Below are 57044 nucleotides of genomic sequence, written 5' to 3' on the forward strand. Positions count from 1 at the left end.
GGCCCTTGGCATCATAGGGGTTGGACGGCATCACCGTACGCAGGCCACAGACCTGGGTGAACACCGCTTCGATGCTCTGGCTGTGGGTCTGGCCGCCGTAGATGCCGCCGCCGCAGGGCATGCGCATGGTCAAGGGCGCGGTGAACTGGCCGGCCGAGCGATAACGCAGGCGCGCGGCTTCGGAGATGATCTGGTCGGTGGCGGGGTAGACGTAGTCGGCGAACTGGATCTCGGCCACCGGGCGCAGGCCATAGGCACCCATGCCAACCGCCACGCCGACGATGCCGCTTTCCGATATCGGTGCGTCGAACACCCGCGAGCTGCCGTACTTGGTCTGCAAGCCTTCGGTGCAGCGGAACACGCCGCCGAAATAGCCGACGTCCTGGCCGAACACCACCACGTTGTCATCACGTTCAAGCATCACATCCATGGCCGAGCGCAGGGCCTGGATCATGGTCATGGTGGTGGTGGTCATGGCGGTTTCCAATTCGATGCTGTTGTTGTGATCGTTCATGTCAGATCCCCAACTCTTGACGCTGGCGCTTCAAATGCTCCGGCATCTCTTTATAGACGTCTTCGAACATGGTCGCGGCGCTTGGGATCTGGCCACCGGCCAGGGTGCCGTACTGTTCGGCCTGTTTCTGCGCGGCGATCACCTCGGCTTCCAGTTCGGCACTGACCGCCGCGTGCTCCTCTTCGGACCACTGGCCAATCCTGATCAGGTGCTGCTTGAGGCGGGCAATCGGGTCGCCCAGCGGGAAGTGGCTCCAGTCGTCGGCGGGGCGGTATTTGGACGGATCGTCCGAGGTGGAGTGCGGGCCGGCGCGGTAGGTGACCCATTCGATCAGGGTTGGGCCGAGGTTACGGCGCGCGCGCTCGGCTGCCCAGGCGGAGGCGGCGTACACCGCGATAAAGTCGTTGCCGTCCACGCGCAGGGAGGCGATGCCGCAGCCGACGCCGCGTCCGGCGAAGGTGGTGGCTTCACCACCGGCGATGGCCTGGAAGGTGGAGATGGCCCACTGGTTGTTGACCACGTTGAGAATCACCGGGGCGCGGTACACGTGGGCGAAGGTGAGGGCGGTGTGGAAGTCGGATTCGGCGGTGGCGCCGTCACCTATCCAGGCCGAGGCGATCTTGGTATCGCCCTTGATCGCCGAGGCCATGCCCCAGCCCACACCCTGTACGAATTGGGTGGCGAGGTTGCCGGAAATGGTGAAGAAGCCTGCATCCTTGACCGAGTACATGATCGGCAACTGGCGGCCCTTGAGCGGGTCGCGCTCGTTGGACAGCAACTGGCAGATCAGGTCCACCAGCGGCACGTCGCGGGCCATCAGGATGCTTTGCTGGCGGTAGGTGGGGAAGCACATGTCGTCGATGTTCAAGGCCAGGGCCTGGGCGCTGCCGATGGCTTCTTCGCCAAGGCTCTGCATGTAGAACGACATTTTTTTCTGACGCTGGGCGACCACCATGCGGTTGTCGAAGATCCGCGTCTTGAGCATGGCGCGCATGCCTTTGCGCAGGATCTCCACGGGAACCCCTTCGGCCCACGGGCCCAGGGCCTGGCCCTGGTCGTCGAGCACGCGGATCAGGCCCTTGGCCAGGTCGGCGGTGTCGGCGGGTTCTACGTCGATGGCGGGTTTGCGCACCAGGCCGGCGTCGGTCAGGCGCAGGTAGGTAAAGTCGGTCTTGCAGCCTGGGCGGCCCGAGGGTTCGGGAACGTGCAGGCGCAGTGGGTCATACGGCTGATTCATGGCTTTCTACGCTCGATCTTGTGAATTTCTTGTAGTGGGCGCGCTAGCTGACAGTCAGTCTCCGGGTAAGAGAAATCTTGTCCTACAACAATCATAGGCGTGGCGTAGAAGAATATTTATCTGTGTTTCATTGCGCCCGCGATCATTTGCGGATAAAAAACCTGCATAAACATAATAAACAGGTGATTTTGTCTCATGCGCAAACTGGACCGTACCGATATCGGCATTCTCAACGCGCTGCAGGAGAATGCGCGGATTACCAACGCCGACCTGGCCCGCTCGGTCAACCTGTCGCCCACACCCTGTTTCAACCGGGTCAAGGCGATGGAGGAACTGGGCCTGATTCGCGAGCAAGTCACGCTGCTCGACGCCGATCTGCTGGGGCTGCACGTCAACGTGTTTATCCATGTGAGCCTGGAAAAGCAGAACGAGCTGGCGTTGCAGCAGTTCGAAGGCGCGATTTCCGACCGGCCCGAGGTGATGGAGTGCTACTTGATGGCCGGCGACCCGGACTATTTGATCCGGGTGTTGGTGCCGACGATCCAGTCGCTGGAGCGTTTCATGATGGACTTCCTGACCAAGGTGCCGGGTGTCGCCAACATCCGCTCGAGCTTTGCCCTCAAGCAAGTGCGCTACAAGACGGCGCTGCCATTGCCGCCGGGTGGGTTAATGGTTTGATTTCAATAGGGGCTGCACCGCTGATCCTGATAGTTAGCCAAGTAATAATCAGGGCGGGCTTTTTATTTTCAGTTAATGAAAAATTGCATCAGCGGTCACGTATTTTTCACACGTATTTCAACACATTGGCCCCATCAGGCCGTGAAGTTCGCGGCCCAGGAAAGGGGTAAGCCGCGATGTCCATGAGAGCCTTGAAGTTGAACTTCCGTACCACACTGTGTTTTGGCCTGGTGTGCCTTTTGCTGCTGATACAAGGGGCAATGACCCTGATAAAAGTCGATAAGGTCTATTCGTCGACGGTTGAAATCGAAACTAACTGGCTCCCCAGTATTCGGTTGGCGGGTGAAATAGATTCGGCGTTTTATAAACTTCGTCTCGATCTGCGTCGTTATGCCATGGATATCAGCCGCCAGGATCCGGCCTCCCTGGAAAAACTCAAGGCGACCCGTACCGAAGCCCTCGATGTTGCCGAACGCTATGGGCCGTTAGTCTCAGGCCCCGAAGAGCAAGCCAAGTACAACGAAGCATTAGCCAGCATCAAGAACTACAGCCAGAAGATGGATGAGTTCCTCGCACAAGCCTCCACCTTGTCCGCTGAACAGATGTCGACCTACCTGCGCGAAGTCAACGGGCCGATTGCCCTGGATGTGCAGCGTTCCATCAGCGAGTTGATCGCGTTGAATGAACGGGGCTCCAAGGCGGCGGTGCAGGTGGCTTCCAGCGAATATGACGCGGCGCGTCTGTTCACCTGGATATTGATGGCCGCCTCCTTGCTGATCACCGTCGTGGTAGCAAGCCTGTTTACCCGCAGCATCATTACTCCGGTGCGTGAATTGCTGGTATCGACCGGCAAGATTGCCGACGGCGATCTGCGCGTGGCGATTGCCATCAATGGCAATGACGAGTTGACCGCGTTGCAACGGTCCACCGCGTCCATGCAAATGAACCTGAAAAGTACCTTGCAGCACATCTCCGAGGCGTCCGGGCAATTGGCGGCGGCGGCGGAGGAGATGAGCGCCATCACCCGCGAGTCCAGTGCCGGTATTGAACGCCAAAGCATGGAAACCGATCAGGCCGCCACGGCGGTTAACCAAATGACGGCAGCAGTTGAAGAAGTGGCGCGCAATGCGGTGTCGGCGTCCCAGTCCACCCAGGACTCCCAACGCTCGGCCAAAGTCGGCCAGGAGCGTGTGACGCAAACCATCGCCTCCATCGAGAAACTCAGCGCCACGGTGCAGCAGACCGGCGTCGAAGTCGAAGGGCTGGCCAGGCAGGCCCAGGATATTGCGCGGGTGGTTGAAGTGATCCGCTCGATTGCCGAGCAAACCAACCTGCTGGCCTTGAACGCGGCCATTGAAGCCGCCAGGGCAGGGGAGCAGGGCCGGGGCTTTGCGGTGGTGGCCGACGAGGTGCGGGCCCTGGCCCACAGAACGCAGACCTCGACCCAGGAAATCGAGCAGATGATCGCGAAAATCCAGACGTGCTCCAGCGAAGCAGTGTCTTCCATGGCCCTCAACCGCAACGAAGCGGTGGACTCCTTGAAGATTGCCCATGAAGCGGGCCTGGCAATTACTCAGATCACCGAAGCCATTACCGATATCAATGACCGCAACCTGTTGATCGCCACGGCCTCCGAGGAACAGGCCCACGTGGCCCGTTCGGTGGACCAGAACCTGATCAGCATCCGTGATCTTTCCATCCAGAGTTCTTCGGCGGCCGGCCAGACCTCGATCGCCAGCCAGGAACTGTCGAGGCTGGCGGTGGACCTCAAGCAGATCGTGTCGAAATTTGCCGTAGCCTGATCACACCTGCGCAGCACCCCCGGAGCATGGAACGGCATGGACGCCAGGCAGGACGGTTTTAGAGCTGGTTCAACGGAATCTTCAAGTACACCACCCCGTTCTCCTCCGCCGGCGGCATATTCCCCGCTCGCACATTCACCTGGATCGCCGGCAACAACAGCGTGGGCATCCCCAGCCCGGCATCGCGTCGGGTGCGCATCGCCACGAACGCCGCTTCATCCACTCCGTCATGCACATGGATATTGCCCGCGCGCTGCTCCGCCACGGTGGTCAGGCATTTGGCCTCGCGGCCTTCGGGCGGGTAGTCATGGCACACGTACAGCTGGGTGTCGGGGGCAAAGGCCAAGAGCTTGCGCATCGATGCATACAGCTGGCGCGCATCGCCGCCGGGGAAGTCGCAGCGGGCGGTGCCGACATCGGGCATGAACAGGGTGTCGCCCACCAGGATCAAGCGGTCGTCGATCAGGTAGGCCATGTCCGCCGGGGTATGCCCGGGCACGTGCAGGGCCTGGGCCTTGATGGTGCCGATGTGGAAGATTTCATCCGGCGCGAACAGGTGGTCGAACTGCGAGCCATCGACGCGAAATTCCGGCTCCAGGTTGAACAGGTGCTTGAACACGTCCTGCACCTTGCTGATCGCCTGGCCGATGGCAATCTTGCCGCCCAGGGTGCGGCGCAGGTACGGCGCGGCCGACAGGTGGTCGGCGTGGGCGTGGGTTTCCAGCAGCCATTGCACCTGCAAGTCGTGCTCACGCACAAAGGCGATGACCTTGTCGGCCTGGGCGGTGTCGGTGCGCCCGGAGGCCGGGTCGTAGTTGAGCACCGAATCGACGATGGCGCAGGGGCCGCCGTCTGCTTCATAGACGACATAGGTGTAGGTCGACGACGCCTCGTCCAGAAAGGAATGAATCAACGCTGACATGACGGCTGCCCCTGATGTTGAAAAAAGTGATTACAATCACTTTACATTTACACATAATGTTTTGAGCTTAAGTGACGCAAAGGACCCGAGGCAAATGGAATCTACTCTGAGTGAAGGCGAAGTCGCCCAGTTGCGCGCGTCGGCATCCAAGGCCTGTGCCTTGCTCAAGGCCCTGGCCAATGAGGATCGCCTGTTGATCCTGTGCCAACTGACCCAGGGCGAACGCAACGTCGGCGAGCTGGAAACCATGACCGGCGTACGCCAGCCCACGCTGTCACAGCAGTTGGGCATCCTGCGTGACGAAGGGCTGGTCGCCACCCGTCGCGAAGGCAAGTACATCTTCTACGGGCTGGCCAGCCACGAAGTGATCCAAGTGATGAAGACACTGTCCGGCCTTTACTGCGGCGCGGTGATAAAAAGCTGGGCGTGACGCCATACGGCAGCGACCCTTGTGTGCATTGACGATAAAAGGCAATAGACCATGACCGACCAACACTGGGGGCCAACCATCAGTGGCGATATCGTCGTCATCGGCGGCGGTTCGGCAGGCATCGGCCTGCTGGCCAGCCTGCTCAAGCGCGACCCCGACCTCAACATCACCCTTATCGAACCCTGCGACCAGCACTGCTACCAGCCGGCCTGGACCCTGGTCGGCGGCGGTGCCTACGACCTGGAAAAGACCCGACGCCCCCTGGCCGACGTGCTGCCCAATGGCGTCACCTGGGTGCAGGCCGCCGTCACCGAACTGTTGCCGGACGAGCGCGCCCTGGTGCTCGACAGCGGCCAGCGGGTGACCTGGAACCACCTGATCGTCTGCCCCGGCCTGCGCCTGGCCTGGGAGAAAGTCGAGGGCCTGGAAGACACGTTGGGCCGCAACGGCGTCACGTCCAACTACAGCTATGAGCACGCGGCGTATACCTGGCAGCTGGTGCAGCAGTTGAAGCGCGGCAAGGCGATCTTTACCCAGCCGGCCATGCCGATCAAATGTGCGGGTGCACCGCAAAAGGCCATGTACCTGTCCTGCGATCACTGGCTCAGGCACGGTGACCTCAAGCACATCGACGTCGAATTCAACCTGGCCGGCGCGGCACTGTTCGGCGTGGCGACTTTTGTGCCACCGCTGATGAAGTACGTGGAGAAGTACAACGCGCGCCTGGCGTTCAACGCCAACCTGGCCAAGGTCGACGGCCCGGCGCGCAAGGCCTGGTTCGAGGTGAAGGATGCCGAGGGCAACGTCACCGTCGAGGAAAAATCCTTCGACCTGCTGCACGTGGTACCGCCGCAAGTCGCGCCGGATTTCATCCGCCACAGCCCGTTGGCCGACGCCGCCGGCTGGTGCGAGGTGAACCCCCACAGCCTGCAACACCTGCGCTACCCGCACATCTTCGGCCTGGGCGATGTGTGCGGTACCCCCAACGCCAAGACCGCCGCCGCCGTGCGCAAGCAAATCGTGGTGGTCGCCGAAAACCTGCTGGCCCTGCGCAAACAGGCGCCGCTGCCGCTCAAGTACGACGGCTATGGTTCGTGCCCGCTGACGGTGGAGAAGGGCAAGGTGGTGCTGGCCGAGTTCGGCTACGGCGGCAAGCTGCTGCCGACCTTTCCCCTCGACCCGACCCGGGCACGCCGTTCGATGTGGTTTCTCAAGGCGACGTTGCTGCCGTGGTTCTACTGGAACGGCATGCTCAAGGGCCGCGAGTGGCTGACCCGTCTGAGCAAGGTGGACTGAATGCTGCTGGCGAGCGTTTTAGGCGTGTTGATGGGCCTGGTCATGGGCCTGACCGGCGCGGGCGGCGGCATCCTCGGGGTGCCGGCGCTGGTGCTGGGGCTGGGCTTGACCATGACCCAGGCCGCGCCGGTGTCGTTGCTTGCGGTGGGGGCGGCAGCGGCCGTCGGGGCGATTGACGGGTTACGTCACGGCCTGGTGCGTTACCGCGCCGCGCTGTTGATCGCCTTGCTCGGCGCGCTGTTTTCGCCGGTCGGGGTGTTTCTCGCCCACCAGTTGCCGGAGCCGGCGCTGATGGGCCTGTTCAGTGCCTTGATGGTGCTGGTGGCCTGGCGCATGTTGCAGCGCGAAAAGCTCGAGGCCGGGCCGAGTGACCATGGCGCGGCGTCCTGGGGCCAGAAGAACTGCATGCTCAACCAGCAGACCGGGCGCCTGGCCTGGACCGCCAAATGCAGCGCCACCCTGGCCGCACTGGGCGCGGTAACGGGGGCAGTCTCGGGGTTGCTCGGGGTGGGCGGCGGCTTTTTGATCGTGCCGGCGTTCAAGCAACTCACCGACGTGCAGATGCGTGGCATCGTCGCCACGTCGCTGATGGTGATCAGCCTGATTTCGCTGATCGGCGTGGCTGGCGCGTTCCATGCCGGTGTGCGCATCGAACCCGTGGGCTGGGTGTTTATCGCGGCGAGCATCGTCGGCATGCTGATCGGCCGGCGCCTGTGTTCGGTGATCCCCGCCCGCACCTTGCAGGTGGGGTTTGCCAGCCTGTGTGTGGTGGTTGCAGCTGGAATGCTTGTGAACGCTTTGCTGTGAATTTGAAATGCCGTCCAACAGTTGAATCTCCCTTGTTTTTGAGCGATTCATCCCATCGCATCCCCCCACCCAGTACCCAAGTAGCATAGGTCCCGTCCCCCGCCCTTCGTACACTCATGCTTCAGAGGGGGAGGCAACGATGCACAACAGTGAAGGCGTAGTCAGTGCCATGTCCCAGGCCACCGATGCCGGGCAGGCCGCCGAGGAGTTGGCGCGGCAACTGTTGCATCCGTACCTGGGCTTCGTGCTGTTTTTCTGCTCGGCGTCCTACGACCTGCAGGCCCTGGGCCGCGCCCTGCAGGAGTGTTTCGGCAACGTGCGCGTGGTGGGCTGCACCAGCGCCGGCGAGATCACGCCCCAGGGCTATGGGCGCAATTGCATTACGGCGATGGGCTTCAACCATGCGCACTTTTCCATCGCCACGGAACTGATCGACCAGGTGGAACACTTCAGCCTGATCGACGCCCAGCAGATGGTCGAACGTCTGGTCGGCGGTTGCCGCAGCAATACCCTGGCACCGATCAAGGGCAACACCTTCGCCCTGACCCTGCTCGATGGCCTGTCCAGCCGCGAAGAAGTGGTGCTCGCCGCCCTCAGCGCGGCGCTCGGCGACATTCCGCATTTCGGCGGTTCGGCCGGCGACGACAACTTCCTCACCCACACCCATGTGTACTTCAACGGCGCCTTCCACAGCGGCGCGGCGGTGGTGGTGCTGGTCAATACCTGGCTGGACTTCGAGGTGTTCACCACCCACCACATCCTGCCGCGCAGTGAAAAGCTGGTGGTGACCGGCGCCGACAGCCCGTCACGCCGGGTTTTCGAGCTCAACGCCGAACCCGCCGCCGAAGAGTACGCGCGGCATATCGGCGTGGCCGTGGCCGACCTCGACCACCGCGTCTTCGCGGCGCACCCGCTGGCGGTGCGCATCCATGACCAGTACTACGTGCGCGCGATCCAACAAGTGCACGACGACCTGAGCCTGAGTTTCTACTGCGCGGTGGAAAACGGCATCGTCCTCACCGTGATGAAACCCGGGCCGATCCTGCCAAACCTGCAAACCCTGTTCGACGGCCTGCAAGCGCGTCTTGGCGACCTGCTGTTGACCATCGGCTGCGACTGCTTCCTGCGCCGCCTGGAGTTGGAAGACTCAGACAATCTGGAACAGATCGGCGGCTTCCTGCGCGACCAGCGGGTGATGGGTTTCAACACCTACGGAGAACAGTTCAATGGCATGCATATCAACCAGACCTTCACCGGGGTCGCCATTGCCCGAGGCCGGCGCTGAACTGCTCGCCCAGGTTGCCCAGCTGCAGCAGGACAACCACAAGCTGGCACGGATCAACGCGGCGCTGATCGAGCGCATCGAGTCCGGCATGGCCCAGGGCAATAACCCCTACACCACCTTCCAGCATTCGGTGGTGCTGGCCGAGCAGGTGCGCGAACGCACCGACGCGCTGAACCAGGCGATGGCCGAACTCAAGGCCAGCAACCACTTGCTGATCAACGCCCGGCTGCGCGCCGAAACCCTGCGCGGCGAACAGGCGGCGGCGCAAAAGGCCCAGGAAAGCGAACGCTGGATTCGCCTGATCACCGATAACGTCCCGGCCCTGATCGGCTACCTGAATGCCGACCTGGTCTATGAGTTCACCAACAAAGTCTATGAAGAATGGTATTGCTGGCCGCGCGGCATGATGCTCGGCCAGAGCCTGCGCGAAGTCCACAGCGAACAGCATTGCCAGCGCCTGGACGCCTACGTCGCCCGCGCCCTGGCCGGGGAGAGCGTGACCTTCGAGTTCGCCGAGACCAATATCAATAACCAGGAGCGCTACATGCTGCGCTCCTATGTGCCGAATATGCTGGCCAGCGGCGAAGTGGTGGGGATCTTCGTGCTGATCCGCGACATCACCGAACGCCGCCGCACCGCCGAAGCCCTGCACCAGGCCTATCAGCACCTGGAGCAGCGCGTGGCCCAGCGCACCTCGGAGCTCACCGCGCTTAACGACCAGTTGTTGCAGGAGATCGACGAGCGCCGGCGCATGGAGGCGCGCCTGCGCGAAGCCAAGCTCGAGGCCGAGCAGGCCAACCTGTCGAAAACCAAATTCCTCGCCGCTGTCAGCCATGACCTGCTGCAACCTTTGAATGCGGCGCGCCTGTTCACCAGCGCACTGCTGGAGCGGCCCAGCGAAACCCTGGTGCGCAACGTGAGCAATTCCCTGGAAGACGTGGAAAACCTGCTGGGCACCCTGGTGGATATTTCCAAGCTGGATGCCGGGGTGATCAAGGCCGACATCGCGCCGTTTGCCCTGAGTGAACTGCTGGATAACCTGGCCGCCGAGTACACCGAATTGGCCCGCAGCGAGGGCCTGGAATTGCATTTTGTCGGTTGTTCGGCGCTGGTGCGCAGCGATATTCAGTTGCTGGCGCGGATTCTGCGCAACCTGCTGAGCAATGCGCTTCGCTACACCTACAAGGGGCGGGTGGTACTGGGCTGTCGCCGCCAGCATCAGCGTTTGTCGATCCAGGTGTGGGACAGCGGCATGGGCATCGCCGAGGAGCGGTTGGAGGAGATTTTCCAGGAATTCAAGCGCGGCGATGTGCAGCGGCCCGACCAGGACCGTGGGCTGGGCCTGGGGCTGGCGATCGTGGAAAAGATCGCCGGGATCCTGGGGCATCGCATCAGCGTCAAATCCTGGCCGGGCAAGGGCTCGATGTTCTCGGTGGAGGTGCCGTTGAGCGCCACGGCGCCCAAGTCTCTGCCGATCCTGGCCATGAGCGAACCGATGCTCGAACGCCTGCAAGGCGCGCGGGTGTGGGTGCTGGATAACGACGCGGCGATCTGCGCGGGCATGCGCACCTTGCTCGAAGGCTGGGGCTGCCAGGTGATCACCGCGTTGTCCGAGCAGGACCTGGCGCGCCAGGTGGACAACTACCATGCCGAAGCCGACTTGCTGATCGCCGACTACCACCTCGACGACGACCAGAACGGCGTCGACGCCGTCGCCCGCATCAATGGACGCCGCGGCCGCGCGATACCGGCGCTGATGATCACCGCCAACTACAGCAATGAACTCAAGCTGCAAATTCGCGAGTTGGGGCACACGCTGATGCACAAGCCGGTGCGGCCGATGAAACTCAAGACCGCCATGAGCCACCTGCTCGGAAAATGAACGGCGAAATACCCACAAGTGGAGATCAAAATGTGGGAGGGGGCTTGCTCCCGATAGCGGTGGGTCAGTCGACATCATAACTGACTGATACACCGCCATCGGGGGCAAGCCCCCTCCCACCTTTGATTTGTGTTGTGTCTGGAAGATTGGCGGCGCTGATGCTCAAGACTGCCATGAGCCACCTGCTCGGCCGGCCCTGACAAACAGAGAACCAATGTGGGAGGGGGCTTGCCCCCGATAGCGGTGGTTCAGTCAAGTAGATGCCGACTGCTCCACTGCCATCGGGAGCAAGCCCCTCCCACATTTTATTTGTGTTGTGTCAGATGGGTCAGCGGCGCAGGTACGAGCCGAAATCGATATCCCCGGCACTGAGGATCGCCTGCACCCGGTTATGTACATTCAACTTGCGCAGGATCGCCGACACATGGGCCTTCACCGTGGTCTCGGCAATCTCCAGGGTGTAGGCGATCTGCTTGTTCGACTCGCCCTTGGTCATGCGCTCCAGCACCAGCAACTGCTTGCGCGTCAGGGCTTGCAGCAGTTCGGGGGCGAAGCCGGGATTTTCGTTGAGGCGTCGGTGGGTGCCGGGTTTCTGGGTGCGGATGATGTCCGGCGGCAGGTACACGTTGCCGTTGAGAATCTGCTGGATCGCCTCGGTCATTTGCAGGCGCGGCGAGGATTTGGTGATAAAGCCCACGGCGCCGTAGGTGATGGCTTGCAGCACGACCTGCTTGTCCTGCTCGGCCGAGACGATCACCACCGGAATGGTCGGCGCCTCGTTGCGCAGGTTGATCAGGCCATTGAGGCCATGCATGCCGGGCATGTTCAGGTCGAGCAGGATCAGGTCGAGGTCGTCGTGTTCCTGGGTCAATGCCAGGGCGCTGTCGAGGTCGGCGGTTTCCATCACTTCGCTGCCGGGGAAGCCGTCGCTGATGACGTTATGGATCGCTTCGCGAAACAGTGGGTGATCGTCGGCAATCAGGATTTTGTACATGGCCGTTCACCTTTCTTATTGTGAGGTTTGAAATGGCTCGGGTTGGGCGACCGTCACCGGCAGCTTCGCCGCTTCCCAGGCATCCAGGCCGTCGCGATACCAGTACACAGAGGTATAGCCGAGGTTGGCGGCACGTTTTACCGCGTTCCAACTCAGCCAGCAATCGGAGCGGCAATAGAAGACCAACGGTCGCTTGAGGTCGCCGCCGCTGTAGGCATACAAGTGGCGTACGAAATAGCTTTGCCACTCCGGCGTCAGGTCGCCGTCGCCGGTATTGGCCAGCCAGTGGCTGCCGGGCAGGTTGGCGTGGGGCTGGTCTTCGATGAAGCGGCCTTGCAGCCATTGGCGGCGGTACACGTCGATCAGCACCGGTGCCGGGCTTTGATTGAGCAGGGTTTGCAGGGCCGCGGTGTCGACGATCGTGGCGCCTGGCAGGTGGTCGGGCGTGGGGCTGCGGTACAGGCTGATGCGGTAGCCCTCGGCGGAAAACAGTGGGGTGTCGGCCTGGACGTGGGCGACGAACAGGCACAACAGCGCCAATAGAGGCAGTCGGGCAGGCAGCATGGCAGGGCAATCCTTATCGTTATGCGCGCATTACACGTGAGTCCCGAGCCCTTGGGAATGCGACGATAGACAGGAAAACCAGTACCAAAGTAGTAGTTTTGCCGCCTTCAGCCCTTTTTGCGCAACGCCGCATGCTGGGGATTGAAGGTCAGCACCGCCAACACCGCGAACAGCACGGTCAAGCCCAGGCACACCGCCAGGGCCAGGCCGGCGAAGCGTTGGTACAGGGCAAAGCGCACCAACTCCACGGCGTGGGTAAACGGGTTGACCGCGCACAGCCAGTACAGCCATTCGCTGGAGTCGCGCATCTTCCACAGCGGGTACAGCGCCGATGACAGGAAAAACAGCGGGAAGATCACGAAGTTCATCACCCCGGCAAAGTTCTCCAGTTGGCGGATCGCGTTCGACAGCAGCAAGCCCAGGGCACTCAACATCAAGGCCACCAGCAGCAACGCCGGCAGGGCGACGACCAGCCCCATGGCCGGCGGTTGCACGCCGTACACCCAGGCGATCGCCAGGAACCCATACACCTGCAACAGCGAAATCAGCGCGGTGGCCAACAGCTTGCTGCACAGCAAAAACGTGCGCGGCAGCGGGCTGGTCAGCAGCACGCGCATGCTGCCCATCTCGCGGTCGTAGACCATCGACAGCGAGCCCTGCATGCCGTTGAACAGCAGGATCATGCAGGCCAGCCCCGGGACGATGTACACCTCGTAGGGGATATAGGTGTTGTAGGGCTCGATCACCGAGATGCCCAACGCGGCGCGGAACCCGGCGGCGAATACCAGCAGCCACAGCAAGGGGCGCACCAGCGCACTGAGAAACCGCGTGCGCTGCAACACAAAGCGCAGCCACTCGCGCAGCACGATGCCGCGCAGGCATTGCCAGTAAGCGTTCATGCCGCCGCTCCCGTCGTGGTGGGGCGGGTCAAGCGCGCGAACACGCTGCCCAGGTCGCCGCCTTGTTGCGCGATCAAGGCATCGACTTGCCCACTGGCCACCAGGCGGCCCTGGTGCAGGATCATCAAGGCATCGTCGGCCTGTACTTCGTCGAGCAGGTGAGTGGTCCACAGCACGCTGATGCCGTGTTCGCAGCACAGGCTGCGCACGTGCTGGTTCAGCGCCAGGCGGCTGGCGGGGTCGAGGCCGACGCTGGCCTCATCCAATAGCAGCAGGCGCGGCTCATGCAGCAATGCGCGGGCGATTTCAACGCGGCGGCGGTGCCCGCCGTTGAGCTCGCGGACTTTTTCCCGGCGCCGTTCGGTGAGGGCCTGGCGGGCCAGTTCGGCGGCGACGCGCAGGTCGGTCTGGCGCCGCGACAAACCATGCAACGCAGCGTGGTAGCGCAGGTTCTGTTCCACGCTCAAGTCCAGGTCCAGGGTGCTTTGCTGGAACACCACACCCAGTTGTGTAAGGGCCGCACGCGGCGCCTCACGCAGGGAATGACCGCCCACGCGAATGTCGCCGCTTTGCAGGTCATACAGCCGCGTGAGCAGGGCGATCAAGGTGGATTTGCCGGCGCCATTGGGCCCCAGCAGCGCCGCAAAGCGCCCTGGTGCCAGGCTGAAACTCACCTCGCACAAGGCCTGCCGTGCGCCATAGGCGAAGCTCAGCTCGCGCACTTCCAGGGCGTTCATGGCGTGACCACCACGCCCCACGGATAACGCCCGACCTTCACCGACTTGATCACCTTTAGGCTGTCCACATCGATCACCGACACATCACCGCTCACGCCATTGGTGGCCAGCAACTGTTTCTCGTCCGGGGTAAATGCCATCTGCCACACGCGGCGGCCCACCAACAGGTAGTCGAGGACCTCGAAGGTCTTGGCGTCGATCACCGCCACATGGTTGGCCGGGCCGAGGGCGACAAAGCCGTACTTGCCGTCGGCGCTGAGCTTGATGCCGACCGGCTGGACTTTGTCCGGGTGCACGCCCTTGATCTTGAAGGTCAGGGTCTTGAGGATCGCGCGGCTGGCCACGTCGAGGATGGTCACGGTGCCGCCGATTTCCGCCGAGGCCCACAGCTGCGAGCCATCGTGGTTGAACTCGACGAAGCGCGGGCGCTGGTCCACCAGGGTGCTGTCGGCCAGGGTCTGGGTGCTGGTGTCGATCCAGTGCAGCATGTTGGTGGTTTCGCTGGTGTTCACCGCCCACTTGCCATCCGGGCTCACGGCCATGCCTTCGGGTTCGACGCCGACGTTGATCTGGCCGAGCACCTTGGAGGTCTCGGTGTCGATCACGGTGACCAGCGCATCGTCTTCGTTGGACACGTACAGCCAGCGGTTATTGGGGTGCAGGGCAAACTGCTCGGGGTCTTTGCCGGAGGGCAGTTCCTTGATGATCCTGCGCGTGGCCACGTCCATCACCTGCACGCGGTCCGAGTCGCTGGCGCAGATGTACAGCAGCTTGTTGTCATGGGACAGCAGCAAGCCTCGCGGACGCTGGCCGACCTTGAGGGTGTCGGTGACTTGCAGGGTCTGCATGTCGATCAGGCTCAGGCTGTTGTCTTTCTCGTTGGAGACCCAGGCGGTACTGGCCACGGCGTGCCCGGCGGCGAGCAGCAGGGCGCATGGGAGCAGGGTGCGGCGCATGGCGGATTCCTTATTATGGTGGGTAGGTGATCAAGGGAAGCGGCAGGTCACCTCGGGTTTGTCATAGCCCAGGCTGTCCATTTCGTTGGTGGGGTGCAGGAAACCGTCCTGGGGCGAGGTGCTGACCAGCGCGCGGGGCTGCACGATGGGAATCGGCTGGCGCAGTTGGCCGTTCCAGGGGCGGTAACTGAGCTTGCGGCCCTTGAACCCGTCCAGGGGCAGTTGCTCGCTGATGTCCAGTTGGCGGATCGCCATGGGCTCGACCTGGCGCAACTTGCTCACTGCACTGGCGACGCTGCGCACGGCCATCCAGGCGGCGAAGTCGCGGTCGTTCATCCAGCGCCCGGCCAGGGCCTCGAAGCGTTTCTGCAATTGGGCGGCGCCGTAGGTCTCGACGGTTTTGTGCCAGCCGGTGGGCGTCAGGCCCTGGGTGCCGGCGACGGGGCGCGGGTACCAGGTCTGGTAGGGCACGTACTCGCCGAAGTCGCCGCGCTCGTCGGCCACCAGCACCACGTCGTATTCGGCGGTCTGGGTGAACAGCGGCATATCCGCCTGGGCGCTGCGGCGTTGGTCGTTATCGAAACGCCAGGCCTTTTCCGCCACCAGCTGCACGCCGAAGCGTTTGGCGGCGCGCCGCAGGGCGGCGGCGTAGGCCTGGTCATCCTCGGTGGGGCCGACGATCAGCAGCGCTTTCTGCCATTTGCGCACGACCAGGAACTGCGCCAGGGCATCGGCGAGCATCGCGCGGCTGGGCAGGGTATGCAGCACGTTGCCCAGGCAGTCGCTGCTGCGCAGGCGGTCATCCGGGCTGCCGGCATTGAACAGCAGGCTGTCCGGCAGGGCTGCGCTGAGTTGGCGCAGGCTGGCGGCGGGTGCGTTGATCACGAACAGGCGCAGGCCCTGGGCATGCTGGGCCTGGGCGGCGGCGAGCAGCGCGTCCGGAGTGTCCACCGTGGCGCTGGTCAGGCTGTAGCGCTGGTTGAGAAAGGCGCCGGTGCTGTTGCTGTCGATGATCGCCAGTTCAGCGCCACGCCGCCCGGCATCGGCGGGCTCGGCAATCACATTCGACAGCAGCGGCCCCGGATCGGGCCGATAACCCAGGTAGCCGATCTGCACCTGCAAGGGCGCTTCGGCGGCCTGGCCGGTGGCGGCCCAGGCGATCGCCAGCAGGCAGATCACGGCGTAGGGGGCGAGCTGGCGCATAGGGCACTCCATGACAGGTAGCGCCAGCATAGGAACCCTGAACGTCGCTGCAAATATGCAGAAAGTAGCGCTGGGGCAGTACCAAGGTAGTAGCCCCGGGCGCGCCGTGGGGTTTTAGCATGGAGCACCACGGGCTCTATCCACAGGAGTGACACCAGCATGCGCGTCTTGTCGGCCTTGTGGCGCATCAACCTATGGGTGTGCGGCTTCTTCATCCTGGTGGCCTGCGCCTGCACCGCGCTGTTGCTGCACCAGGCCCTGGCCGATGTGGAGCGCGAGCTGCAATCGGCCGAAGCGGTGGTGCACTACCTGAGCGAAACCGCCGCGCGCGATCCGGCCAGCCTGCAACCCCACCTCACCGCGAGTTTGCGCCATGTGCGTGTGCACTGGCTGGCGAGCGGCGACACCGTGCAAGCGCCGGACGCGGACGGGCTGGACGCCTGGCTCGGGCGCCTGTTGTTTGCCGAGGCGCGGCGCAGTGCCCAGGTGCTGGACTTGCCGGACGGCCGGCGTGTGTCCATCGCTGTCGACCCACGGGATGAAATCGACGAGGTCTGGGACTCCCTGCAACAACTGCTGGGCCTGTGCGCACTGGCTCTGGCCCTGAGCCTGTTGACCATCCGCTGGGCGGTGCGCCGGGGCATGGGCGTGCTGGATGAATTGCTGCGCGCACTGCAACAGGTGTGCGCCGGCCAGCTCAATGTGCGCCTGCGCAGCCAAGGCGCGCCGGAAGCACGCCAACTGGCGCTGCACTTCAACCGCATGACCGACGCCCTGGAGCAGGCGCGCACCGATAACACCCGGCTTACCCAGACCCTGCTGGCGGTGCAGGAGCAGGAGCGCACCCACCTGGCCCAGACCCTGCACGATGACCTCGGCCAATACCTGGCCGGCATTCGCGCCCAGGCCTGCCTGTTGCGCCTGGCCACCGACCAGCCGCACCTGCTGGCGCCCACGGTGGCGCAACTCGAGGATCACTGCGAGCACTTGCAGCAAGGCTTCCGGGCACTGGTCCACGACCTTTATCCGGTGGCCCTGCAACACATGCCGATGGCCGAGGCGTTTGCGCTGCTGGTCACCCAGTGGCAGGCCAGCCATGGCATTCCCTGCCACCTGCAGGTCAGCACCGACCTGCCGCTGTTGCCCGGCGCCAGCAAGACTCATCTGTACCGCCTGCTCCAGGAAGCCCTGACCAACATCCTGCGGCATGCCGACGCCAGCCAGGTGCACGTGCGCCTGCAACATCGCGGTTCGCGCCTGCGCCTGTGGGTGCGTGATAACGGTCGCGGTGCAGACACGCCCCAGCGGCCCGGCGTGGGCCTGTATTCAATGGCCGAACGCGCCCGTTGCCTGGGCGGCGAATTGAAGATCATCAGCCAGCCCGGCGCCGGCTGGGCGTTGGCGTTGAACATGCCGTTGGAGGCCTCATGAATATTCTGTTGGTGGATGACCACGCGGTGGTACGCCAAGGCTATGCCAGCCTGTTGCGTGCGCTGCTGCCGGCCGTTGAAGTGCGCGAGGCGGCCAGTGGCGAAGAGGCGTTGAGCCGGGTCCAGGAAGCGCTGCCGCACCTGGTGATCATGGACTTCGGCCTGCCGGGCATCAGCGGCCTGGAAACCACCCGGCGCCTGCGCCAGCGCCTGCCGCACCTGCGCGTGCTGTTTTTCAGCATGCACGACGAGTTGCCCCTGGTGCGCCAGGCCCTGGAGGCGGGCGCCTCGGGCTACCTGACCAAAACCTCGGCACCCGAGGTGTTGATCGAAGCGGTGCGGCGCATCCTCGACGGTCACGCCTACATCGAACAGGCCCTGGCCACTGAACTGGCCTATACGCCCGGTGATCAACGTTTGCAGGGCATGACCCCGCGCGAGCTGGAAATCTTCCTGATGCTGGCCAGGGGCACGCCGACCCGAGCGATTGCCGACCAGCTGAATATCAGCAGCAAGACCGTGTCCAATCACCTGACCTTGCTCAAGAGCAAATTGCAGGTGAGTTCCCATGCCGAACTGGTGCACCTGGGGCTCGACATGGGCGTGGTGCGGGTGGTTGGATAACAGCGTATGCGCGGGGGGCTAGCGATCCCAGGTGGTGGGGCAGTCGATGCAGCCTTCCATATTGGCATCCTGGAAGTTCGCGTAGTGCTGGCGGCTGCCGGTGAGGGTGGCCTGTTCCAGGTTGCTCTCGCCGAACTTGGCTTCCTGCAGGTTGGCATCGCTGAGGTCGGCCCCTTGCAGGTCGGCCTTGCTCAACCAGGTCATTTCCAGGTCGGCCGCACGCAGGTTGGCCTTGTGCATTTTTGCCCCGGACAACCGCGCAAATTGCAGGTAGGCCGCGCTGAGGTTGGCGTTTTCGAACTGCGCACCTTGGGCGAACAGGCCCCAACCCTGGATCGCCATCAGCGTGGCGCCTCTGAAGTCGGCCAGGCGCAGGTTGGCCTGTTGCAGGCTGGCGCGGGTCAGGTTGGCGCCTTGCAGTCGGGCTTTTTCCAGGTTGGCCAGGTCGAGGTTGGCATGGCGCAGATCCGCCTCGCGCAGGTCGGCGCCGGCCAGGTTCATCTTGCTCAAGTCCTGGTTGCGCAGGTTGGCGCCCTTGAGGTTGGCGCCGGGGCATTGGCTGTGTGCGGCGATGGTGCAGCCGTTGATGATCAGCGGCGCATCGTCGCCGTCGTCGGCGTGGGCCACGGGCAGGCAGAGCAGGAGTAACAAGGGCAGGTAGTTCATCGTACGACCTCTGGGGATCCTGTGGTGAGCGGGCTTGTTGTGGTGAGCGGGCTTGCCCCGCGCTCGGCTGCGCAGCAGTCGTAAACCCTGAGCGCACGGAGGTGCTGGAGGAATGCCGGGGCCGCTTCGCAGCCCTGCGCGGGGCAAGCCCGCTCACCACAAGGGAAGAAGCCGCCTGCTGCAAAAAGCGGCCCGGCATTCTCGCGGAGGTTATTTTTGCGCGGTCTTCTGATCCCAGCTCGGGATCTTGAACACCCAGAACGACCCGCCTTGTGCCACCGGCTTGGTCAGCTCGGCCATGTCGCCGCCCCACAATGGCACCGCGCCGCCGTAGCCGACGGTGACGCCGACATACTGCTCGCCATCCTGCTCCCAGGTGATCGGCGGCGAAACGATGCCGCTGCCGGTCTGGAACTTCCACAGCTCCTTGCCGGTTTTCGCGTCGAAGGCCTTGAAGAAACCGTCGCCGGTACCGGTAAACACCAGGTTGCCCTTGGTCGCCAGCACGCCGGCCCACAGCGGCAAGGCTTCCTTGTGCTCCCACACCACCTTGCCGGTGGTCGGGTTCATTGCGCGCAGGGTGCCGACGTGGTCGTCATACATGCGCTTGATGCGAAAACCCATCCCCAGGTACGCCGAGCCTTTCTTGTAGTTGACCTCTTCGGTCCAGTATTCCTCTTTCCACTGGTTGCCCGGGATGTAGAACAGGCCGGTGTCCTGGCTGTAGGCCATGGGGTTCCAGTTCTTGCCCCCCAGGAACGGCGGCGAGACTTCCACCGGTTTGCCTTTGGTTTCACCCGGCAAGGGTTTGGCCGGACGCTGGCCTTCGTTCTCCACCGGACGCCCGGTCTTCAGGTCGATATGGCTGGCCCAGGTGATGTTGTCGACGAACGGGAAGGCGTTCTGCAGCTTGCCGTTGTTACGGTCCACCACATAGAAAAAGCCGTTGCGGTCGGCGTGGCCGGTGGCCTTGACTACCTTGCCGTCCTTGTCCTTGTAGTCGAACAGCACCAGCTCGTTGTTGCCGGAGAAGTCCCAGGCATCGTTCGGGGTGTGCTGGTAGAACCACTTCACTTCGCCGGTGCTCGGGTCGACGCCGACCTGGCCGGAGGTGTAGAGGCTGTCGAAGTCGTGGGGGTTGCCGTCCTTGGCGGTGCGCGCCCAGGTGTTCCACGGGCCGGGGTTGCCGGCACCGACGATGATCGTGTTGGTCTCGGCATCGAAGCTCGCGCTCTGCCAAGGAGCGCCGCCGCCGTGGCTCCAGGCCTCGACCTTGCCGGTTGCGGTGGTCGGGTCATCCGGCCACGAAGGCGCCTTGACGTCGCCGGTGGTGGTGCTGTCCTTGCCGTTGAGGCGGCCCATATGGCCTTCCACGAACGGGCGCATCCACACTTCTTCCCCGGTATCCGGGTCGCGGGCAAACAGCTGGCCGACCACGCCGAATTCATCGCCGGAGCTGCCGTGGATCAGCAGCACTTTGCCGCTGACCTTGTCTTTGATCAGCACCGGGGCGCCGGTCATGGTGTAGCCCGCGGCGTGATCGCCGAACTTCTTGTTCCACACCACTTTGCCGGTGTGCTTGTCGAGGGCGATCAGGCGTGCGTCGAGGGTGCCGAAGTAGATCTTGTCGCCGAAGATCGCCGCACCGCGGTTGACCACGTCGCAGCACGGGCGAATGTTGTCGGGCAGGCGGTGGTTGTAGGTCCACAGGCGCTTGCCGGTCTTGGCGTCGAGGGCGAACACCCGGGAATAGGAGCCGGTGACGTAGACCACGCCGTCGCTGACGATGGCCTGGGACTCCTGGCCACGTTGCTTCTCATCGCCGAACGAGTAGGACCAGGCCGGGGTGAGCTTGAACACGTTCTTGTCGTTGACCTGGGCCAGCGGGCTCCAGCGCTGGGCGTTGGTGCCCATGCCGTATTGCAGCACGTCCTGGGTGGTCAGGTGGTCGTTGGCGATGTCTTCCCAGGTGACATTGTGCGTCGGCTTGGCGGGTTCGGCGGCGGCAAACGTTGCCGCACTGAGGGACAGGCTGCCCACCAGCACGAAGGCTTGCACGGCAAGGCTTAAAGGTGAGCGGGCGGGTAGCGATCTTATTGTCATGGTTGCAGTTCCCAGTGGAGGTTTTGGCCTGCACAGGGTGGAACGCCGGGGCGCCGGGCGGATACGGAAAAACTCCCGCTGTGGCCGGGAAGACTTCCCGAGGCGCCGCTGTTTTAGGCGTGCCCCACAAGCCCTACTACCAAGGGAGGAGAGGGCGGCCACCAAAGCAGCATACGGCCCATGCCCCGGGGTTTCTAAGATGGTTGCCATAGCCTCTGCAATGAGGTTTTGCGTGCAATCCTGAGGGCAAAAATAATGACAACAAAACACAATGCCTTGCTCGTCGCCGGGCTGTTGGTCGGTGTGATCGCCGGGGGCTCCGCCTGGGCCCATGGCAACGTGGTCCCGCAAGCGGTGGAAACCAAGGGCCTGACCTCGATCAAGGACGCCGGCGTGCCGGTCAACGAAGACGGCTGGGCGGCGGTCAATCCGTACCGCACCTCGCCTGAACACGACCGCGCCGTGGAAATCGGCTCGTCCGCCTACAACCAGAACTGCGCCGCCTGCCACGGCCTGGAAGCCAAGTCCGGCGGCATCGCCCCCGACCTGCGCATGCTCGATGTGGGCGAAGCCGGTGATGAGTGGTTCGTCGAGCGCGTACGCCATGGCGCGGTGCGTGACGGCCGCGTGTACATGCCGAAAATGGCCGACTACCTGAGCCAGGAAGCCTTGTGGGCCGTGCGCACCTACCTGGACAGCGTGCACGTCGAGGAGTAAGCCATGCGCCTGTTCGCTTATGTGCTTGGCCTGGCCCTGCTGTGTTGCCAGCCGGCACAGGCGCAGGTGCGCAGCTATGACCAGATGATCGCCGCCGGCGAAATCAACGTGGCGGTGTACAAGGATTTTGCCCCCTACAGCTTCAAGGACGGCGCCACCGCGCGCGGGGTCGACGTGGAACTGGCCCAGGCCCTGGCCACGGCGCTGGGGGTACGGCTCACGTTGATCTGGGCGCCGGCCGGCGAGAAGCTCGACGACGACCTGCGCGACTACATCTGGCGCGGCAGTCCGTTGCACAACCAGCAACTGGCCGACCTGATGATGCGCGCGCCCTACGACCGCGATTACGCGCAAAAGCGCAACGACCAGGGCGAACTGGAAAACGGCCATGTGGTGATGTTCGGGCCGTACCAGAACGAACAATGGCAGGTGGCCTACGATCGTCGGCGCCTGGACACGGTCGCCAGCGTGGCGGTGTTCGAGCAGCACCCGATTGGCGTCGAAGTCGACAGTGTGCCGTCGTTCTACCTCACCTCGGTGTTCAACGGCATGCTCGCCGCCAGGACCCATCACTACCCCGACGTCCCCCAGGCCTTTGCGGCGATGAAAGCCGGTGAGGTCGATGCGGTGATGGCGATGCGCGGCGAAGTCGATTGGCAGGTGCATGAAGCCCACGACCCGCAACTGGCCCTCGCCGAAAACGCCTACCCGAACATGGGCAAGCAACGCTGGGAGATCGGCATGGCAGTGCACGAGAGCAATCGCCAGTTGGCCTACGCGGTGGAAGAGGCGCTGGAAGGCCTGATCCGCGACGGCGCGGTGCAAGCCATCTATGCCCGTTACGGCCTGCAGTACGAAGTGCCCGAGATGTATCAATAGGAGCAGGGGATGAACTGGCGACTGAGCTGCATCCTGGCCTGCTGGCTGCCGCTGGCGGCGCACGCCGTGGAGGTCGACCCGGTGCCGTCGGTGATGTGGGACTTCTATCACAAGCAGTTCCTGGCGCAGGCGCCGTTCGTGTTCGACGACCGAGTCAAGCTGCTCGCGCCGCCGTTCGCCGAAGATGCGCGTCAGGTGCCCCTGGAAATCGACGCCCGCGCCTTCAACGGCCATGTGGTGAAGATCCTGGCCTGGGCCGAGCTCAACCCATTGCCGAAAATCGTCGACTTCCAGCCCAAGGCCGGGGTGCTGCCATGGCTGTCGCTGCGGATTCGTATCGAGCAGGCCACCCCGTTGCGGGCGGCGGTGCTCACCGATGACGGCCTGTGGCACGTGGGCTCGACCCTGATCGACGCGGCCGGTGGCGGCTGCACCGCGCCCAGCGTGGTACGCACCCAGCCGGGCTGGGAAGAGCACATCGGCGAAGTGCTCGGCGGCCGTTACCCGCGTGGCGAGTTCAGCCGCGTGCGTGTGCAGGTGGCGCACCCGATGGACAACGGCATGGTCAGCGGCATCCCCGAGTTTTTTATCAACCATGCGCAACTGCGCGGCCAGGACGGCCAGGTGCTGGCTGACCTTGAGCTGTTCCCGGCGGTCAGCGAAAACCCCAACCTGGCCTTTGATATCGCCGCGCCGGGGGCCACCCGCCTGGTGCTGCGCGACAACAGCGGCAATGAGTTCGACGCGGCCATCCCCTGACCAGAAGGAGCGCGGCATGCGCTGGATTCTATTGTTATGCCTGGGCCTGAGCCTGCCCGCCCTGGCGGACCTCGACTACGCCCTTGCGCCCCGGCTGATCGCCGACGACACCTGGCTGCTCGAAGGCAGTACCGACAATTTTGCCAAGGCCAACGGCGGCAATATCGTCAACACCGCCTTCATCGTCACCGAGGCCGGTGTGGTGGTGATCGATACCGGACCGTCGCGGCGCTACGGCGAAGCCATGCGCGAGGCCATCGCCCGTGTCACCCCCAAGCCGGTGATCCAGGTACTGATTACCCATCATCACCCCGACCATGCGCTGGGCAACCAGGCCTTCAAGGACGTGCCCATCGGCGCCCTGGCCGAGACCACGCGGCTGCTGCACGAGCAGGGCGACGGCATGGCGGAAAACCTCTACCGCATGGTCGGCGACTGGATGCGCGGCACCGAGGTGGTGTTGCCCACCCAGGTGCTGCAGCCCGGTGTGCTGAGCGTGGGCCGCCATGACCTGCGCCTGCTCGCGCTCAGCGGCCACACCGGCGCCGACCTGGCGATCTTCGACCAGGGCACCGGCGTGTTGTTCGCCGGCGACCTGGTGTTTTACCAGCGCGCCCTCACCACCCCCAACAGCCCGGGGCTGGCGGTGTGGCTGGCGGACCTCGGCACCCTGCAAGCCTTGCCCTGGACCCTGATCGTGCCCGGCCATGGCCCGGTGGCCAGCGACGCGCAACCCTTTACGCAGATGCGCGACTACCTGACCTGGCTCGATCAACTGCTGCGTGACGGGGCCGCCCAGGGCAGCGACATGGCCGAGATGATCCGCAGCCCCATCCCCGCACGCTTCGCCGCGATCAGCCTGAGCCGCTATGAGTTGATCCGCAGCGTCAGCCACCTGTACCCGCGGTACGAGCGCGAACAGATGCAACGCGTGGATTCGCCGCGCTGACCCGCTACTAAGGAACTAGCAAACTCGATACTGCGGTCAATTGTGACAACGGCCCCTGCGCCCAAGAATCTGCACCAGACCGGGAAAATTTCCCGGGTATAACAAAAAACCGCAGAGGTAGCCGTCATGACCCAACCCGCACGTCGCCAACCCTTCGCCTTGAGTGTGTTGCTCGGTGCCATCCTGTTATCCGGCCAGGCCATGGCCTCGGTCAGCGATGAGGACATCCTCCAGGACCCGAAAAACCCCGGGCAGATCGTCACCAACGGCCTGGGCGTGCAGGGCCAGCGCTACAGCCCCCTCGATACCCTGAACGTCGACAACGTCAAGGACCTGCGCCCGGTCTGGGCGTTTTCCTTTGGCGGCGAGAAGCAGCGTGGGCAACAGGCGCAGCCGATGATCAAGGACGGGGTGATGTACCTCACCGGTTCCTACTCGCGGGTGTTCGCGGTGGATGCGCGCACCGGCAAGAAGCTCTGGCAGTACGATGCGCGTCTGCCCGATGACATCCGCCCGTGCTGTGACGTGATCAACCGTGGCGTGGCGCTGTACGGCGACCTGGTGTTCTTCGGCACCCTCGACGCCAAGCTGGTGGCGCTGAACAAAGACACCGGCAAAGTGGTGTGGAGCAAGCAGGTCGCCGACCACAAGGAAGGCTACTCGATCAGCGCCGCGCCCCTGGTGGTCAACGGCAAGCTGATCACCGGCGTGGCCGGTGGCGAATTCGGCGTGGTCGGCAAGATCCAGGCCTATGACCCGAAAAACGGCGAGCTGCTGTGGAGCCGCCCGACGGTCGAAGGCCATATGGGTTATGTCTACAAGGACGGCAAAGCCGTGGAAAACGGCATCTCCGGCGGCGAGGCGGGCAAGACCTGGCCGGGCGACCTGTGGAAAACCGGCGGCGCCGCACCGTGGCTGGGCGGCTACTACGACCCGGAAACCAACCTGCTGCTGTTCGGCACCGGCAACCCGGCGCCGTGGAACTCGCACCTGCGCCCCGGCGACAACCTCTACTCGTCCTCGCGCCTGGCGCTGAACCCGGACGACGGCACCATCAAGTGGCACTTCCAGAGCACGCCCCACGACGGCTGGGACTATGACGGCGTCAACGAGCTGATCGCCTTCAACTACACCGAAGGCGGCAAGGAAATCAAAGCGGCGGCCACCGCCGACCGCAACGGCTTCTTCTACGTGCTCGACCGCACCAACGGCAAGTTCATCCGCGGCTTCCCGTTTGTCGACAAGATCACCTGGGCCAGCGGCCTGGATAAGGACGGTCGACCGATCTACAACGAAGCCAGCCGCCCAGGCGCGCCGGGCAGCGAAACCAAGGGCACCTCGGTGTTTGTCGCGCCGGCGTTCCTCGGTGCGAAGAACTGGATGCCGATGGCCTATAACCGCGACACCGGGCTGTTCTATGTGCCGTCCAACGAGTGGGGCATGGACATCTGGAACGAAGGCATCGCCTACAAGAAGGGCGCGGCGTTCCTTGGCGCCGGCTTCACCATCAAGCCGCTGAACGAAGACTACATCGGCGTACTGCGCGCCATCGACCCGAAGACCGGCAAGGAAGTCTGGCGCCACAAGAACTTTGCGCCGCTGTGGGGCGGGGTGCTGACCACCAAGGGCAACCTGGTGTTCACCGGCACGCCGGAAGGCTTCCTGCAGGCGTTCAACGCCAAGACCGGCGAGAAGGTCTGGGAATTCCAGACCGGCTCCGGCGTGCTCGGCTCGCCTGTGACCTGGGAAATGGACGGCGAACAGTACGTCTCGGTGCTCTCCGGCTGGGGCGGCGCCGTGCCGTTGTGGGGCGGTGAAGTGGCCAAGCGCATCAAGGACTTCAACCAGGGCGGCATGCTCTGGACCTTCAAGCTGCCCAAAGAGCTGGTCGCCAGGCACTGAAACTACGACCAAATGACAAGTGCCCCCCTGCCAACGGCGCATTCGCCCGCCAGCGGGGGCTCTTTACTATCGGGTCATCGCCTGTTGACCGACAGGCCCGGACCCAGACAGAGGCTTTAACATGATCTACGCACAACCTGGCACCCCTGGCGCCATCGTCAGCTTCAAGCAGCGCTACGGCAATTACATCGGCGGCGAGTTCGTCGCCCCGCTCAGTGGTGAGTACTTCACCAACACCTCGCCGGTGACCGGTGAAGCGATCGCCGAATTCCCGCGCTCCAACGCCGCCGATATCGACAAGGCCCTTGACGCTGCCCATGCCGCCGCCGACGCCTGGGGCAAGACCTCGCCCCAGGATCGCTCCCTGGTGCTGCTGAAAATCGCCGACCGTATCGAGCAGCACCTCGAAGTGCTGGCCGTGACCGAAAGCTGGGACAACGGCAAGGCCGTGCGCGAAACCCTCAACGCCGACGTGCCCCTGGCCGCCGACCACTTCCGCTACTTCGCCGGCTGCATCCGCGCCCAGGAAGGCGGCGCCGCCGAGATCAACGAACACACCGCGGCCTATCACTTCCATGAGCCATTGGGCGTGGTCGGGCAGATCATTCCGTGGAACTTCCCGCTGCTGATGGCCGCCTGGAAACTCGCCCCGGCCCTGGCCGCCGGCAACTGCATCGTGCTCAAGCCGGCTGAGCAGACGCCGCTGTCGATCATGGTGTTTGCCGAGTTGATCAATGACCTGCTGCCACCGGGCGTGCTGAATATCGTCCAGGGCTTTGGCCGCGAAGCCGGGGAGGCGCTGGCCACCAGCAAGCGCATCGCCAAGATCGCCTTTACCGGCTCGACCCCAATCGGTGCGCACATCATGCATGCGGCCGCCGAGAACCTCATTCCCTCCACCGTGGAACTGGGCGGCAAGTCGCCGAACATCTTCTTCGAAGACATCATGCAGGCTGAGCCGCAGTTCATCGAAAAAGCCGCCGAAGGCCTGGTGCTGGCGTTCTTCAACCAGGGCGAAGTGTGCACCTGCCCGTCGCGGGCGCTGGTGCAGGAGTCGATCTACGACGACTTCATGAAAGTGGTGATGAAGAAGATCGTCAAGATCAAGCGCGGCAACCCGCTGGACACCGAGACCATGGTCGGCGCCCAGGCGTCCGAGCAGCAATACGACAAGATCCTCTCCTACCTCAAGATCGCCCAGGAAGAGGGCGCCGAGCTGCTCACCGGCGGCGCGGCCGAGCGCCTGGAGGGCGACCTGTCCAGCGGTTACTACATCCAGCCGACCCTGCTCAAGGGCCACAACAAGATGCGCGTGTTCCAGGAGGAAATCTTCGGCCCGGTGGTGGGTATCACCACCTTCAAGGACGAAGCCGAAGCCCTGGCGATTGCCAACGACAGCGAATTCGGCCTCGGCGCCGGGCTGTGGACCCGCGACATCAACCGCGCCTACCGCATGGGCCGGGCGATCAAGGCCGGTCGCGTGTGGACCAACTGTTATCACCTGTACCCGGCGCATGCGGCGTTTGGCGGTTACAAGAAGTCGGGCGTGGGGCGTGAGAACCACAAGATGATGCTCGATCACTACCAGCAGACCAAGAATTTGCTGGTGAGCTACGACATCAATCCATTGGGTTTCTTCTAACCCTCTGATTGCAATGCGGTCCCCTGTGGGAGGGGGCTTGCTCCCGATGGCGGTGGGTCAGAGGCATAAATGCTGGCTGACACACCGCCATCGGGAGCAAGCCCCCTCCCACATTTTGCTCCCTGTACATTCGCGACTAATGCAGTGCGGCATTTACTTCGAAAGTAGCATTCGCACCCCCATCCCCCCATGCATTAATGCCTTTACCGGAATCTTCCGGCACAACAAGAGGACTCTCCCCATGTGGACCAAACCCGCCTTCACCGACCTGCGTATCGGCTTCGAAGTGACCATGTACTTCGCCAGCCGCTGATCCATCTCCGGCCAGCCTCGCGCTGGCCGGTGCCCTATTGGGAATGACCCTTTGGTCTGATTGCAAACGCCTGGGAATGGGTTAGTGTGGAGCGCATCTCCCCAAAATAATAACAACAGGCTTTCCAATGAGCCCCAATCTGAGCCTCCTGCGTAAATTCGTCTCGCCTGAAATCATCTTCGGTGCCGGCTGTCGGCACAACGTCGGTAACTACGCCAAGACCTTTGGTGCGCGCAAGGTCCTGGTGGTCAGCGACCCCGGTGTGATCGCCGCCGGATGGGTCGCCGATGTGGAAGCCAGCCTGCAGGCCATCGGCATCGACTACTGCCTGTACAGCGCCGTGTCGCCCAACCCGCGCGTCGAGGAAGTGATGCTCGGTGCCGAGGTGTACCGGGAAAACCATTGCGACGTGATCGTGGCCATCGGCGGCGGCAGCCCCATGGACTGCGGCAAGGCCATCGGCATTGTGGTCGCCCATGGGCGCTGCATCCTCGAGTTCGAAGGCGTGGACACCATCCGCGTGCCGAGCCCGCCGCTGATCCTGATCCCCACCACCGCCGGCACCTCGGCGGATGTCTCGCAGTTCGTGATCATTTCCAACCAGCAGGAACGCATGAAGTTCTCCATCGTCAGCAAGGCGGTGGTGCCGGATGTGTCGCTGATCGACCCGGAAACCACGGCGAGCATGGACCCGTTCCTGTCCGCCTGTACCGGCATCGACGCGCTGGTGCATGCGATCGAGGCATTCGTGTCCACCGGCCACGGCCCGCTGACCGACCCCCATGCGCTGGAGGCCATGCGCCTGATCAACGGCAACCTGGTGCAGATGATCGCCAACCCCGGCGATATTGCCCTGCGCGAGAAGATCATGCTCGGCAGCATGCAGGCAGGGTTGGCGTTCTCCAATGCGATCCTCGGCGCGGTGCATGCCATGTCCCACAGCCTCGGCGGGTTTCTCGACCTGCCCCATGGCTTGTGCAACGCGGTCCTGGTGGAACACGTGGTGGCGTTCAACTACAACTCGGCGCCGGAGCGCTTCAAGGTGATTGCCGAGACCTTTGGCATTGACTGCCGGGGGCTCAACCATCGGCAGATTCGCGGGCGGCTGGTGGAGCATCTGATTGCGCTGAAGCACGCCATCGGCTTCCATGAAACCCTCGGCCTGCATGGCGTGCGCGTGGCGGACATTCCGTTCCTGTCCCAGCATGCGATGCACGACCCGTGCATCCTCACCAACCCGCGCGAGTCCAGCCAGCGTGATGTCGAGGTGGTGTATGGCGAAGCGCTCTGACGACCAGCAACAGGCCCTCGCCGGTCTGTTGGGCCTGGGCAATCACTCGGCGCGCAAGAGCCACTACCCGGAACTCACCGCGCGTCTCGACGAACTGGAGGCCGAGCGCAACCGCTATATCCGTCTCAACGATGAATTGGAGCAGCGCGTGGCGGCGCGCACCGATGAACTGCTGGAAGCCAACCGCAACCTGCAACAGCAGATCGCCCAGCGCGAGCAGGTCGAGCAGGAGCTGCGCGATGCCCGCGATGCCGCCGAGGCCGCCAACCGCAGCAAGGACAAATACCTCGCCGCCGCCAGCCATGACCTGTTGCAGCCACTCAACGCCGCGCGACTGCTGATCTCCACCTTGCGCGAGCGCAACCTGCCCAGCGTCGAACAGGTGCTGGTGGAACGTACGCACCAGGCCCTGGAAGGCGCCGAGGATTTGCTCACCGACCTGCTGGATATTTCGCGGCTCGACCAGGCGGCGGTCAAGCCCGATGTGGCGCTGTATCGCCTGGATGAGCTGTTTGCGCCGCTGGTCTCGGAGTTCCAGTCGGTGGCGCTGGCGGCCGGGCTGAACCTGCGCGCGCGTACCGGACATTACGCGATTCGCACCGACCTGCGCCTGGTGACGCGGATCCTGCGCAACTTCCTCAGCAACGCCTGTCGCTACACCGACGAGGGCTGCATCCTGCTCGGCGCGCGCCGACGTGGCGATCGCCTGCGCCTGGAAGTGTGGGACACCGGGCGCGGCATCGCGGCCGACCGCCTCGACGCGATCTTCCTTGAATTCAACCAGCTCGACGTCGGCCGTGCCTCGGACCGCAAAGGCGTAGGGCTGGGCCTGGCGATTGTCGAGCGCATCGCCGAGATCCTCGGCTACCCGGTGGCAGTCCGTTCGTGGCCGGGGCGCGGCTCGATGTTCAGTATCGAGGTGCCTATCAGCGAAGAGATGCCCCTGGCGATCAGCCAGCTGCCGGTGCTACCGACCACGGGCAACCCGCTGCCGGGAAGGCGCCTGCTGGTGATCGACAACGAGGTGAGCATCCTCGACAGCATGCGTGCGCTGCTGGCGCAGTGGGGCTGCGAGGTAATTACCGCCACCGACCAGGCCGGGGCGTTGCTGGCGTTGCAGGGCAGGGCGCCGGAGCTGATCCTGGCCGACTACCACCTCGACCATGGCGTGGTGGGCTGCGCGGTGGTCAAGCACCTGCGCGAGCATTTCGCGCAGAACATCCCCGCCGTGATCATCACCGCCGACCGTACCGACCAGTGCCGCCGCGCGCTGCGCCGGCTGGACGCGCCGTTGCTGAACAAACCGCTCAAGCCCGGCAAGTTGCGGGCGGTGTTGAGCCAGTTATTGACCTCGGGTTGATACCCGTCAACACCTGTTGCGGCGCTTTGCCCCATGCTGCCTCCCTGATTCAGAGCCCGACGGAGCCCGCCATGAACGCCCCCGCAACAACCGCAGCCTCTTTCAAGTTGCCCCTGGGCCTGGTGATCGGCGTACTGGTGATGGTCGGCGTGCTGCTGTTGCCGCTGCCCGCCGACCTGCCGGTGGCCGGGCAGCGCATGCTGGCGATCCTCGCGTTTGCCGTGGTGGTGTGGATCACCGAGGCGGTGTCCTATGAAGCCAGCGCGATCATGATCACCTCGCTCATGGCGTTTTTGCTCGGCACCGCGCCGTCGCTGCAAGACCCCACGCACCTGATCGGCTCCAGCCCGGCCATCAGCATGGCGCTTACCGGCTTTTCCAACCCGGCACTGGCCCTGGTGGCGGGCGCGTTGTTCATTGCGGCGGCCATGACCCACACCGGCCTGGACCGGCGCATCGCCCTGGTGACCCTGACCCGCGTCGGCACCAGCACCCGCGGCATTCTGCTCGGGGCGATTGCGGTGACCATCCTGCTCAGCCTCGTGGTGCCCAGCGCCACGGCGCGCAGCGCCTGTGTGGTGCCGATCATGATGGGCGTGGTCGCCGCGTTTGGCGTGGACAAGCGCTCCAACATCGCTGCCGGCCTGATGATCGTGGTGGCCCAGGGCACCAGCATCTGGAACGTCGGCATCCAGACCGCCGCCGCGCAAAACCTGCTGACCGTGGGCTTTATGGACAAGATGCTCGGCCAGCGCGTGTCGTGGATCGACTGGCTGATCGCCGGTGCGCCGTGGGCGGTGATCATGTCGGCGGTGTTGCTGTTCCTGGTGATCAAGCTGCTGCCGCCGGAAACCGACAGCATCCCCGGTGGCAAGGAGGCCGTGGCCCAGTCCCTGGTGGACATCGGCCCGATGACCGGCCCGCAGAAACGTTTGCTGACGGTGTCGGTGCTGCTGCTGTTGGCATGGGCCACGGAAGGGCGCCTGCACCCGTTCGACACCACCTCGACCACCTACGCCGGGTTGGTGTTCCTGCTGCTGCCGGGCATCGGGGTGATGACCTGGAAAGATGTGCAATCGCGCATTCCGTGGGGCACGGTGATCGTGTTTGGCGTGGGCATCAGCCTCGGTACCGCATTGCTGACCACCCAGGCCGGGCAATGGCTGGGGTCCCAGGTGGTGGCGCACACCGGCCTGGATCAGGTCGGGCCGCTGGGGGTATTTGCGATCCTGGGGGCGTTTCTGATTGTGATCCACCTGGGCTTTGCCAGCGCCACGGCACTGACCTCGGCGTTGTTGCCGATATTGATTGCGGTGCTGCAGACCTTGCCGGGGGAGTTCAACCGCTTGGGCATGACCATGCTGTTGGGGTTTGTGATGAGCTACGGGTTTATCCTGCCGATCAATGCGCCGCAGAACATGGTGTGCCTGGGGACGGGGACGTTTACGGCGCGGCAGTTTGCCAAGGTGGGGATCCTGGTGACGTTGATCGGGTATGGGTTGATGTTGGTGTTTGCGGCGACTTACTGGAGCTGGCTCGGTTGGATCTGATTTGAAATGCGTTTCTGGATGCCCATGAGATCCACTGTGGATGTGGTGAGCGGGCTTGTCCCGCGCTGGGCTGCTCGGCAGCCCCAAAACCAGCCACTGCGCAATATCGGGTACACCCCATTCGTCCTTCATTGGGGGCGCTTCGCACCCCAACGCGGGAAAAGTCTGCATCGCCATCAGCTTGAGCGTTGGGTGGGCTTAGTCATAGGACCTTGATCACCACCTTGCCCTTGGCTCTGCCCCGTTCGACGTAGCTCAAGGCCTCAGCCGTTGCCTCGAGAGGGAAGGTTCGGTCGATCACCGGTGTGATGGTGCCGGACTCGACGAGCGCGGTGATTTTCTGCAACTGCGCACCGCTCGCGCGCATGAACACGAACCCATAGTCGACGCCCTGCCTGCGGGCTTTTCTGCGTATGCCGCTGCTTAATAGGCGCATGATCCAACCGAGTCCCCAGGACAGCTTTTGCTCGCGTGCGAACTCGGCGGTCGGTGGTCCCGAGATGGAGATGAGCTGCCCACCCGGCTTGAGAATGCGCAGGGATTTTTCCAGTTCGGCGGGGCCGAGGCTGTTCAGGACGACGTCGTAGTCACGCAACAGGTTTTCGACGTTTTGCTGCGTGTAGTCGATGACCACGTCCGCTCCCAACGCCTTGACCCACTCCACGTTGGCGGTGCTGGTCGTGGTGGCAACGAAAGCCCCCAGGTGTTTTGCAAGCTGGATGGCAATGCTGCCGACACCACCGGAGCCCGCCTGGATAAAGACTTTTTGCCCCTTCTTCACGCGGGCTGTTTCAACCAGCACCTGCCAGGCGGTCAGTGCCACCAGGGGCAGGGCGGCGGCTTGTTCCATGCTGGTGTTGTTGGGTTTCAGTGCGAGGGCACTCTCCTCAATCGCGATCAGCTCGGCAAAGCCACCGATGCGCGCGTCGGGCGGGCGCGCGTAGACCTCGTCACCGGGCTTGAAGGTGCGCACGCCTGACCCTACGCGAACGACGACGCCGGCCAGGTCGTTGCCCATGATCAGCGGGAATGTGTAGGGCAGGATCAGTTTGAATTCACCCTTGCTGATCTTCGAATCCAGCTGGTTGACGCTGCTGGCATGTACCTTGACCAGTACGTCGTGGATGCCCGGTTCCGGGTCCGGTACCTCGGCAAGGCGTCCTTGATGCTTGCCGTAACGGTCGATCAGGAAGGCTTTCATCGTTCGGTTCCCATGGCTATAGGTGACAATCACGCCTTGGCTTGATAGCGCTCGGCGACGACCGACTGGCGAATCTCTGACAGCAAACCCTGGCGGGCGGCTTGCAGGGCATCCCAGCGGGCGGCGTCTTGCAAGGGCGGAATGGTCACCGGCTCGCGACGATCAAAACCGACCAGCGCAGCATCGACCAACTCGTCCACGCTCATGATTTCGCTCAGGGTATTGATGTCGATGCCTGCGCGATCCCAGATCTCCGTGCGGGTGGCGGCTGGAAGAACGGCTTGCACGTAGACGCCCTTGGGCGAGAGTTCGAGGCTCAGCCCTTGGGATAGAAACAGCACGAACGCCTTGGTTGCGCCGTAGACGCTCATGCCGAATTCCGGTGCCAGCCCCACCACCGAGCCAATGTTGATGATCGCGCCGTTACCGGCGTGTACCAGGCGTGGCGCGATGGCGCTGGCGAGTCGCACCAGGGCGGTGGTGTTGAGCGCGACCAGGTTGGTAACGCTGTCGATGGATTGCTCGATGAAGCTGCCGGAGAGGGCGGCGCCCGCATTGTTCACCAGGATGCCGATACTGGCGTCGTCACGCAGGCGTGCTTCGACGCGGACCAAGTCACCGGTTTGAGTCAGTTCGGCCTGGATCACGTCAATGGACACCGCGTGTTTCTCACGCAGCTGCGAGGCCAGTGCGTCCAGCCGGCCTTTATCGCGGGCTACCAGCACGAGATTGTGCCCACGTTGGGCAAAACGCTCGGCGTAGGTCGCGCCAATGCCTGTTGAGGCGCCGGTAATCAGTACGGTTTCTGGGGTGCTCATAAGTAGATGCTCTAGATTGTTCAGGATGATCAGAGACGGCGACCCGCGCCGCACAGCCGCAGAGACATGGGCTGGTGGTTTTATGATGTCGATCATAATCAAAGCTGTCAACAGTTTTGATTGTGATCGACATCAGAGTATAGTCAGGCCATTGTTCAGGAGTCCCAGGGGCGCGAAATGAAGATCACCAAGACACAATCACTCGCCAACCGAGCTCATATTGTGGAGACGGCGTCAGAGCTGTTTCGTGAGCGTGGCTATGACGGTGTGGGTGTGGCAGAACTCATGGCTACTGCGGGTTTTACCCAGGGAGGCTTCTACAAACACTTCGGCTCCAAGGCCGACTTGATGGCCGAAGCAGCGGAAAATAGCCTGGCAAAGTCCCTGTCGAATAGCTCCGATCTGGACATTCCGGGCTTTGTGAACCTGTACGTGTCCAGGGATCACAGAGACGGCAGGGGAGAGGGGTGCACCATGGCAGCCCTGTGTGGTGACGCGGCCCGTCAGTCAGATGATCTGAAGGCAACCTTTGCCAGTGGCGTTGAAAACACGCTGGCAGCACTCGAGGACAAGTACATGGCGGGTGTGGATGTGCCCAGGCAAGAGGTCCGCGCGAAAATGATCGACCTGCTGGCCCATGCAATCGGTGCGGTCATGCTGTCGCGGGCGTGTCCGGATGACTCGGCCCTGGCGGATGAAATATTGGAAACGTGCCGCGCTGAGATAATGGCATCCCTGCCATCGAGTAAAGAAAGCAGCGCATGAGTGGCAAGATGGGCGCTGACCGACGCGCCCAAGATGGCAAGATGAACCCCGCTCAGGTTTACTACTCTGAGTAGTGGTTTTACCGACGTCACCCGTCGGCTCATCTAGGTCATCGAATGGACAAATACACCCCCCGCCCCTGGGAACCCCACGAGCGCCCGAGCCTGCCGGGCTCGCCGTCGACGCCGCTGCATCCGACGCACAAGCGCTGGCTGTTCGCGATGGTCGGCGTGCTGGTGGCAATCACCGGTGGCCTGGGCAACGCGCTGGTCATCGCCAACCTGCAATACCTGCAAGGGGCCCTCGGTGCGACCACCGCGGAAATGGCCTGGCTGCCCGCCGCCTATGTGATGACCAACGTGTGCATGAACCTGCTGCTGGTGAAGTTCCGCCAGCAATTCGGCCTGCGCGCGTTTACCGAGGTGTTCCTGGTGCTCTACGCGCTGGTGACCTTCGGCCACTTGTTCGTCAACGACCTCAACTCGGCCATCGCCGTACGGGCCGCCCACGGCATGGTCGGCGCGGCGCTGAGTTCGTTGGGCTTGTACTACATGATCCAGGCGTTCCCGGCCAAGTGGCGGTTGAAATCCCTGGTGCTGGGGCTGGGTACGGCGCAGTTGGCGTTGCCCCTGGCGCGGCTGTTCTCCGAGGACCTGCTGCAGATCGCCGAATGGCGCGGGCTTTACCTGTTCGAACTGGGCCTGGCGCTGATCTGCCTGGGTTGTGTATTCCTGCTCAAACTGCCCCCCGGCGACCGCTTCAAGACCTTTGAAAAACTCGACTTCGTCACCTTCGCCATTCTCGCCAGCGGTGTCGCGCTGCTGTGTGCGGTGCTGTCCCTGGGGCGTATCGACTGGTGGCTGGAAGCGCCGTGGATCGGCGTGGCCTCGGCCTGTTCCCTGGTGCTGATCATGGCCGGCCTGGCCATCGAGCATAACCGCGCCAACCCGATGCTGATGACCCGCTGGCTGGGCAGCGGCACCATGATCCGCCTGGCGTTGGCGGTGATCCTGATTCGCATGGTGCTGTCGGAGCAGTCCACCGGTGCGGTGGGGTTCATGCAGATGCTGAACATGAGCTACCAGCAGATGCATACGCTGTACGTGGTGATGCTGGCCGGCGCGATCAGCGGGCTGGCGGTCAGTGCGCTGACGATCAACCCGGCGCACCTGCTGATGCCGCTGGTGATTTCCCTGGCGCTGATGGCCACCGGCTCGGTGATGGACAGTTTCTCCAGCAACCTCACGCGTCCGCAGAACCTGTACATCAGTCAGTTCCTGCTAGGCTTCGGTGGCACCTTCTTCCTGGGGCCGACCATGGTGCTGGGGACCAAAAACGTGCTGGCCAACCCGCGTAACCTGGTGAGCTTTTCGGTGATGTTCGGGATCTGCCAGAACCTCGGCGGCCTGATCGGCGCGGCTTTGCTTGGGACCTTCCAGATCGTGCGCGAGAAGTATCATTCCAGCATGATTGTCGAGCATCTGACCTTGCTTGACCCGCGTGTGGCCGCGCGGGTGCAGAGCGGCGGCTCGGCCTATGGCGGCATCGTCGCCGACCCGGAACTGCGTAACCTCATGGGCATCCGCAGCCTGGCCACGGCGGCGACCCGCGAGGCCAATGTCATGGCCTACAACGATGTGTTCATGCTGATCGCGATTATCGCGATCCTGACCATGATCTGGATCTTTATCCGCAGTCTGTGGCTGATGAGCACCACTAAAACAGCCACTCCCGTTCAACCCAGCGGCGCTACTTCATGACCGAACCGACCACCACGACCACCAACGCCATCGCCGCCACCCCGGAAGGCACCACGCCGCCCGGCGCCACGGTCACCGAGCCGCGCTCATTGCGCGTGCGCATTCTCTCGTCCCTGGGCTTTGCCGCGATTGCCATCGTCGGCGTGCTGATCGTGCTGTATGCCTGGCAATTGCCGCCGTTCAGCAGCGCGGTGGAAACCACCGAGAACGCCCTGGTGCGCGGCCAGGTGACCATCATCGGCCCGCAGCTCAGCGGCTATGTGTTCGAGGTGCCGGTGCAGGACTTCCAGTACGTCAAGGCCGGCGACCTGCTGGTGCGCCTGGATGACCGCATCTACAAGCAACGCCTCGACCAGGCCCTGGCGCAACTGGCGGTGCAGAAGGCCGCGCTGGCCAATGTGGTGCAGCAACGCAACAGTGCCGAAGCGACGATCAAGCTGCGCCAGGCCGCACTGGTGGACAGCCAGGCCCAGGCGCGCAAAAGCACTGCCGACTTGCGCCGCAACGAAGAGCTGATCAGCGACGGTTCGGTGTCCCGGCGCGAGCTGGACGTGACCCGCGCCGCCAATGCCCAGACCATCGCGGCGGTGGCCCAGGCCCAGGCCAGCCTGGAAATTGCGCGGCAGGATTTGCAGACGGTGATCGTCAATCGCGGCTCCCTGGAAGCGGCGGTGGCCAGTGCCGAGGCGGCGGTGGAGCTGGCGCGGATCGACCTGTCCAACACCCGCATTACGGCGCCCCGTGACGGGCAGTTGGGGCAGATTGGCGTGCGCCTGGGGGCCTACGTCAACTCCGGCGCGCAGTTGATGGCGCTGGTGCCGAAGCAGCTGTGGGTGATCGCCAACATGAAGGAAACCCAGATGGACAATGTGCAGGTCGGCCAGCCGGTGACCTTCACCGTGGATGCGCTCAACCACCGCAGGTTTCACGGCACGGTGCAGCATATCTCCCCAGCCACGGGCTCGGAGTTCAGCCTGTTGCAGGCGGACAACGCGACGGGCAACTTTGTGAAGATTGCCCAGCGCGTGCCGGTCAGGATTACGGTGGACCCGGATCAGGCTGAGAGCGAACGGTTGCGGCCGGGGTTGTCGGTTGTGGTGAGTATCGACACGGCTGGGCGGCTGAAAAACTCTCCACCCTGACATCACTCTCGGATTACGGGCACACCGAGCCTGGGCGAGGTGCCGAGTGGTGGGGCGAAGCGTTTTGCTTACTTTTGCGCTGTTCAAAAGTGAGTCGCTGTAAGAGCGAAACCCTAAGTGGCCGTTACCGCGGCAACGGATATGTACTCATTCCACGCCAACATCCTGGTCGGCTGTCAGGCCGCCATCGGGGGCAAGCCCCCCTCCCACATGTTGAATGTATTTCAGGTTGAAATTGAGTTGGACCGATTGATTGTGTTCCAGCAGTTTCAGGCCCGGCCGTCCCGCCAGGTGATGAGCATTCACCGGATGGCTCACCGGCTCGATGCAAAAGAACCCCAGCCCCGGCGGGCAGTACAGCAGGAAGTAATCGGCGCCGCTGGCCTGGCATTCCAGTGTATAGCCCAGGTCCGGCTGTTCGATCCGGCAATAGCCATCCCACTGGCAGAAGCCATTGTCCACCAGGCCTTCGGGCAGAGGTTTCAATGCCTGGAAATCCCACTCGCCCGGCACCGGCGCCAACCCCGTCGGCAGCTTGGATGCGTCACTCATCCACACCTGTGCGGCCCTGGCCTGCAACCGGGTACCCGGCCGGCGCGGAAAGTAAGGATGCAAGCCCACGCCATGCCATGCGGCTGTTTCGGCCAGGTGCGTCACCCGTAGCTCGATACTCAGCATCCCATCGCTCAAGCGAATCCGCTGCTCGGCGCGATAGGCAAACGGCGTCTCGCACAGTACCTCCAGCACCACTTCATCCGCCGTGTGGCTGACCACCTGCCACGCCTGTTGCCAGGCCGAGCCATGGATCGGCAGCGGATCGGTGAGGCTGTTGGGCGTGAGCGCGAGCCAACCGTCGGGGTTGTCGAAACCGCCGTGGGCAATACGGTTGGACCAGGGCACCAATGGATAGCACCCCAGCTTGCCCGGCAAACCGGTATGGATCGCCTGCTCATCGTTATGGCGCAACAACGGCTGGCCGGTGGCGCGCACCGTCCAGTTGACCAGGCTGCCGCCCACGGCCGGATTCACGGTGAGGTGGGTCAGGTTATCTTCGAGTTCGATCATCACAGCACCACGCTCGGCAGCCACAACGACAGCGCCGGAATGTACGTCACCGCCATCAGCACCAGGAACAGCACGGCATAAAACGGCAGCAGCGCCTTCACGGTCTTCTCGATACTCACCTTGCCCACCGCCGCCCCCACGAACAGCACCGCACCCACCGGCGGCGTAATCAAGCCAATGCCGAGGTTGACCAGCATGATCATGCCGAAGTGCACCGGGTCGACGCCGATACCCAGCACCACCGGCAGCAGGATAGGCGTGAGGATCAGGATCAGCGGCGCCATGTCCATCACTGTGCCGAGCAATAGCAGCATGGCGTTGATGCACATCAGGATCACGTAGCGGTTGTCCGACAGGGTCAGGAACAGCGTGGTGATCTTCGCCGGGATCTGCATCAGGGTCATGATGTAGCCGAAGCTGGCCGCGAAGGCGATCAGGATCATCACGATGGAAATGGTGCGCACCGTGCGGTGCATCAGCTTGGGCAGCTCGCTCCACTTGTAGTCGCGGTAGATGAACATGGTCACGAAGAACGCCCACAGCACGGCAATCGCGGCGGACTCGGTGGCGGTGAAGATGCCCGACAGGATGCCGCCGAGGATGATCACCATGGCCATCAGGCCCCAGAGCGCGTCGGCGCAGATTTTCAGCGCCTGCTTGAGCGGGATCACTTCGCCCTTGGGGTAGTTGCGTTTTTTCGCGAAGATCAGGCACAGCACCATCAGGCACGCGCTCATCAACAACCCAGGCACCACACCGGCCATGAACAGCGAGGCGATGGACACCGTGCCGCCCGCCGCCAGGGAGTAGAGCACCGAGTTATGGCTGGGCGGGGTCAGCAGCGCCTGCACCGAACCGCTGACGGTGACGGCGGTGGCAAATTCCCGTGGGTAGCCACGGCGCTCCATTTCCGGGATCAGCACCGAGCCCACCGAGGCGGTGTCGGCCACCGACGAGCCGGAGATGGCGCCAAAGAACGTCGAGGCCATGATGTTCACCAGCGACAGGCCACCGCGCACAAACCCCACCAGCACCCCGGCAAACGCCACCAGCCGGCGCGACATGCCGCCTTCGGCCATGATCGCCCCCGCCAGCACGAAGAACGGTATCGCCATCAGCGAAAACTTGTTCACCCCGCCTGCGACCTGAATCATCAGGGCCTGGAACGGGATGTCGATCCACCATGCGCCAATCAGCGCCGACAAGCCCAGGGCGTAGGCCACCGGCATGCCGATCAGGATCAAGGCGATAAAGCTGCCCAGCAGAATCAATGCGTCCATATCAGGCAGCCCCTTCGCTTTCTTCCACCAGGTCGAAGCGCACCACGCGCCGGTTGCTCTGGTCACCGAGCAGGAGTTTTTCCACCACGAAGATCAGGGTCAGCAGCCCGCCAATCGGGATCGGCATATAGGTGATGCCCACGCGCAGGGTCGGGATGGCGCTCATGAACTGGTTCCAGGTGGACAGGCACAGCTTGGTGCCCCAGATCGCCATGAACAGGCAGATGGTGCCCATCAACAGTTGCGACAGGATGCCGACGATGCGGCGCTGGGCGGGCGGCAGGCGGTCCGTGACCATGGCCACCGACATATGCGCGCCGGCGCGGTAGCTGGCGGCAGCACCGATAAAGGTGAACACCAGCATCAGCAGGATGGCGGTGGGCTCCGGCCAACTGGAGCCGGTGCCGAGGACGTAGCGGGCGAAGATGCCCCAGGGAATGATCAGCGCGACGCCGAGAACCGAAAGGCCGGCGACCCAGATGCAGGTCATGTAGATGCGGTCGTTGATGCGCAGCAGTAGATTCTTCATGGCGTTCACCGTAACCGGGCGCGGCGGTGCAGACCGCGCCGGGCCTTTTGCGAGAGGCAGGAGAGGTTATTGAACGGCGTCGATGCGCGCGATGATGTCGGCGTAAGGCGCGCCGTACTTGGCGCGAACCGCTGCGGTGGCGTCATAGAAGGGCTTTTTGTCGACGGTGATGAACTCGACGCCGGCCTTTTTGAGTTTTTCCTCACTGCTGGCGGACTTGGCGTCCCACAGCGCGCGCTCATCGGCCTGGGCGGCCTTGGCGGCGTTTTTGACCATGACCTGTTGCGCCGGGGTGAGCTTGTTCCAGGTGATTTTCGACATCACGATGGGCTCGGGCAGGATCAGGTGCTCGGTGAGGGTGTAGTACTTGGCGTTCTGGAAGTGATTGTGTTCCAGCAGGGTCGGCGGGTTGTTCTCCGCGCCGTCGATCACCCCCGTCTGCAAGGCGCTGAAGATCTCGCCGGTGTCCATGGCAATGCCGTTGGCGCCCATCGCGTTGAAGGCGTCGATGAACAGCGGGTTGCCTTGCACGCGGATCTTCATGCCCTTGAGGTCTTCGATCCTGCGCACCGGCTTCTTGGTGTAGAGGTTGCGTGTGCCGCCGTCCATCCAGGCCAGGGCCACCAGGCCGAACTCGGAGTCGGTGATCTTGGCGAGGATCTCATCGCCGATCTCGCCATCGATGACCTTGCGCATATGCGCCTGGTCGCGGAACACGAACGGCAGGTTGAACACGTTCACGTCCGGTACTACCGGCCCGACGATGCCGAGGCTGACGCGGGTCATCTGCACGGCGCCGACCTGGGCCTGTTCGACCACTTCCTTCTCGGAGCCCAATACGCCGCCGGGGAAGTACTTGAAGGTCAGTTCGCCGTTGCTTTCCTTGGTCAGGGCCTTGCCCATGTTTTCTTCGGCGACGACGGTGGGGTAGCCGGCGGGGTGGATGTCGGCGAATTTGATTTCCAGCGCGTGGGCGGCGCTGCTGAGGGTAAAGACTGCGGCGGCGAGCAAGGTGCGTTTGAAGTCCATGGGAGGTCACTCCTGTGTTGTTATTGTTGTATTCAAGGCACAGCGATGCAGCTAGAGGATGAAGCGGGGCTCCGGCAATCCGGTGATACCGGGGTTGAGGGCGAACACGCCGCCGGACACTGACTGTTCACTCTGGTCGTCACGGATCGAGGTGACAAACAGAGTATCCAGGCGGCTGCCGCCGAAGGCGCACATGGTGGGTTTTTTCACCGGTACGGTGAGGGAGCGGTCCAGGCGCCCGTCGGGGGTGAAGCGGTGGATCAGGCCAGCGTCGTTGGCGCAGATCCAGTAGCAGCCATCTGCGTCCACGGCGGCGCCGTCGGGGCGGCCGAGGAAGTTGTGCATGTCGACGAACACGCGACGGTTGGACGGCGTGCCGGTGTCGATGTCGTAGTCGAAGGCCCAGATCTGCTGCACCAGCGGGTGCGAATCCGAGGCGTACATCGTGCGGCCATCGGGGCTGAAGGCCAGGCCGTTGAGGGTGATAAAACCGTCCAGCTGGGCGTGGGGGGCTGAACCCGATGCATAGCGATAGAGGATACCTTCGGCCGCATTCGCGCCCATGTTCAGCACCATGCTGCCGGCCCAGAAACGGCCCTGGCGGTCGCAACGGCCGTCGTTCAGGCGCATGTCCGGGCGTGGATGCTCGACACTGGCCAACGGCGTGGTATCGAGGCTGGCGTCGTTGTGCGGTGTGAGTTGGAAGAAGCCGGTTTCCATCCCGGCGACCCAGTTGCCCGCCGTGGTGCGGGCAATGCAGGCGAGCATCTGCGGGGCTTTCCAGGCGGCAACGTGGCCGCTGGCGGCGCTCCATTTTTGCAGGCCGCCGTTGGGGATATCCACCCAGTACAGGGCGTTTTCCTCGGGCACCCACACCGGGCATTCGCCCACGGCATTGCGGGCGTCGACGATCAATTCAGCAGTCATGGCCACTCATTCCCTTGGGTTGGTGTGAACTCAGTCACCGAACGGCCCGGCGGCGCAGAACGCGCCACCCTGATAGACCTTGGCGGGGTCATCGGCGGCCACCGGTGGCTGGGCTTCGACTTGGGCACGGAAGACTTCGGAGCTGTCTTTCGGGGCGTAGCCCAGGTGTGCGGCGTAGCGGTTGTCCCACCAGGTGTCGAGGTTATCCGACATGCCGTAGACCACGGTGTGGCCGACGTTCGGCGTATACAGCGCGCGTTCCAGCAGTTGGGTCAGGTCGTCGAAGCTCAGCCAGGTGTGCATCATCCGGCGGTTCTGCGGTTCCGGGAACGAGGAGCCGATACGGATGCTCACGGTCTCGATGCCGTAGCGGTCGAAGTAGAAGCTCGCCATGTCTTCGCCGTAGGACTTGGACAGGCCGTAGTAGCTGTCGGGGCGGCGTGGGGAGTGGGCGTCGATGGTTTCGGTCTGCTTGTAAAAGCCGATCACATGGTTGGAACTGGCGAAGATCACACGTTTTACCCCATGGCGGCGTGCGGCTTCGTAGATATGGAAGGTACCGCTGATATTGGCGCCGAGGATTTCTTCAAACGGACGCTCCACCGATACACCGCCGAAGTGCAGGATGGCGTCGACGCCTTCCACCAGGTGGTGCACCGCTTGTTTGTCGGCGAGGTCGCAGGGCTGGACTTCTTCCGAGGCATCCACCGGCGGGGCCATGCTGGCGATGTCCGACAGGCGCAGCACCTGGGTGTAGGGACGCAGGCGTTCGCGCAGGACTTTGCCGAGGCCGCCGGCGGCACCGGTGAGCAGCAGGCGGTTGAAGGGAGCGGGGGTGGTCGTGGTCATGGGGATTCCAAATTTTTGTTGTAGGTTGTCGTATGACTATGCCGAAGTATTGTTAGGGATCCCCCAGGTTGTCAACGTTCTTCCAGACGAGTGAGATTCAAATGTGGGAGGGGGCTTGCCCTCGATGAGGGCGTGCCAGTGAATGCATCTGTTACTGACCCACCGCCATCGGGAGCAAGCCCCCTCCCACAGGGGATTTTCTGGGGCTGGGAGACTAGGTTCTACAGCAGGGAGATTGGATAGCTGATAAAGATCCGGTTTTCGTCGAACTCGTTGGTGCTGAAATCCCGACGCATGGTGGAATTCCGCCACTTAACGTTGAGGTTCTTCAACGCACCGCTCTGCACGGTGTAGGCCAGTTCCGATTCGCGCCCCCATTCCTTGCCATCGGTGATCGCCCCGGTATGTACGTTACTGCCGCTGATATAGCGGTTCATCAGGGTCAGTCCCGGCACGCCGAGTACCACGAAGTTGAAGTCATGCCGCACCTGCCAGGATTTTTCCTTGGCGTTGTCGTAGCTGGCGTTGTAGCTGTCGTTGGCCAGGGTGCCGCCACTGGTGCCGTTGACGCGCATCCACACGCTGTCGCCGGTGAGTTTTTGCAGGCCCACATAGAAGGTGTTGCCGCCGTATTTGGCCGAGAGCAGGGCGAACACGGTCTTGTTGTCGAGGTCGCCGGCCAGGGCGCTGCCGTCTTCCTTGCCGTTGAAGAAACCGAGGTTGGCCCCCAGGGTCCAGTCGCCCACGGGCTGGCTGTGGGTCAGGTTGAAGTACTGCTGCTGGTAGATATCGGCCAGCTCGGCGTACCACACGCCGACCTGGGTGCGCTTGTCGTTGAAGGTGTATTCGCCGCCGCCGAAGTTGAAGCGATCGGAGGTGAACGCGGCTTTGCCGTTCATGAACATGTCTTCCATGCTCGCGTCGTTGCGCGGGCTGTTGCCGCGAAACTGGCCGCCGTAGAGGGTCAGGCCGGCGATTTCGCTGGACGTCACCTGGCCGCCGCGAAAGGTCTGGGGCAGCGAGCGGCCATCGTCGGAGCGCAGGATCGGCAGCACCGGCATCCACTCGCCGACCTTCAGTTCGGTCTTCGACAGCCTGGTTTTCAGCGCCACGCCCAGGCGCCCGAAGTTGTCGGCGGGACGGCCGTCGTCGTGGATCGGCAACAGTTGGGTACCGCCGGTGCCTTTGCCGCCATCGAGCTTCTGGGAATACAGCCCCAGCACATCGATGCCGAACCCCACGGTGCCCTGGGTGAAGCCGGACTTGGCGTCGAGAATAAAACTCTGCGTCCACTCTTCGGCCTTGCCCTGGGGGTTGCTCGGGTTGGTGAAGTTGCGGTTGAAGTAGGCGTTGCGCAGGTTGAGCGTGGCCTTGGCATCATCGACGAAACCGTCGGCATGGGCGAGGAGGGGCAGGGTAAACAGGCCGATAACACTGAGACGCGCGGACGAATTGCGGGCGAATGGACTCACAGTGACGCTCCCTTTCATTTGTTGTTTTTATTATTTGTTATACGTCGTCGTACAACATTGGGGCGGATATTTGCGGGGTTTTCGTGGGGTGTCAAGCAGAAGTTATACGATGACTAGGTGAGGGTTGATCCAGAGCGCACAGGGTCAATGTGGGAGGGGCGGTGCGACGATTCGACTTGCCCCTTCCACATTCAGCCCGTCAGGGCCATTGGCGGCAAAGTGCCAAGGAGTGAAACGGCCGCGACTGCACAAACACCGAGCAGCCATTCCAGCATCACGCTGGCCTTCAAGCTGCCCAACCGCTGTTCGCCGCTATCCAGGCGCAACCGGTTCAACAATGCCAGCGCCAACATGCCCAGCACCAGCATCACCTTGATCAACAGAATCAGGGCAAAACCACTGAACAACGGGGTGGGCCACAGCTGCCCGGTAAGTACGCGCACATTGATCAGGCCGGTCACCAGCAGGCCGCTGACCAGGCCATAACCCACGCCGCTGAAACGACGCAGGACAGGCGCCAGCTCAACACGGTGTGACTGCCTGAGGATCAATACCAGCAGCAGTAACCCACCCAGCCATGCGCCGACGCATATCAGGTGCACCACCTGGTTGAGGATCAACAACTGCCCGCTCAGCCCGTCGAGCATGGCGCCATGGCCGACCGGGGCGAGGGTCATCAGCAACAGTGTGAGCAACGGCAGGCGCGGGGCCCTCCACGGGGTCATCAGGGCGATGACCACCAAGCCATTGACGATCAGGTGCCAGGTCCACACCTGGCCAAAAAAGGTCTTGCCCAGCACCAACTGCACGGTCGACAGTTCCAGTGCCGCCGGCCATGAACCGGCCATGCTGGCGGTAATCAACCCCAGCCAGATCAGCCCCGACGCGAGGGCCGTCCATGCCAGCCCACGGGTGATGCGCAGCAATTGCCGGTCGAGCATGGGCTGCGCTGCAGCGCCGAGAAGCCAGGGCCTGAATACACAGGCCCCGAACATCAACAGCACGACGATGAAATGCACGAACCGGCACAGCACCAGCAGCGTTGCCATGGGTTATTGGCCGACCTTGAAGCTGTATTCACCGCTGCTCTTGTGGGTGTCCACCGACACCGCATTCCACACCACCTTGTAGGTGCCCGCCGCAAGTGGGGCGGCCGGTGTCACCACTAGGGTTTTCTTGTCGGCGTCCGGGGTTTCCAGGCCTTTGATGGCGATTTCGATGCCGTCTTTGCTCAGGGACACCTTGGTGAAGGTGGCTTCGACGCCTTCGCTGAAGGTCAGGCGCAGGTCTTGGGGCGCGGTGACGCTGCTGTCCGCCGCAGGCGTGGCGCTTTTGAGATGAGCATGGGCAAATGCTGCGGAGGCACCCAGCAGGGAGGCGAGCAGGGCGACAGTGGTCAGGGTTTTCTTGATCAACATTGTGCAATACCCATCAATGGTTAGGAGCGGGCAGTGTACGAAGTTTCGACTGCGCCTGTCGCCCCGATCTAGAGCGGTGGTAGTCTTTGGGGCATGTCTTTGTCAGGGAGCCCTTATGGGCAATCACAAGAGCGGAATTCGCCGGGTCAACGTCGAGAAAATCCTGCTGGCGGCGGAGAAGATCTTCGCCGAAAAGGGCTACGGCAGCACCGCCATGGCCGATATCGCCGAAGAAGTACAACTGCCGCGCTCCAACCTGCATTACTACTTCACCACCAAGAGCGAGCTGTACAGCGCGGTGCTGTTCGACCTGCTGGAAGTGTGGAAGCAGGACGCCCTCAGCTTCGAGACCTTCGATGACCCCCGGGTGGTGCTCAGCAGTTACATCCGCGCCAAGATGCAACGCTCGCGCACGCGGCCTTATGGTTCCAAGGTCTGGGCCAACGAGATCATCCACGGTGCGCCCACACTCGGTGAGGCCCTGGATGAGAGCCTGTACGACTGGGCCAAGATGAAGGAAGCGAAAATTCGCCAGTGGGTGGAAGACAAACGCATCCTGCCGGTGGAGCCGTCGAGCCTGCTGTACATGATCTGGGCGTCGACCCAGCACTATGCCGACTTTGATCACCAGGTGAAGATTTTGAATGATCACCAGCCGTTGTCGGATATGCAGTTCGAGAAGGCGATCCAGACGGTGACCAGTGTGATTTTGCGTGGGATTGGGTTGGAGCCTTGAGTACTGTGGTGGGGCTTAGGGCCTCATCGGGGGCAAGCCCCTCCCACATTTGATGTGTGGTGTGGGAGGGGGCCCCCGATAGTGGCCTGAAGGACTACACCGCCTCTCGATAGGGATTCCTCGGATCCTGCGTCCAATTCAAAAACGGCTTGCCCGTGTCGATCGGTACCATCTCGATGCAATCCGCCACCGGGCAGGTGATCTGGCACAGGTTGCAGCCCACGCACTCGTCATCGATCACTTCGTATTTATGCGTGCCGTCCGCCTGTTTCAGACTGGCGATGGCCTGGTGCGAGGTGTCCTCACAGGCAATATGGCAACGCCCACAGCCAATGCACGCCGCCTGGTCGATCCTGGCGATCACCTGGTAGTTGATGTCCAGGTACTTCCAGTCCGTGGTGTTGCCCACCGCACGCCCGGAAAATTCTTGCAGGCTGGTGTAGCCCTGGCTGTCCATCCACCGCGACAGCCCATCCTTCATCTCTTCCACGATGCGAAAACCATGCAGCATCGCCGCCGTGCACACCTGCACCGCGCCGCAACCGAGGGCGACGAATTCCGCGGCGTCGCGCCAGTTGTCGATGCCGCCGATCCCGCAGATCGGTAGGCCCTGGGTCTGTGGGTCACGGGCGATTTCGGCAACCATGTTCAGGGCAATCGGCTTGACCGCCGAACCGCAGTATCCGCCGTGGGTACTCTGGGTGCCGACCATCGGCAGGGCGACCATGCGTTCCAGGTCCACGCTGGTGATGGAGTTGATGGTGTTGATCAGCGACACCGCGTCCGCACCGCCGCGATACGCCGCCCGCGCCGCCACGCGGATGTCGGTGATATTCGGCGTGAGCTTGACGATCACCGGCAGCGAGCAATAGGTCTTGCACCAGCGCGTCACCTGTTCCACGTATTCCGGCACCTGGCCCACCGCCGCGCCCATGCCGCGTTCGGGCATGCCGTGGGGGCAGCCGAAGTTCAGCTCGATACCGTCGCAGCCGGTGGCTTCCACCAGGGGCAGGATGTTTTTCCAGGACTCCTCTACGCAGGGCACCATCAGCGACACGATCAGCGCGCGGTCGGGCCAGTCTTTTTTGACCTGGGTGATTTCCCGCAGGTTGATCTCCAGGGAGCGGTCGGTGATCAGTTCGATATTGTTGATGCCCAGCACTTCACGGTTGGCGCCGTAGTGCGCCGAGTAGCGCGATGACACATTGACCGCCGCCGGGTCTTCACCCAGGGTCTTCCACACCACGCCGCCCCAGCCCGCTTCAAATGCGCGGACCACGTTGTAGGCTTTGTCGGTGGGCGGCGCGGAGGCCAGCCAGAACGGGTTGGGGGCCTTGATACCGGCAAACACAATCGAGAGATCGGCCATTACGCAGCCTCCACATTCAGCATGAGTTGGGCGTGCATGGCTTCGGCGGCCAGCTTGCCGTGTTGCACCGCCTGCACGGTGAGGTCCTGGCCGAGGCTGACGCAGTCACCGCCGGCGTAGACCCCGGGGATGCTGGTGCGCAGCTGTTCGTCGACGAAAATACGCTCGCCGACGCGATGCAGTTGTTGCGCCAGGGGATCGTGCAAGGCGTCGTTGTCGAAGCCCTGGCCGATGGCCTTGAAGATGGCATCGGCGGCCAGTTCGAAGGTTTCTCCGGTGGATTGCAGGCGGCCGTTTTCCAGGCGGGTGCGGGAGAAGCGCATGCCGCGTACGTGGCCCTGGTCGTCGAGCAGGACTGCTTCGGGTTGGGCCCAGGTCAGCAGGCGCACCTGATTGGCCTTGGCGATGTCCTGCTCATGGTGGGTGGCGCCCATGTCGGCCAGGCCACGGCGGTAGACGAGGTTCACATCACGGGCACCGAGCCGGGCCATTTGCACAGCCATGTCGATGGCGGTATTGCCGGCGCCGAGCACGATGCAGCGGTCGGCCAGGGGCAGTTGGCTCAGGTCATCGGCCTGGCGCAGTTCGCGGATATAGTCGGTGGCGGCGAGCAGGCCGGGTGCGTCCTCATGGGGTAAGCCGAGTTGCTTGCTGGCCGCCAGGCCCAGGCCAAGGAACACCGAATCGAATTGCTGGTGCAGTTCGCTCAGGGTGAGGTTGTCGCCCAGGCGCTGGCCGTGGCGCATTTCGATGCCGCCGATCTGCAGGAGGAAATCCAGTTCCTTCTGGGCGAAGTCGTCGACCAGCTTGTACTTGGCGATTCCGTATTCATTCAGGCCACCGGCCTTTTCCTGCGCTTCGAAGATCACCACGTCGTGCCCGTGCACAGCGGCGCGATGGGCGCAGGCCAGCCCTGCGGGACCTGCGCCGACCACGGCGATGCGTTTGCCGGTGGGGGCGGCACGCTGGAACGGGTGTTCGCTGAAGTGGGCGTTATCGATGGCGTAGCGTTGCAACAGACCGATCAGCACCGGCGCGCATTCTTCGGCGTTGTTACGCACGCAGGCTTGCTGGCAGAGGATCTCCGTCGGGCAGACCCGCGCGCAGCTGCCGCCAAGGATGTTGGCCGAGAGGATTTTCTGCGCTGCGCCCTGGACGTTGTCGGTGTGGATATTGCGGATGAACGACGGGATGTCGATTTCGCTGGGGCATGCGTTCACGCAAGGGGCGTCGTAGCAATAGAGGCAGCGCGAGGCTTCCAGTTGGGCCTGGCGCGCGTTGAGCGGCGGCGCCAGGTCGGTGAAATGGCTGGCGAGGGTGGCGCCGTCTTCATGGGGATGGGGGAGGTGGGTCAGGGTCTGGATCACGGTGTGGGCCTCACGGTTTTTTTGGATTGCCTCTAAGTGGGCATTTTTGTTGCCTGTACTGGCCTCATCGGGGGCAAGCCCCCTCCCACATTCGACCGAGTTGTATCTGAATGAATGCGGTCAAGTGTGGGAGGGGGCTTGCCCCCGATAGCGGTCTCAGCGCTTCACAGCAACCGGCCTGGAATGCTCCGCCCGCTTGCTCAACTGCTCGAACACCGACGGATACGCCGGCCGTTCCACATAGCGCCCGGCGCCACGTTCGGCGCGCAGGTCGCCATCGGCCCAGACCAGCTTGCCCTGGCTGATGGTGTGGCTCGGCACGCCGCGCACGGTCTTGCCTTCGAAGATGTTGAAGTCCACCTTCTGATGGTGAGTCTTGGCGGAAATGGTCCGCGTGCCTTCGGGATCCCACAGCACCAGGTCGGCATCCGCACCCACGCGGATCGCGCCTTTGCGCGGGTAGAGGTTGAAGATCTTCGCGGTGTTGGTGGAGGTCAGCGCGACGAATTCCTGCATCGACAGGCGTCCGCTGTTGACCCCTTCGTGCCACAGCAGCGCCATGCGGTCTTCGATACCGGCGGTGCCGTTGGGGATCTTGCTGAAGTCGTCACGCCCGACGGCTTTTTGCTCGGCGCAGAAGCAGCAGTGGTCGGTGGCGGTGGTGTGCAGGTTGCCGGATTGCAGGCCATGCCACAGCGCTTCCTGATGCCCGCGCGGGCGGAACGGCGGGCTCATCACATAGCCGGCGGCGGTTTGCCAGTCGGGGTGCTGGTAGACGCTGTCGTCCAGCAGCAGGTGGCCGGCGAGCACTTCGCCGTAGACCGCCTGGCCCTTGCCCCGGGCGTAGGTGATTTCATCCAGCGCTTCCCGGGTGGAGACGTGCACCAGGTACAGCGGCGTGCCGATGGTCTCGGCGATACGGATAGCGCGGCTGGCCGCTTCGCCTTCCACCTGGGACGGGCGCGACAGCGGGTGCGCTTCCGGCCCGGTGATGCCCTGGGCCATCAGCTTGCGTTGCAGGTGGTACACCAGCTCGCCGTTTTCCGCATGCACGGTGGGTACGGCGCCGAGTTCCAGGCAGCGTTCGAAGCTGGCCACCAGGGTGTCGTCGGCCGCCATGATCGCGTTCTTGTAGGCCATGAAATGCTTGAAGCTGTTGATGCCGTGGTGGCTGACCAGCTCGGCCATTTCCTCGCGCACCTGCTCGCTCCACCAGGTGATCGCCACGTGGAAGCCGTAGTCGGCCGCGGATTTTTCCGCCCAGCCCCGCCACTGATGGAACGCTTCCATCAACGATTGCTGCGGGTTGGGAATCACGAAGTCGATAATCGACGTGGTGCCTCCGGCCAGACCCGCCGCCGTGCCGCTGAAAAAATCTTCACTGGCCACCGTGCCCATGAAGGGCAGTTGCATATGGGTATGGGGGTCGATGCCGCCGGGCATCAAATATTGGCCGCTGCCGTCGAGTTGTTCAGTGCCGGCGGGGATATCCAGGTCCGTGCCAATGGCGCGAATCAGACCGCCTGCGCATAAAACATCGGCGCGGTAACTTTCATCATGGGTAATAACGGTGGCGCCACGGATCAACAGCGACATGTCGAGTTCCTCACAGGCTTGACCGGCTTGTGCCAGTTCTAAGTGTTGTATGGCTACGCGCCGATGGTCGGTTAATTCCTGTCATCGGTGACAGGAATAGAAACTAGTCCGAGTTTTTCGATTGGGCAAGAAGATTTTTTATAAGCTTATATTGAATTTAAATTGTTGATTTATAAGGTAAAAAATACAAAATCACCAAAATGCAGCGGCCTCTCACCATTTTGACGCACTTGACAGGTTCTCAATATGAGCAACATTTCTTATTGCAAATCAGACGCTTGAGAGATGCCTCTTGACGGGGTCGGTAAATAAAAATAATTGTGGTGCACCAGATTGAGTCCTGACAGTTCGGATAACTTGCGCGTTATTTAGCCTGAGTCACGCGGCAAGTACCGTAGGCACAATCGGAAAGCTGATTAACATCAGCCAGTTATATAAGCGGTGCGGGTTCAAGGGCAGTTGTCGGCACGGTTATTGAGTGCAGTGGTAGCTGGCCGGGCCCGTGATGTCATGTTGTTTACGAGGTACTCCGGCCACCCTGCGTTCAGCGCGGGGTGAGCAACAATAATTCGAAAAAACCGTGGAGCGGCCATGCAACAGAACAGATCGCAAGTCATTGAGCGCAACGGCCTGTACGAACTCGACGCCGGCCCCGACGTCCTCGACAGCCCTCGCTACAACCACGACATGGCACCGACCAAGGTGCACGAACGCACCTGGAACAAGTGGCACATCACCGCGCTGTGGGTCGGCATGTCGATCTGCGTGCCCACCTACACCCTGGGCGGTGTGCTCACCGCGTATTTCGGCCTGTCGGTGGGTGAGGCGCTGATGGCGATCTTGCTGGCCAATATCGTGGTGCTGATCCCGCTGACCCTCAACGCTTTCCCCGGCACCAAGTACGGCATTCCGTTTCCGGTGTTGCTGCGTTCGTCCTTCGGCATCCTCGGTTCCAACGTGCCGTGTTTGATTCGGGCATTGGTGGCCTGCGGCTGGTTCGGGATCCAGACCATGTTCGGCGGGCTGGCGATCCATCTGTTCCTGGGCTCGATTTTCGAGGGATGGAAGTCCCTCGGCGGCACCGGTGAAGTGATCGGCTTCATGATTTTCTGGTGCCTGAATCTGTGGGTGGTGCTGCGCGGTGCCGAGTCGATCAAGCGTCTGGAAACCCTCTCGGCGCCGTTGCTGGTGGCGGTGGGCATCGGCCTGCTGGTATGGGCGATGCCCAACGTGTCGATCAGCGAGTTGATGGCAATCCCGCCCAAGCGGCCCGAAGGCGCGAGCCTGACCGGTTACTTCATGGCCGGCCTTACCGCGATGGTGGGGTTCTGGGCCACCTTGTCGCTGAATATTCCCGACTTCAGCCGCTACGCCAAAAGCCAGAAGGACCAGATCCTCGGGCAGATTTTCGGCCTGCCGCTGACCATGTTCCTGTTCGCCGCCCTCGGCGTGAGCATGACCGCCGCCTCGGTGAAACTGGTGGGCGTCAGCGTATCCGACCCAGTGACCCTGATCGGCCATATCCAGAGCCCGGTGTGGGTGGCCGTGGCCATGGCGCTGATCATCGTCGCCACGTTGTCCACCAACACCGCCGCGAATATCGTCTCGCCCACCAACGACTTCCAGAACATCGCGCCCAAGCTGATCAACCGCACCACGGCGGTGATCCTCACCGGGTTGGTGGGCTTGGCGTTGATGGGCCACGAACTGCTGAAAAAACTCGGCCTGATCGTCTCGGATGTGAGCCTGGAAACCGTGTATTCCAACTGGTTGCTGGGCTATTCGAGCCTGTTGGGGCCGATTGCCGGGATCATGGTGGTGGACTACTTCATCACCCGCAAACAACAACTGGACCTGGCCGGCCTCTACCGCGACGACGTGTACCCGGCGTGGAACTGGAGCGGTTTTATCGCCTTCGGTGTGCCGGTGGTGCTGACCTTGCTGTCCCTGGGCAGTGATGCGTTCAGCTGGTTCTACAGCTACGGCTGGTTTACCGGTTCGGCGTTGGGCGGGTTGTTGTATTACGGCCTGAATGCCAGGCGTGGAGCCAGCCCGGTGGTTGTCAATTCATAAGAAATACACGCCTGAGGAGATCCCCATGAACGCTGCCCTTGACGTTCTGCAATCGACCCACCAGCACATCAACCGCGACCGCTTGTGGCAGTCGCTGATGGACCTGGCCAAACTCGGCGCCACCCCCAAGGGCGGCGTGTGCCGCCTGGCCCTCACCGACCTCGACCGCAAGGCCCGCGACCTGTTTGTGCAGTGGTGCGAAGACGCCGGTTGCACCGTGACCGTCGACGGCATCGGCAATATCTTCGCGCGCCGCCCTGGGCGTAATCCCGACCTGCCGCCGGTGATGACCGGCAGCCATATCGATACCCAGCCCACAGGTGGCAAGTTCGATGGCTGCTTTGGCGTGCTGGCGGGAGTGGAGGTGCTGCGTACGCTCAATGACCTCAAGATCGAAACCGAGGCGCCCTTGGAAGTGGTGGTGTGGACCAACGAGGAAGGCTCGCGCTTCCCGCCGTGCATGATGGGCTCGGGTGTGTTTGCCAGGAAATTCACCCTGGCGGATACCCTGGCCAAGGTCGATGCGGACGGGGTCAGCGTGGGTGATGCGCTGAATGCGATCAGCTACGCGGGAACCCGTCCTGAGAGTGGGCACAAGGTCGGTGCGTATTTCGAGGCGCATATCGAACAAGGGCCGATTCTGGAGGATGAGAAAAAGACCATCGGCGTGGTGCTCGGCGCCCTCGGGCAGAAGTGGTTCGACCTGAAACTGCGCGGTGTCGAGGCCCATGCGGGGCCGACGCCGATGCACCTGCGCAAGGACGCCCTGGTAGGCGCGGCGGCGGTGGTGGCGGCGGTCAATGCGGCGGCCTTGGGGCACCAGCCCCATGCGTGCGGGACCGTCGGTTGCCTGCAGGCGTATCCCGGTTCACGCAACGTCATTCCTGGCGAAGTGCGCATGACCCTGGACTTCCGGCACTTGGAACCGGCACGGTTGGATTCGATGATTGCCCAGGTGCGCAAGGTAATCGACGAGACCTGTGCCAGGCATGGGCTGAGTTTTGAAATGGAACCCACGGCTGACTTCCCGCCGCTGTACTTCGACAAAGGCTGTGTGGACGCCGTGCGCGATGCGGCCAATGGGCTGGGCTTGTCGAACATGGACATCGTCAGCGGGGCAGGGCACGACGCGATTTTCGTCGCCGAGTTGGGGCCGGCGGGGATGATCTTTGTGCCGTGTGAAGGGGGCATCAGCCACAACGAAATCGAGAACGCCGCCCCGGATGACCTGGCGGCGGGGTGTGCGGTGTTGTTGCGGGCCATGGTGGCCGCTTCAGCCGCCATCGCCAGCGGCAAACTCGCCGCCTGAAATGCGGAAAAAATGTGGGAGGGGGCTTGCTCCCGATAGCGGTGTATCAGTTACAGATAAGCTGACTGACCTACCGCAATCGGGAGCAAGCCCCCTCCCACATTTGAACTGTGTATGACGTTAAACCCAGATGGCATCCCACAGTGGGTAGTCGCCAATCCGCTCGACCAGACCCGCTCGCAATGGATTAGCCACCACATACCGGGCCATTTTCACCAAGTCATCTTCCTTGCGCAGAGCCTGGTCATGAAAGCTCTCTTGCCAGAGCCGGCCCTTGCGACCACTCACGCCATTGACGGTCCTGGTGCTTTTTGACTTCACCTGGCGCATCAAGTCCGCCAGCGAGCCTTTTTTCAGTTCAAGCAGCCAATGGAAATGGTCCGGCATGATGACCCATGCCAGGGAGTTGGCCAGCCCTTGGTACTGGGCTAACCGAAATTGCCAGACCACCAGGCGAGCGAGATGAAAATTGCTGAATATCGGTATGCGTTCGTGGGTGTTGGTGGTGATGAGGTAGATACGGTTGGGTTCGCTGAATCGACCGATGCGCAGGCGGTGTGAAGCGGGTAAATCTGCCATTCCCTTGCCCTCTCTAGATGTGCTTAGAGAGGCTAGATTGGCGAGCAGGAGGTTGATGGGCAGGCTTTTGGCAGGATGTGTCTGGAAGGACGCTATCGGGGGCAAGCCCCCTCCCACATGGGGGCCGCAGTGCTTATACATTATGTGTCTGACGCAGGATCAGTGTGGGAGGGGGCTTGCCCCCGATGAGGCCAGAACTGACGCTGCCGCAACCTCATTGCACTTGGAAGTATCTTGCTTTGAGGCTGTGGTGTAAGGCATGTCTTACTCCTTCGTACGAATCCTCTTTTGCTCTTCTCCTCGCTCATCATCTTGGCTATCCGGTGTTAGGTTCTGCCGCGCAAAAACCTAATGCAGAGGAAGCATGCAATGGCGAACCCTATACCCCCGCCTGGTGTATCGGTTGACGAAAATATGGCCACCGCTTTTCATAAAAAGAATGTACTGAAAGCCGGTTCAGCGTTTATGTACTCTTGGTTTTATACTCAGGTCCGCAATCGCGGCCCGTGGGACTACAAGCAAATTTCCAAAGAATATGAAGCGTTTGGAAACTTTCACTATGGCGCCGTGGGGATTGCCGCGGGTTTCAGCGAAGAAGTGCTTTTACGTGCAGCGGGACTTGCTCAAACCAGGGCGGGTACGGATAAACCCGAGTTTGGTCGTTGGTGGGGGGATGCGCCTTTCGGTGACGATCCAGTCGACCAATATTGGATCAAGAAAGGAATCAGGTATGCCAGGTTCAGGAACTACTAGAAAGTCGCTTTATTCAACGGTCACAACGATCTTGCTGGCGCTTTGCTTGGTGTATATCGCTGGTGATTGGCTGCTTTCGCCGGGCCGTCCGCAATTGACGGAGGTTGTACTCCGCGTGCCGATCAGTGATGACGCTTCGATCTATGGCGTCAAGGATGATCGCGGAGGGGCCACTGTGCCGTTCAGTTACCGATATTACGTTTACCGCACCTTGGGAACCGATAGTGAAATATTGGCTTTATTGAAAGATGCCAATCCGTTTCTAGTTACGCGTGACGGGGCGGTAAAAGTTGATGTCGAGAGCCGTTCGATTACGGTTTCGGTGTCGGGGGATGTATCCGACTATCACAGCAGTACCCTGTATCGGCATGCCAATGGTAGTGATTACACAGTGGTGAGTGTTTTTCTTAATAGTCGGCCAGAGGGCTGAAATATGCGGTGGATCAGTCAGTGATGATTGACTGAATCACCGCAATCGCGGGGCAAGCCCCCTCCCACATTGGTTCAGCGGCGCTTATACATTATGTGTCTGACGCAGGACCCGTGTGGGAGGGGGCTTGCCCCCGATGGCGGTGGCTCAGCTACGGATAAACTGGCTGTTCCACCGCTATCACTG

53 protein-coding genes (1 of these 53 cut by a window edge) are annotated in these 57044 nt (G+C 62.8%); 27 read left to right on the top strand and 26 right to left on the bottom strand.

Features of this window, described 5'->3' with window-relative positions; all coding sequences use genetic code 11:
- Together B9N88_RS22340 and B9N88_RS22345 are read right to left on the bottom strand one after the other, a co-directional pair.
- Positions 1–514, bottom strand: the beginning of a protein-coding gene (locus B9N88_RS22340) for an alpha-ketoacid dehydrogenase subunit beta (protein WP_027606187.1). 545 nt of this gene lie to the left of the window's left edge; 514 of the gene's 1059 nt are visible here — the first part of the coding sequence; its start codon is at positions 512–514; the stop codon falls past the left edge of the window.
- A gap of 1 nt (position 515) precedes the next feature.
- Positions 516–1751: a 3-methyl-2-oxobutanoate dehydrogenase (2-methylpropanoyl-transferring) subunit alpha gene (locus B9N88_RS22345; RefSeq protein WP_027606188.1), complete on the bottom strand. Its 1236-nt coding sequence runs from the start codon at positions 1749–1751 to the stop codon at positions 516–518.
- Between the two features lie 195 nt (positions 1752–1946).
- Here B9N88_RS22345 and B9N88_RS22350 point away from each other — a divergent pair, with 195 nt between their 5' ends.
- Complete coding sequence (locus tag B9N88_RS22350) at positions 1947–2429, top strand: Lrp/AsnC family transcriptional regulator (protein WP_027606189.1); 483 nt, start codon at positions 1947–1949, stop codon at positions 2427–2429.
- Between the two features lie 182 nt (positions 2430–2611).
- On the top strand, positions 2612–4231 hold the full coding sequence (locus B9N88_RS22355; protein ID WP_370671239.1) for a methyl-accepting chemotaxis protein: 1620 nt from the start codon (positions 2612–2614) through the stop codon (positions 4229–4231).
- Positions 4232–4289: 58 nt separating this feature from the next.
- Here the strand turns inward: B9N88_RS22355 and B9N88_RS22360 are convergent, their stop codons facing one another.
- Positions 4290–5153, bottom strand: coding sequence for an MBL fold metallo-hydrolase (locus tag B9N88_RS22360; RefSeq protein ID WP_027606191.1), 864 nt, complete (start codon positions 5151–5153; stop codon positions 4290–4292).
- A gap of 94 nt (positions 5154–5247) precedes the next feature.
- Between B9N88_RS22360 and B9N88_RS22365 the strand changes: the two genes are divergently transcribed.
- From B9N88_RS22365 to B9N88_RS22385, 5 genes are all read left to right on the top strand, one after another.
- Positions 5248–5583, top strand: a complete 336-nt coding sequence (locus tag B9N88_RS22365; protein WP_017527038.1) for an ArsR/SmtB family transcription factor — start codon at positions 5248–5250, stop codon at positions 5581–5583.
- A gap of 51 nt (positions 5584–5634) precedes the next feature.
- On the top strand, positions 5635–6879 hold the full coding sequence (locus tag B9N88_RS22370) for an NAD(P)/FAD-dependent oxidoreductase (protein WP_027606192.1): 1245 nt from the start codon (positions 5635–5637) through the stop codon (positions 6877–6879).
- Positions 6880–7686 carry a sulfite exporter TauE/SafE family protein gene (locus B9N88_RS22375; protein WP_027606193.1) on the top strand — a complete coding sequence of 269 codons (807 nt, stop codon included), beginning with the start codon at positions 6880–6882 and terminating at the stop codon, positions 7684–7686. It begins immediately after the preceding gene.
- A 139-nt stretch (positions 7687–7825) separates the two neighbouring features.
- Complete coding sequence (gene nosP, locus B9N88_RS22380; RefSeq protein WP_027606194.1) at positions 7826–8971, top strand: nitric oxide-sensing protein NosP; 1146 nt, start codon at positions 7826–7828, stop codon at positions 8969–8971.
- The gene (locus B9N88_RS22385; RefSeq protein ID WP_051429362.1) at positions 8913–10853 is read left to right on the top strand and encodes a PAS domain-containing hybrid sensor histidine kinase/response regulator; all 1941 of its coding nucleotides are present in this window, start codon (positions 8913–8915) and stop codon (positions 10851–10853) included. The genes nosP and B9N88_RS22385 overlap by 59 nt, the downstream gene beginning before the upstream one ends.
- Before the next feature lie 328 nt (positions 10854–11181).
- On the opposite strand, the gene B9N88_RS22390 is transcribed toward B9N88_RS22385, so the two are convergent.
- The 6 genes from B9N88_RS22390 to B9N88_RS22415 form a co-directional block, all read right to left on the bottom strand.
- Positions 11182–11847 (bottom strand): response regulator transcription factor, encoded by a 666-nt coding sequence (locus B9N88_RS22390; protein ID WP_010209341.1) that lies wholly within the window; start codon positions 11845–11847, stop codon positions 11182–11184.
- 15 nt (positions 11848–11862) lie between these two features.
- Positions 11863–12411 (bottom strand): PQQ-dependent catabolism-associated CXXCW motif protein, encoded by a 549-nt coding sequence (locus B9N88_RS22395; RefSeq protein WP_027606196.1) that lies wholly within the window; start codon positions 12409–12411, stop codon positions 11863–11865.
- A 107-nt stretch (positions 12412–12518) separates the two neighbouring features.
- Positions 12519–13310: an ABC transporter permease gene (locus B9N88_RS22400; RefSeq protein WP_027606197.1), complete on the bottom strand. Its 792-nt coding sequence runs from the start codon at positions 13308–13310 to the stop codon at positions 12519–12521.
- On the bottom strand, positions 13307–14047 hold the full coding sequence (locus tag B9N88_RS22405) for an ABC transporter ATP-binding protein (RefSeq protein WP_027606198.1): 741 nt from the start codon (positions 14045–14047) through the stop codon (positions 13307–13309). Before B9N88_RS22405 ends, B9N88_RS22400 begins: the two co-directional genes overlap by 4 nt.
- Positions 14044–15003, bottom strand: a complete 960-nt coding sequence (locus B9N88_RS22410) for a YVTN family beta-propeller repeat protein (protein ID WP_027606199.1) — start codon at positions 15001–15003, stop codon at positions 14044–14046. Before B9N88_RS22410 ends, B9N88_RS22405 begins: the two co-directional genes overlap by 4 nt.
- Before the next feature lie 30 nt (positions 15004–15033).
- Entirely contained in the window at positions 15034–16206 is a 1173-nt protein-coding gene (locus B9N88_RS22415) for an ABC transporter substrate-binding protein (RefSeq protein ID WP_027606200.1), read from the bottom strand.
- A gap of 168 nt (positions 16207–16374) precedes the next feature.
- Between B9N88_RS22415 and B9N88_RS22420 the strand changes: the two genes are divergently transcribed.
- Both B9N88_RS22420 and B9N88_RS22425 read left to right on the top strand, forming a co-directional pair.
- The gene (locus tag B9N88_RS22420; RefSeq protein WP_027606201.1) at positions 16375–17637 is read left to right on the top strand and encodes a sensor histidine kinase; all 1263 of its coding nucleotides are present in this window, start codon (positions 16375–16377) and stop codon (positions 17635–17637) included.
- Complete coding sequence (locus tag B9N88_RS22425; protein ID WP_027606202.1) at positions 17634–18260, top strand: response regulator transcription factor; 627 nt, start codon at positions 17634–17636, stop codon at positions 18258–18260. The genes B9N88_RS22420 and B9N88_RS22425 overlap by 4 nt, the downstream gene beginning before the upstream one ends.
- 18 nt (positions 18261–18278) lie before the next feature.
- Here B9N88_RS22425 and B9N88_RS22430 read toward each other — a convergent pair whose 3' ends face one another.
- Together B9N88_RS22430 and exaA are read right to left on the bottom strand one after the other, a co-directional pair.
- Entirely contained in the window at positions 18279–18926 is a 648-nt protein-coding gene (locus B9N88_RS22430) for a pentapeptide repeat-containing protein (protein WP_027606203.1), read from the bottom strand.
- Positions 18927–19136: 210 nt separating this feature from the next.
- Positions 19137–21029 carry a quinoprotein ethanol dehydrogenase gene (gene exaA / locus B9N88_RS22435; protein WP_074847229.1) on the bottom strand — a complete coding sequence of 631 codons (1893 nt, stop codon included), beginning with the start codon at positions 21027–21029 and terminating at the stop codon, positions 19137–19139.
- Between the two features lie 255 nt (positions 21030–21284).
- On the opposite strand from exaA, the gene pedF reads away from it, so the two are divergent.
- From pedF to B9N88_RS22485, 10 genes are all read left to right on the top strand, one after another.
- Entirely contained in the window at positions 21285–21746 is a 462-nt protein-coding gene (gene pedF, locus B9N88_RS22440; protein ID WP_027606205.1) for a cytochrome c-550 PedF, read from the top strand.
- A gap of 3 nt (positions 21747–21749) precedes the next feature.
- Positions 21750–22625, top strand: coding sequence for a substrate-binding periplasmic protein (locus B9N88_RS22445; protein WP_027606206.1), 876 nt, complete (start codon positions 21750–21752; stop codon positions 22623–22625).
- Between the two features lie 9 nt (positions 22626–22634).
- On the top strand, positions 22635–23384 hold the full coding sequence (locus tag B9N88_RS22450) for a quinoprotein dehydrogenase-associated SoxYZ-like carrier (RefSeq protein WP_027606207.1): 750 nt from the start codon (positions 22635–22637) through the stop codon (positions 23382–23384).
- 16 nt (positions 23385–23400) lie between these two features.
- Positions 23401–24333: a quinoprotein relay system zinc metallohydrolase 1 gene (locus B9N88_RS22455; protein WP_027606208.1), complete on the top strand. Its 933-nt coding sequence runs from the start codon at positions 23401–23403 to the stop codon at positions 24331–24333.
- Positions 24334–24459: 126 nt separating this feature from the next.
- Entirely contained in the window at positions 24460–26235 is a 1776-nt protein-coding gene (locus B9N88_RS22460; protein ID WP_027606209.1) for a PQQ-dependent methanol/ethanol family dehydrogenase, read from the top strand.
- A 121-nt stretch (positions 26236–26356) separates the two neighbouring features.
- Positions 26357–27877: an acetaldehyde dehydrogenase ExaC gene (locus B9N88_RS22465; RefSeq protein WP_027606210.1), complete on the top strand. Its 1521-nt coding sequence runs from the start codon at positions 26357–26359 to the stop codon at positions 27875–27877.
- Positions 27878–28118: 241 nt separating this feature from the next.
- Positions 28119–28190, top strand: coding sequence for a pyrroloquinoline quinone precursor peptide PqqA (gene pqqA, locus B9N88_RS22470; protein WP_010209364.1), 72 nt, complete (start codon positions 28119–28121; stop codon positions 28188–28190).
- Positions 28191–28317: 127 nt separating this feature from the next.
- On the top strand, positions 28318–29481 hold the full coding sequence (gene ercA, locus B9N88_RS22475) for an alcohol dehydrogenase-like regulatory protein ErcA (protein WP_027606211.1): 1164 nt from the start codon (positions 28318–28320) through the stop codon (positions 29479–29481).
- On the top strand, positions 29465–30841 hold the full coding sequence (locus B9N88_RS22480; protein ID WP_027606212.1) for an ATP-binding response regulator: 1377 nt from the start codon (positions 29465–29467) through the stop codon (positions 30839–30841). The genes ercA and B9N88_RS22480 overlap by 17 nt, the downstream gene beginning before the upstream one ends.
- Positions 30842–30912: 71 nt before the next feature.
- A complete protein-coding gene (locus B9N88_RS22485; RefSeq protein WP_027606213.1) occupies positions 30913–32391 on the top strand; it encodes a DASS family sodium-coupled anion symporter in 1479 nt (492 codons plus the stop codon).
- A 202-nt stretch (positions 32392–32593) separates the two neighbouring features.
- Here the strand turns inward: B9N88_RS22485 and B9N88_RS22490 are convergent, their stop codons facing one another.
- Both B9N88_RS22490 and B9N88_RS22495 read right to left on the bottom strand, forming a co-directional pair.
- Positions 32594–33592 carry an NADP-dependent oxidoreductase gene (locus tag B9N88_RS22490; protein ID WP_027606214.1) on the bottom strand — a complete coding sequence of 333 codons (999 nt, stop codon included), beginning with the start codon at positions 33590–33592 and terminating at the stop codon, positions 32594–32596.
- A 29-nt stretch (positions 33593–33621) separates the two neighbouring features.
- A complete protein-coding gene (locus B9N88_RS22495; RefSeq protein ID WP_027606215.1) occupies positions 33622–34410 on the bottom strand; it encodes an SDR family NAD(P)-dependent oxidoreductase in 789 nt (262 codons plus the stop codon).
- A 177-nt stretch (positions 34411–34587) separates the two neighbouring features.
- Here B9N88_RS22495 and B9N88_RS22500 point away from each other — a divergent pair, with 177 nt between their 5' ends.
- From B9N88_RS22500 to B9N88_RS22510, 3 genes are all read left to right on the top strand, one after another.
- On the top strand, positions 34588–35175 hold the full coding sequence (locus B9N88_RS22500) for a TetR/AcrR family transcriptional regulator (protein WP_027606216.1): 588 nt from the start codon (positions 34588–34590) through the stop codon (positions 35173–35175).
- Between the two features lie 116 nt (positions 35176–35291).
- Positions 35292–36935 (top strand): MFS transporter, encoded by a 1644-nt coding sequence (locus B9N88_RS22505; RefSeq protein ID WP_027606217.1) that lies wholly within the window; start codon positions 35292–35294, stop codon positions 36933–36935.
- The gene (locus B9N88_RS22510; RefSeq protein WP_027606218.1) at positions 36932–38077 is read left to right on the top strand and encodes an HlyD family secretion protein; all 1146 of its coding nucleotides are present in this window, start codon (positions 36932–36934) and stop codon (positions 38075–38077) included. The genes B9N88_RS22505 and B9N88_RS22510 overlap by 4 nt, the downstream gene beginning before the upstream one ends.
- Before the next feature lie 147 nt (positions 38078–38224).
- Here B9N88_RS22510 and B9N88_RS22515 read toward each other — a convergent pair whose 3' ends face one another.
- The 9 genes from B9N88_RS22515 to copC all read right to left on the bottom strand — a co-directional run bounded on the left by B9N88_RS22515 (position 38225) and on the right by copC (position 46646).
- Positions 38225–39142 carry an aldose 1-epimerase gene (locus tag B9N88_RS22515; RefSeq protein WP_051429363.1) on the bottom strand — a complete coding sequence of 306 codons (918 nt, stop codon included), beginning with the start codon at positions 39140–39142 and terminating at the stop codon, positions 38225–38227.
- Positions 39142–40422, bottom strand: coding sequence for a TRAP transporter large permease (locus B9N88_RS22520; RefSeq protein WP_027606219.1), 1281 nt, complete (start codon positions 40420–40422; stop codon positions 39142–39144). The genes B9N88_RS22515 and B9N88_RS22520 overlap by 1 nt, the downstream gene beginning before the upstream one ends.
- Position 40423: 1 nt before the next feature.
- Complete coding sequence (locus tag B9N88_RS22525) at positions 40424–40951, bottom strand: TRAP transporter small permease (protein ID WP_027606220.1); 528 nt, start codon at positions 40949–40951, stop codon at positions 40424–40426.
- Positions 40952–41017: 66 nt separating this feature from the next.
- Complete coding sequence (locus B9N88_RS22530) at positions 41018–41980, bottom strand: TRAP transporter substrate-binding protein (protein ID WP_027606221.1); 963 nt, start codon at positions 41978–41980, stop codon at positions 41018–41020.
- Positions 41981–42031: 51 nt separating this feature from the next.
- Positions 42032–42907: an SMP-30/gluconolactonase/LRE family protein gene (locus tag B9N88_RS22535; protein ID WP_027606222.1), complete on the bottom strand. Its 876-nt coding sequence runs from the start codon at positions 42905–42907 to the stop codon at positions 42032–42034.
- 30 nt (positions 42908–42937) lie between these two features.
- The gene (locus tag B9N88_RS22540) at positions 42938–43756 is read right to left on the bottom strand and encodes an NAD-dependent epimerase/dehydratase family protein (protein ID WP_027606223.1); all 819 of its coding nucleotides are present in this window, start codon (positions 43754–43756) and stop codon (positions 42938–42940) included.
- A 221-nt stretch (positions 43757–43977) separates the two neighbouring features.
- Positions 43978–45228, bottom strand: a complete 1251-nt coding sequence (locus tag B9N88_RS22545) for an OprD family porin (protein WP_027606224.1) — start codon at positions 45226–45228, stop codon at positions 43978–43980.
- A gap of 191 nt (positions 45229–45419) precedes the next feature.
- Positions 45420–46277 (bottom strand): copper homeostasis membrane protein CopD, encoded by an 858-nt coding sequence (copD, locus tag B9N88_RS22550; RefSeq protein ID WP_027606225.1) that lies wholly within the window; start codon positions 46275–46277, stop codon positions 45420–45422.
- A 3-nt stretch (positions 46278–46280) separates the two neighbouring features.
- Complete coding sequence (gene copC, locus B9N88_RS22555) at positions 46281–46646, bottom strand: copper homeostasis periplasmic binding protein CopC (protein WP_027606226.1); 366 nt, start codon at positions 46644–46646, stop codon at positions 46281–46283.
- A 115-nt stretch (positions 46647–46761) separates the two neighbouring features.
- On the opposite strand from copC, the gene B9N88_RS22560 reads away from it, so the two are divergent.
- Positions 46762–47382, top strand: a complete 621-nt coding sequence (locus B9N88_RS22560; RefSeq protein ID WP_027606227.1) for a TetR/AcrR family transcriptional regulator — start codon at positions 46762–46764, stop codon at positions 47380–47382.
- Positions 47383–47476: 94 nt separating this feature from the next.
- On the opposite strand, the gene preA is transcribed toward B9N88_RS22560, so the two are convergent.
- From preA to hydA, 3 genes are all read right to left on the bottom strand, one after another.
- The gene (gene preA / locus B9N88_RS22565; protein ID WP_027606228.1) at positions 47477–48751 is read right to left on the bottom strand and encodes an NAD-dependent dihydropyrimidine dehydrogenase subunit PreA; all 1275 of its coding nucleotides are present in this window, start codon (positions 48749–48751) and stop codon (positions 47477–47479) included.
- The gene (locus B9N88_RS22570) at positions 48751–50118 is read right to left on the bottom strand and encodes an NAD(P)-dependent oxidoreductase (RefSeq protein WP_027606229.1); all 1368 of its coding nucleotides are present in this window, start codon (positions 50116–50118) and stop codon (positions 48751–48753) included. Before B9N88_RS22570 ends, preA begins: the two co-directional genes overlap by 1 nt.
- 156 nt (positions 50119–50274) lie before the next feature.
- Positions 50275–51714, bottom strand: a complete 1440-nt coding sequence (gene hydA / locus B9N88_RS22575; RefSeq protein ID WP_027606230.1) for a dihydropyrimidinase — start codon at positions 51712–51714, stop codon at positions 50275–50277.
- A gap of 591 nt (positions 51715–52305) precedes the next feature.
- Here hydA and B9N88_RS22580 point away from each other — a divergent pair.
- Both B9N88_RS22580 and B9N88_RS22585 read left to right on the top strand, forming a co-directional pair.
- Entirely contained in the window at positions 52306–53787 is a 1482-nt protein-coding gene (locus B9N88_RS22580; protein ID WP_027606231.1) for an NCS1 family nucleobase:cation symporter-1, read from the top strand.
- Positions 53788–53812: 25 nt separating this feature from the next.
- On the top strand, positions 53813–55096 hold the full coding sequence (locus B9N88_RS22585; protein ID WP_027606232.1) for a Zn-dependent hydrolase: 1284 nt from the start codon (positions 53813–53815) through the stop codon (positions 55094–55096).
- 120 nt (positions 55097–55216) lie between these two features.
- Here B9N88_RS22585 and B9N88_RS22590 read toward each other — a convergent pair whose 3' ends face one another.
- Complete coding sequence (locus B9N88_RS22590) at positions 55217–55675, bottom strand: REP-associated tyrosine transposase (protein WP_027606233.1); 459 nt, start codon at positions 55673–55675, stop codon at positions 55217–55219.
- A gap of 369 nt (positions 55676–56044) precedes the next feature.
- On the opposite strand from B9N88_RS22590, the gene B9N88_RS22595 reads away from it, so the two are divergent.
- Complete coding sequence (locus tag B9N88_RS22595; protein ID WP_027606234.1) at positions 56045–56428, top strand: polymorphic toxin type 44 domain-containing protein; 384 nt, start codon at positions 56045–56047, stop codon at positions 56426–56428.
- Positions 56406–56858, top strand: coding sequence for a hypothetical protein (locus B9N88_RS22600; protein ID WP_081744437.1), 453 nt, complete (start codon positions 56406–56408; stop codon positions 56856–56858). Before B9N88_RS22595 ends, B9N88_RS22600 begins: the two co-directional genes overlap by 23 nt.
- Positions 56859–57044 lie beyond the last annotated feature (186 nt).

This window comes from Pseudomonas sp. LAMO17WK12:I1 (assembly GCF_900177315.1).
GTDB classification, from domain to species: domain Bacteria; phylum Pseudomonadota; class Gammaproteobacteria; order Pseudomonadales; family Pseudomonadaceae; genus Aquipseudomonas; species Aquipseudomonas marginalis.

Coding starts and splice junctions, on each gene's coding strand:
- B9N88_RS22445 (WP_027606206.1), top strand. CDS start 21,750: ATGCGCCTGTTCGCTTATGTGCTTGGCCTGGCCCTGCTGTGTTGCCAG.
- B9N88_RS22400 (WP_027606197.1), bottom strand. CDS start 13,310: ATGAACGCTTACTGGCAATGCCTGCGCGGCATCGTGCTGCGCGAGTGG.
- B9N88_RS22580 (WP_027606231.1), top strand. CDS start 52,306: ATGCAACAGAACAGATCGCAAGTCATTGAGCGCAACGGCCTGTACGAA.
- B9N88_RS22495 (WP_027606215.1), bottom strand. CDS start 34,410: ATGAGCACCCCAGAAACCGTACTGATTACCGGCGCCTCAACAGGCATT.
- preA (WP_027606228.1), bottom strand. CDS start 48,751: ATGGCCGATCTCTCGATTGTGTTTGCCGGTATCAAGGCCCCCAACCCG.
- B9N88_RS22385 (WP_051429362.1), top strand. CDS start 8,913: ATGGCATGCATATCAACCAGACCTTCACCGGGGTCGCCATTGCCCGAG.
- B9N88_RS22430 (WP_027606203.1), bottom strand. CDS start 18,926: ATGAACTACCTGCCCTTGTTACTCCTGCTCTGCCTGCCCGTGGCCCAC.
- B9N88_RS22395 (WP_027606196.1), bottom strand. CDS start 12,411: ATGCTGCCTGCCCGACTGCCTCTATTGGCGCTGTTGTGCCTGTTCGTC.
- pedF (WP_027606205.1), top strand. CDS start 21,285: ATGACAACAAAACACAATGCCTTGCTCGTCGCCGGGCTGTTGGTCGGT.
- copD (WP_027606225.1), bottom strand. CDS start 46,277: ATGGCAACGCTGCTGGTGCTGTGCCGGTTCGTGCATTTCATCGTCGTG.
- B9N88_RS22510 (WP_027606218.1), top strand. CDS start 36,932: ATGACCGAACCGACCACCACGACCACCAACGCCATCGCCGCCACCCCG.
- B9N88_RS22345 (WP_027606188.1), bottom strand. CDS start 1,751: ATGAATCAGCCGTATGACCCACTGCGCCTGCACGTTCCCGAACCCTCG.
- B9N88_RS22350 (WP_027606189.1), top strand. CDS start 1,947: ATGCGCAAACTGGACCGTACCGATATCGGCATTCTCAACGCGCTGCAG.
- copC (WP_027606226.1), bottom strand. CDS start 46,646: ATGTTGATCAAGAAAACCCTGACCACTGTCGCCCTGCTCGCCTCCCTG.
- B9N88_RS22425 (WP_027606202.1), top strand. CDS start 17,634: ATGAATATTCTGTTGGTGGATGACCACGCGGTGGTACGCCAAGGCTAT.
- B9N88_RS22450 (WP_027606207.1), top strand. CDS start 22,635: ATGAACTGGCGACTGAGCTGCATCCTGGCCTGCTGGCTGCCGCTGGCG.
- B9N88_RS22505 (WP_027606217.1), top strand. CDS start 35,292: ATGGACAAATACACCCCCCGCCCCTGGGAACCCCACGAGCGCCCGAGC.
- B9N88_RS22525 (WP_027606220.1), bottom strand. CDS start 40,951: ATGAAGAATCTACTGCTGCGCATCAACGACCGCATCTACATGACCTGC.
- B9N88_RS22485 (WP_027606213.1), top strand. CDS start 30,913: ATGAACGCCCCCGCAACAACCGCAGCCTCTTTCAAGTTGCCCCTGGGC.
- exaA (WP_074847229.1), bottom strand. CDS start 21,029: ATGACAATAAGATCGCTACCCGCCCGCTCACCTTTAAGCCTTGCCGTG.
- B9N88_RS22360 (WP_027606191.1), bottom strand. CDS start 5,153: ATGTCAGCGTTGATTCATTCCTTTCTGGACGAGGCGTCGTCGACCTAC.
- B9N88_RS22600 (WP_081744437.1), top strand. CDS start 56,406: ATGCCAGGTTCAGGAACTACTAGAAAGTCGCTTTATTCAACGGTCACA.
- B9N88_RS22560 (WP_027606227.1), top strand. CDS start 46,762: ATGGGCAATCACAAGAGCGGAATTCGCCGGGTCAACGTCGAGAAAATC.
- B9N88_RS22355 (WP_370671239.1), top strand. CDS start 2,612: ATGAGAGCCTTGAAGTTGAACTTCCGTACCACACTGTGTTTTGGCCTG.
- B9N88_RS22530 (WP_027606221.1), bottom strand. CDS start 41,980: ATGGACTTCAAACGCACCTTGCTCGCCGCCGCAGTCTTTACCCTCAGC.
- B9N88_RS22465 (WP_027606210.1), top strand. CDS start 26,357: ATGATCTACGCACAACCTGGCACCCCTGGCGCCATCGTCAGCTTCAAG.
- B9N88_RS22490 (WP_027606214.1), bottom strand. CDS start 33,592: ATGAAAGCCTTCCTGATCGACCGTTACGGCAAGCATCAAGGACGCCTT.
- B9N88_RS22375 (WP_027606193.1), top strand. CDS start 6,880: ATGCTGCTGGCGAGCGTTTTAGGCGTGTTGATGGGCCTGGTCATGGGC.
- B9N88_RS22455 (WP_027606208.1), top strand. CDS start 23,401: ATGCGCTGGATTCTATTGTTATGCCTGGGCCTGAGCCTGCCCGCCCTG.
- B9N88_RS22460 (WP_027606209.1), top strand. CDS start 24,460: ATGACCCAACCCGCACGTCGCCAACCCTTCGCCTTGAGTGTGTTGCTC.
- nosP (WP_027606194.1), top strand. CDS start 7,826: ATGCACAACAGTGAAGGCGTAGTCAGTGCCATGTCCCAGGCCACCGAT.
- ercA (WP_027606211.1), top strand. CDS start 28,318: ATGAGCCCCAATCTGAGCCTCCTGCGTAAATTCGTCTCGCCTGAAATC.
- B9N88_RS22390 (WP_010209341.1), bottom strand. CDS start 11,847: ATGTACAAAATCCTGATTGCCGACGATCACCCACTGTTTCGCGAAGCG.
- B9N88_RS22370 (WP_027606192.1), top strand. CDS start 5,635: ATGACCGACCAACACTGGGGGCCAACCATCAGTGGCGATATCGTCGTC.
- B9N88_RS22515 (WP_051429363.1), bottom strand. CDS start 39,142: ATGATCGAACTCGAAGATAACCTGACCCACCTCACCGTGAATCCGGCC.
- B9N88_RS22585 (WP_027606232.1), top strand. CDS start 53,813: ATGAACGCTGCCCTTGACGTTCTGCAATCGACCCACCAGCACATCAAC.
- hydA (WP_027606230.1), bottom strand. CDS start 51,714: ATGTCGCTGTTGATCCGTGGCGCCACCGTTATTACCCATGATGAAAGT.
- B9N88_RS22590 (WP_027606233.1), bottom strand. CDS start 55,675: ATGGCAGATTTACCCGCTTCACACCGCCTGCGCATCGGTCGATTCAGC.
- B9N88_RS22365 (WP_017527038.1), top strand. CDS start 5,248: ATGGAATCTACTCTGAGTGAAGGCGAAGTCGCCCAGTTGCGCGCGTCG.
- B9N88_RS22520 (WP_027606219.1), bottom strand. CDS start 40,422: ATGGACGCATTGATTCTGCTGGGCAGCTTTATCGCCTTGATCCTGATC.
- B9N88_RS22480 (WP_027606212.1), top strand. CDS start 29,465: ATGGCGAAGCGCTCTGACGACCAGCAACAGGCCCTCGCCGGTCTGTTG.
- B9N88_RS22540 (WP_027606223.1), bottom strand. CDS start 43,756: ATGACCACGACCACCCCCGCTCCCTTCAACCGCCTGCTGCTCACCGGT.
- B9N88_RS22535 (WP_027606222.1), bottom strand. CDS start 42,907: ATGACTGCTGAATTGATCGTCGACGCCCGCAATGCCGTGGGCGAATGC.
- B9N88_RS22405 (WP_027606198.1), bottom strand. CDS start 14,047: ATGAACGCCCTGGAAGTGCGCGAGCTGAGCTTCGCCTATGGCGCACGG.
- B9N88_RS22410 (WP_027606199.1), bottom strand. CDS start 15,003: ATGCGCCGCACCCTGCTCCCATGCGCCCTGCTGCTCGCCGCCGGGCAC.
- B9N88_RS22595 (WP_027606234.1), top strand. CDS start 56,045: ATGGCGAACCCTATACCCCCGCCTGGTGTATCGGTTGACGAAAATATG.
- B9N88_RS22500 (WP_027606216.1), top strand. CDS start 34,588: ATGAAGATCACCAAGACACAATCACTCGCCAACCGAGCTCATATTGTG.
- B9N88_RS22415 (WP_027606200.1), bottom strand. CDS start 16,206: ATGCGCCAGCTCGCCCCCTACGCCGTGATCTGCCTGCTGGCGATCGCC.